We start from the raw sequence: 57,671 nt of genomic DNA on the forward strand, positions 1-57,671 counted from the left end.
TGTCCGTACACTTGTCCCCCTACTTTCTCTGGCGGCTAAAAAGGCGGACGCAAAAAAGGGCGGCCCTGTCGGACAGCCCCTTGCAGTATATCGGATGTTACCCTTTTGGACGGACCAGCAGCGCCGCCAGGAACGAAAAGACGATCGCCGAGGAAATCCCCGCGCTTGTAATGTCAAAAATACCGGTCACGACGCCGATCCAGCCATCCCGCTCCAACTCCGTCAGCGCGCCGTGGACCAGCGAGTTGCCGAAGCTGGTAATCGGCACCGATGCGCCGGCGCCAGCGAACTTGACCAGCGGATCGTAGATGCCGAATGCGTCCGCTAACGCTCCGAGCACCACCAGCGTGCTCATCGTATGCGCCGGTGTCAGCTTGAATACGTCCATCATAATCTGACCGAGCACACAGATGGCGCCGCCGATCAGAAACGCCCATAAATAGATCATGCTTGTTCACCCCCGCTCTCCAGCGCCACCGCATGGGCGACGCAGGGAATGCTTTCGCCCTGCTGATACGACAGCGGCGACAGCAGCGCGCCGGTAGCGACGACAAGGATCCGGTTCAGCTCGCCCCGCTTCAGCCGCTTCAGCAGATGGCCGTAAGTGACGACCGCCGAGCAGCCGCAGCCGCTGCCTCCGGCGATGACGTAGGCCTGCTTGTCCCGGTCATAGACCATCAGGCCGCAGTCCTTAAACTGGGTCTCTTCCATGGGGATGCCTTCCTTCTGCAGCAGCTCCTTGGCAATCGGGAGACCAACGGATGCGAGATCGCCCGTGACGATAAGGTCGTAATGCCCGGGGCTAAGTCCGGTATCGCGAAAATGTGCGGTGATCGTGTCGGCCGCAGCCGGCGCCATCGCCGCCCCCATGTTAAACGGATCCTTCAGTCCAAGATCCATGATCCGCCCAATGGTGGCGGATACGACTCGGGGACCGGAAGGTTGTCCTTCTTCGGGCAGGCCGACAATGGCGCAGCCCGAACCGGTCACCGTGTACTGGGCGGTCGGCGGCTTCTGCGAGCCGTATTCGGTCGGATACCGGAACTGTTTTTCGACCGTACAGTTGTGGCTGGAGGTACCGGCCAGCGCGTAACGTCCGGCGCCGGAATCGACAATCAGGGAAGCGACCGCAAGGCTTTCCATCGAGGTTGAGCAGGCGCCAAACACTCCGAGGTAAGGCGCGCCAAGCTTCCGTGCCGCAAAGGAGCTGCTGATGATCTGGTTCATCAGGTCCCCGCCGACAAAAAACTCCAGTTTATCCTGCGGCAGGCCGGCATGGGTTAGCGCAAGGCGGGATGCTTTTTCAAACAAAAGGCGCTCCGCCTTCTCCCATGTCTTCTCCCCCATCTCCAGGCTGTCAAAAATATAATCGAAATCGCTGTGCAGCGGTCCTTCGCCCTCTTCGGGACCCACTACGGCCGACGCGCCTAGAATGACGGGCTGACGGGTGAACTTCCAGGTCTGGCTGCCGAGCTGTTCCATCGTCAGTGTCCCCCTCCAAGTCCGAGAATGGCGTAAACAATTCCGACGAAAAATGCGGCTACCGTACCAAACACAATAACGGAACCTGCAAGTTTGAACATGCTGGCTCCAACACCGAGCACGAGCCCTTCCGCGCGGTGTTCCAGCGCCGCCGAGGCCATGCTGTTGGCGAATCCGGTCACCGGGACGGCTGTACCGGCTCCCGCCCACTGGGCGATTTTGTCGTAGACGCCAAGGCTGGTCAAAATGACGGATAACAGGATCAGCACGGCAACGGTGGGGCTGCTTGCTTCTCTGGAGGTCATCCCGAAAATCGCCATGAACGCCTCCTGGATCGCTTGTCCAAGCACACAGATCAGCCCGCCGACGAGAAACGCTCGCAGACAGTTTTTGAACGCGGGCCGGGACGGTTCATGCCGTTTGGCGATTTGTTTGTAATCTTGCGGGGTCAGGGAGTCGAGCCGCAGCTTGGCTCCCCGCTGTTTCGTTTTTGCCGGCAATGAAGGCACCTCCACTATTCTTGAAGTTTCCTTTATTGTTAGCCGGCGGGCGTCCCGTTATGACGAAGCGATTCTAGGAAAAATACAGCAGTGCGATCACCAGCAGCAAAAACAGCACCAAAATCAGCACCGCTTCGCGCCTTCTGTCCATCCGCCGCCAAACCCGGCGCCTGGATATTGTCCCTCCTGTCCCCGGTTCCCGGCCAACCAGCGCTCCCGCTCCGACCTCCGCTGTGGTAAGCGCCATTACCCGCGCCGTTCGCGACGGACGCGGCTTTGAGGGAGACACCCGTCTCCGTTTTGCCTTCCCGCCGTTCATCACTCCCATCCTTTCCCCCGGCCCCTGGTTTCCAAACGGAGCCGCTGCTGCATCTTATTCAGCCGGCAGTCTGGACGTACACAGCGCGCAGCGAATGGACAATGCCGGAAAAACAGATCATACTGACTAGATGAACCCATCTTGAAGGAGCGAGAGCAGATGAATCAGGAAACGATGGACTTATTCAAAACACTGACCGAATTTCCCGCTGCGCCGGGATTCGAACGCGAGCTGCGCGCGTATGTCCGCCAGGCGCTGGAGCCTTATACGCAGGAGTTTGTACACGACCGCCTGGGCAGCTTGTTTGGCGTGCTGCGCGGTGACGAGTCCGGCCCGCGGATTATGGTCGCCGGGCATTTTGACGAAGTCGGCTTCATGGTGACACAGATTACCGAAAACGGCATGCTGCGCTTCCAGCCGCTCGGCGGCTGGCTGGCTTCGGCCGTTTCCTCGCAGCGTGTGCAGGTTATTACGCCAAACGGCGTCCTGGAGGGTGTGGTCGGCAGCACGCCGGTGCACCTGGTACCGCCAGAGGAACGCGGTAAAGCCGGCGAAATCGCCAAAATGTACATCGACATTGGCGCCGACAGCCGGGAACAGGCGGAGAGCTTCGGCGTCCGTCCAGGCCAGCAGGTGCTGCCGGTCTGCCCGTTCACCCCGCTGGCCAATCCGAAAAAAATTATGGCCAAGGCTTGGGACAACCGGTACGGAGTAGGTCTGGCCATCGAACTGGCGCAGGCGCTGAGCGGGCGTAAGCACCCGAATATCGTCTTCACGGGAGCGACCGTGCAAGAGGAAGTGGGGCTGCGCGGCGCGAGAACGGCTGCAAACCTGCTGCAGCCTGATATTTTCTTTGGGCTGGACGCCAGCGCCGCAGCCGATATGACCGGCGACCGGAATGCTTTTGGCCGGTTGGGCGAAGGCGCGCTGCTGCGGATTTTTGACCCGACGATGATTACGCACCGGGGACTGATCGAATATGTGCAGGATACGGCGGATACCCATAAGGTGAAGTACCAGTATTTTGTGTCCGCGGGAGGAACGGACGCCGGACAGGTTCACTTGAGCGGCATCGGCGTGCCATCCGCCGTAATCGGCATTTGCGCCCGGTATATCCACACCGCTTCGTCCATCATCCACACCGACGATTACGCGGCGGCCAAAGAGCTGCTGATCAAGCTCGTCGAAGGCCTCGACAAAACAACGCTGCAGACAATATTGGAGCGCAGCTAGAGCAGCTGGCAATGCGCTGCTGAGAAAGTTAAGGGCCTTTCCCATCCACGGGAAAGACCCTCTTTTTATTACAAGATATAAGCTTATTGTTTCGCCATTTCGGACAGCGTAACATAATGGTTCATCACGGACCGGTGCAGCTCGTGTTCCACCGGCAGTCCGGTTACCCGGGTTAATGCTGCTTCCACGCCCGCTTCGCGGATGGAGGCCTGCAGCTCGGCAGCTTCCGGGTCGCCCTCAACGTCGAACAGCAGCGCCGCGGCCATAGACCGGGTCAGCGCATTATAGCCGAGTCCCCGTTCGTGAGCTTCACGCGCCGGCGCCACCAGCCGGTCGTTAGGGGACAGCTTGCGGACCGGAGAGCGGCCAACTCGGGTCACCTCATCAGTCAACGCCGGATTGCGGAAGCGCTCCAGGATGGTGTCGATGTATCTGCCGTGCTCCAGCTCATTGAAGCCGTGCTTGCGGATCAGCAGCGTGCCGGTCTCCACCAGCACCTCACGGACCTGAGCCGTCAGCCCTTCGTCGGCCATCGCCTGCTGAATCGTCTCATAGCCGCGGAGGTAGCCGAGATACGCGGCGGAGCAGTGCCCTGTATTAACAGTGAACAGTTTACGCTCGATATACGGCTCCAGCCGGTCCACGTAGTGCACGCCTTCAATCGGCGTATAGCCGGGAATCATCTCGGAGGCATCAACCGCCCACTCGTAAAAAGGCTCGACAACCACCTGCAGCGGATCGTCATGCTTCTGCAGCGGCACGATCCGGTCCACGGCGGCATTCGGGAACGCCACGTTTTGGTCGGCATACGCCCGCGCTTCACCGCTCAGCTTCGCGTACACCAGCTCTTTGAGCTGGGCGCTGCCGCCGATGGCGTTTTCGCAGGCGATCACATGTAGCGGACCGGACGCAGGCGTCTCCGCTCTCAGCGCAATGCCGACGGCAATCAGATCGGAGATGGCCTTCAGCACCGATACCCCTACCGCTGTCGTTACAATGTCGGCGGACGCAATGAGAGCCGACACCTCGGCAGGTTCGGACGCGCTGTTTAGTGCGATTACGCCGGTAACGGTTACCGTCTCCCGGCCTTCACTTGCCAGGGTCACCGGATATTCTCCCCGGTCTTTCAGCGCCTGGACCACCGTTTCGTTTACATCCACAAAACAGACTTCGTATCCCGCCTGCGAAAGCAGCAGTCCGATAAACCCTCTGCCAATGTTGCCCGCTCCAAAATGGACTGCCTTCATCCTTCCATCCCCCCTTCGAAGATGGCGATAATCTCCGCCGGTGTGGCCGCGTTCATCACCCGTTCAATCGCATCGTCCTCCGTGAAGATCATAGCCACATTCGTCAAAATTTCCATGTGGTTGTCTCCCGCTGCAGCGATGCCGATCACGATAAACGCCGGCTCGTCGCCGCCGAAATCAACGCCGTCGGGATAGCGGATCACGGACAGACCCGTCGAGCGGATATACTGCTTGCCGTCTTTTGTCCCATGAGGGATCGCCAGTCCTCCGCCCATATAGGTTGATACGACCTCTTCGCGTTCCAGCATTTTGGCGATGTATTCCTCATCCGCATGGCCCGCGTCCACCAGCAGGCGGCCCGCCAGCTTAATCGCTTCATATTTATCCGCAGCCGCCGCATGCATCACAATCTTATTTTCAGACAGTACACTCATCGTTTTCTCCCGCTTTCTTTTATTTATTTTCGAAGTAACGGAGCAGCTCGGCGGACCAAAACCCCCGAATCTCCTGCTCGGTTCCTTCCTCCAGCAGCCGGATCAGCTCCGTGTCCAGCAGCTGGGCGCTAATCTCGCTGAGCACCTCCAGGCTCTCTTTGGACAGCTTGCGCGGGGCCAGCATGAGCAGCAGCACTCCTACAGGCGTATTCCCCTCAAGCACCACCGGCTCGCGCAGCCGGTACAAAGCCAGTGTCGAGCGGTAAACCTGGCTGCTCCGGGTATGGAACAGCGCCAGGTTTGTATCCGGAATGACCTGACTGGCCATCCGTTCCCGCTCAAGCAGCAGCTCCCGGATCCGCTCCGTATTGCCGAGGCTGCCTTCCTCCACCCTGCCCAGCATTTCCGCCAGGGTCCCGGATAAGTCCATCCCTGTGTTGTCCAGCGAGTGGCAGCAGAACCCGTCAATTAACAAAACCATTTCATCAAGGACCGCTTTGTGGCTCCGCAGGCGTTCCAGCGCCCCCTCTTTACCGGCGGCAACGCCGGCTGGGGGAGCGTGGGCCTGTTCGTCGGATACCGCGCCGGGTTCATGCCCCTCCAGCGTCATACGCTGGATAAATCCCAGCAGCCTGCCGCTTTCCTCCGGGGTCAGGAGCGGGCTGATTTTAACGTAGCTCTCTGCCGGCAAAGGCAGATCAATCGTCGAGATAATCAGATCGTAGTCCGTATCCGCCATACGCGCTGCTTCGTACCATGACGCATTGCCGATCACCTCAATCTGCGGCATTTCCTTGGCCAGCCGGGTCGCCAGCAGCCGCGAGGAGCTGAGACCGCTTGCGCATACAAGCACGGCACGCACATGCCGGTTGAGCTGGCTGAGGCGTTCCGCGGAAGCGCCGAAATGCATGACGAGAAATCCGATTTCTTCGTCCGGGATTGCGGTCTCCGTCATAAGTTCATCCACCGCTTCCCGCACAATCCGGAACAGTTCTGCATAATCCCGGCGGATCGGCACGAGCAGCGGGTTGCGGATCCGTGTGCCTTCGCGGATCCGCCGCAGCGCCGGCTCCAGATGCTCAAGCAGCCCTTCCCGCAGGTGGCGGTCGCTCTGAAATGGAATTCCCGTCCGTTTCACCACATTTTCGGTCAGCCGGTATACGATCTCCATTAACCCGATGTCCCCGTACACCAAACTTTCCGATGAGAAGGAATCCTGTATCCGGTCAAAAAGCCCGGCGATGTACAAAATCTCCGCCCTGGGAAAATCAATGCCCAGCTCTCCGGCAAGCCGCTCCACGAACTGCTCGGCTCCCGCAATATTCCGGTGATCGGACGCAACGGGATAAGCACAATCGGACGGGCTGCCGATCCCGGCGCCCAGCTCGACCCTTCTGACCGTCACCGACAGCGCCAGCAGCAGCTCCATATAGGCGATTTCGGGCAGATCGGCCGTCCAGAGCAAATTCATATCCCAAAGCGTGTTCTCGATATCCAGCAAGTGATGTTTGCCGGCTGCGGCCAGCACCGCTGCTGCTGCCGGATTGTCCCCTTGCGGCCGAACCCGCCCGACCAGGTCGGACAAGTCCAGATGCTCCGCGGCCAAACGGGTGACCGCCCGCCTTTTGTCGGCTTCCGCACCGGCAATTTCGACGCCGTACCCGCGCCTGCGGATCAGAAGCAGGCCAAATTTACGCACCCAAGGCTCCAATTCATCAAGGTCGTTGCTGACTGTCGCCACGGTGACTTTCAGGGAATGGGCCAACGCAAACAGCTTTACCGGCTCTTCGCTCTCCAAAAGCATACAGAGCGCGTACATTTTCCGGTCCTCGGCGGAATACTCCACCGCTTGGCGGCTGTCCAGCAGCTGGCGCAGCGCTGTGAGCGCCTTTTCGTCCGCGACAAGCTGGATGCCTTTGCCCGACTTTTTGCTGAGAACTGCCCCTGCCGCTTCCACCACAGGGCCAAGTCCCTCGAGCTCACGGTGGACGGTCCGGACGCTCACCTCCGTGTCCGCTGCAATCTCTGCGGCGGTGACCTCCCCGGAACGCTCGATCAGCAGGGACAGGATCTGCCGCTGCCTGACGGTCAGTTTCGCGCTCATCCATAACCTCCTTCTGTTACCAATGGCGACAACGCTGGCCGGATACGGCCAGCGTTGCATGGGATTGCCTGCGGCCCAAGTCCGGACGAGCCTTATTTCAGGCGTTCAACCAGCTCGTCGTATTTCGGGCTCTTCAGGAAATTGTCGATGGAGATATGCTCCGCGTTGGGATTTTTGGCAACGGCGCGGTCGGTCAGCGTCTTCTGCGTCACGACGATATCCGCATCGTCCGGAATTTCGCTGACGGCGGAATTCACCACCGTGACATCTACGCCTGCCTGCTGCATTTTCTTGCGCAGCACCGAGGCGCCCATGGCGCTTGAGCCCATGCCTGCATCGCAGGCGAACACGATTTTGCGGACTTCGCCTTTGCTGCGTACGTTAGCCGCAACATTTGCTGTCGAAGGCGCCTGCTGAACGGCAGCACCTGCGGACTTCATGTCTCTGACTTTAGCGGAAGCCGCTTCGAGGTCCATTTCCTCCTCTTTTTGGCGGGTCGTCTTCAGCAGCAGTGCAGCAAGCAGGAACGAAACCAGCGTGGCAGCGATTACACCGGCAAGCACCGGAATATATCCGCCTTTTGGCGTCATGGCCATGTAAGCGATGATGCTGCCCGGAGACGGAGAAGCCGTCAGTCCCGCACCAAGCAGTTGGAAGACAAACGTGCCAGTTACGCCGCCGCCGATTACAGCAAGAATCAGACGCGGATTCATCAAAATGTACGGGAAGTAGATTTCATGAATCCCGCCCAGGAAGTGAATGATTACTGCGCCAGGCGCCGAAGATTTGGCGGAACCGCGGCCGAAGAACCAGTAAGCCAGCAGGACGCCGAGACCCGGGCCCGGATTGGACTCCAGCATGTACAGGATCGATTTGCCGAACTCCAGCGATTCTGCCGAAGCGATCGGGCTCAAAATACCGTGGTTAATTGCGTTGTTCAGGAACAGGACTTTTGCCGGCTCGATAATGATGTTCACCAGCGGAAGCAGCGAGTGGTCGACCAGGAACTGGACGCCGCTAGACAAAATGTTCGTCAAGCCTTGAACCAGCGGTCCGATGGCCTTGTAAGACAGAATGGTCAATGCACCGCCGATGATTCCAAGCGAGAAGTTATTGACCAGCATTTCAAAGCCGGCGCGGATTTTACCTTCCACCGCTTTGTCAAACTGCTTCAGGATCCAGCCGGCCAGCGGACCAACCAGCATCGCGCCGAGGAACATCGGGATGGTGGAACCAACAATAACGCCGATGGCAGCAACTGCGCCGATTACACCGCCCCGTTTCCCGTGAACCATGGTGCCGCCGGTGTAGGCGATCAGCAGCGGAAGCAGGAATTTGATCATCGGATCAACCAGTGTTTTGAGGTCTTCATTCGGCCACCAGCCCGTGTCGATAAATAATGCTGTTATGAGACCCCAAGCGATAAACGCGCCGATATTCGGCATCACCATACCGCTGAGAAGACGGCCGAACTGCTGTACTTTAACCCTTACCCCGCCGCCTTGGCCGGGCTTGGTTTCCATTGTGGCCATGTTGCATGCCTCCTTGATTTATAGGGATTTTTGTCCGTTACGGAAGGGGTGTCTTCCCCCTTGAGTTCATCCTAAATCAAAGCGCTTTCTTCATCAATCAATTGAAAATACGCTGACGGCAGCAACCTTGTTGCCAACATTTAAGAGCAGGCGGGTCAAGGAATTCACAGCTTAAGGACAAAGCGTATTCCAAACACTTTTACCAATTTTACCCTCGCCTGCATCGTTTCAAACATCCTCAAAGATTGCGTCGTCTCCAACAGGTTGAATATAAAAATAGAACGAAAGCCTCATACGAGACCCTCGCTCCTATTAAAAAAAGTCTTTGTATCGATTAGGCCGGCTCTTTAGACCGGCTCTCGTCCAAATCCGCCTAGAAACGGATTTTCGCCGGAGGCTCTTTGCCTTCCAGCACGGCCACCAGATTACGCGCCGCCAGCCAGGCCATATTCAGCCGTGTCTCATGGGTCGCCGAGCCGATATGCGGCAGCGCAACCACATTGTCCAGCGCAAGCAGCGGATGGTCCCCGGGAATCGGTTCCCGTTCAAACACATCCAGCCCCGCTGCCGCGATGATTCCCGACTTCAGCGCATGCAGCAGCGCTTCCTCATCCACGGTAGCGCCGCGGGAAGCGTTAATGAAGATGGCGCCCGGCTTCATCTTGGCGAACTCGGCCCGGCCCATCATCCCCCTGGTTTCGGCTGTCAGGGGCGTCATCAGGCATACAAAATCCGATTCGGCCAGCAGCTCGTCCATGGAACAGTAACGGGCGCCATACCGTTGCTCGGCTTCTTCTTTACGCGACCGGTTGTGATACAGCACCTCCATATCAAAACCGAACCGGGCCCGCTGAGCGATCCGTTCGCCGATCGCGCCCATGCCGATGATGCCTACGGTCTTATGATGGACATCCGTCCCGTAATACGGTTCCCCGACCGAACCCGTCCAATGTCCTCCGCGGACGTACCGGTCGAGCTCGGGGATACGCCGGGCCGCAGCCAGCATCAGACCGACCACCGCATCGGCAACCGAGTCGTTCAGCACCTCCGGCGTGTTGGTCGCGACGATTCCTCGCGCCTTGAGCTCGGCGGTGTCCAGATTGTCGTAACCAACGCCAAAGTTGCTGACGGCCCGAAGGCGCGGGGCCCGGTCCAGCAGAGCCGCGTCCACCTTGAGGCCCGAACCCAAAATGCCTTCCGCTTCCGGCAGCTCCGCCTCGAACCGCGGCCGGGTCTCCTCGTTTAGTCCTTCCAAATACACAAGCTCACAATGCTCCTGCAAATAGGCGACCACCTGCTCATCCAGCTTTTTGAACAGGATCGCTTTCGGTTTCGTTTCGTTCATGCGGTACTCCTTCCAGACTTCAGCAGATAAAAACCCGGCCGCTGGCATATTGCCGGCCGGGTCCCTTGCAGTTTTAGATTACATCCAGCGGTACTTTCCAGGCAGGCTTCGGAAAAGCGCGGTCCAGCGTCTGGATGTCTTCTTCGCTCATTTGGATTTCATACGCTCCGGCGTTCTCCGCCACATGTTCGGTGGAAGAAGCCTTTGGAATGGCGAGCATGCATTCGTCCTTGATGACCCAGGCAAGCAGGATCTGCAGCGGTGTAGCGCCATATTTGCGGGCAAGCGTACGCACCGTCAGGTTGTCCGTCATTCCCTTGCGGAGCGCTCCCGCTTGGGCGAGCGGCGAATAGGCCATCGCGGGCATCCCCTGTCCGCGCATCCATGGGAGCAGATCATGCTCGATTCCGCGCGAGCCGAGGTGATAGAGCACCTGGTTGGTTGCGCAGCGGGTGCCGCCTTCGCAATCAAACAGCTCTTTCATGTCTTCCGTGTCGAAGTTGGAGACGCCCCAGCGGAGGATTTTTCCCTGCCGGACCAGATTCTCCATGCCTTCCACCGTTTCGGCAAGCGGAACGTTGCCTCTCCAGTGCAGCAGATACAGATCCAGCCGGTCCGTTCCCAGCCGCTTCAGGCTTTCTTCGCAGCTCTGCTGCAGCCGGTCTTGTCCGGCATTATGCGGATAGACCTTGGAGACCAGAAAGACCTGGTCGCGCATCCCCTTGATGGCTTCCCCAACTACAGTTTCCGCCTGTCCTTCCGCGTACATCTCCGCTGTATCAATCAGCTTCATGCCGCGCTCCACCCCGTAACGGAGCGAAGCGATTTCCTGTTTCCGCCGGGAAGTCTCTTCGCCCATGCCCCAGGTGCCTTGACCGAGCGCCGGCAGAACCGTACCGTCCGCCAGCTTCACGCCCGGGTGAACCGCCTGCCGTGCCGATCTTGCAGTACTCTCGTCAATCGCTTTATTCATTGGACTAGTCTCCCCCTGTTATGAAATGTATATTTACATAAACAGGAATCGGGCTTCCGAAACAGCTAACACGCGAAAAAAACGGATTTTTCCAGAAATATGCCGTCAAATGTCCGAATTGCAACAAAACGTTCATTATTCTCTCCCGGTATGTGGGATTCGGTCCGCCAAAATCCGAACTTAAAGAATTTAATGATAGCTGCCTGACAGGTTGGCTCCGGTGCCGTCCAGCAGCTTGGCGAGCAGGACGATTTGTCCGGCATGGTATCCGTAATGCGTAGCGACTTTGATGATCGTAAGGCGGATGTTTTTGGTTTCCTGCGGCGCACCCGCATCCTCAGTCACACCCTTCATCCGCTTCCAATCCTCCTCGCCGTAGGGGACAACGATGTCGCGGTCCAAATCCGGTTCGGTCAGCGAGGATAGCACGGCGGTGGAATCGAGCCGTACGGCCCGGAGCTTCGCCACCAGCTCCTCGCCCGACAATCCGCCCTCCGCCTCAAACTCCTGCGAACGTTCGCGGACAAGCGGCTTCCCGCCCAGGCCTGTGACGAAATTCTGGTATTCGTTGCCGGCCAGATGCAAACACAGATTCCCGATGCTGTTCATGCCCGGCCCGGGCTTGGTCCACAGTCGTTCATCGTCCAGCAGACGAACGCTCCGGTCAATGCGGTCCAGCTGCAGGTTCATATCCTGCAGTACATCTTGAATGATTGGCAGCAAGCTTAAGCACCTCCTCTAAGATGGTTCCATTTTAACACGGGGAGATGCACTGTTCACGCCTGTGTCCGCTCGCCGGGTTTATTCCTGCTCTGTCTGCCGCCGGGGTGCCCGGGCCCGCTCGATAGGGATCTGACGGTTCACCGGGTTATTGCCTACTCCAGATCTTCCGGTTCGCAGGTTACTACCCGCTTACTGCTCTACTCTCTGCGTCCAGCGGCATCACGCCGTCAGCTTTAATCCGATCGCGGCCGTCAGCACCGCGGCAATGCACAAAATCCGGCGCAAATCCCGCGACTCGCCGAACAGCACCATTCCCAGCACCGCGCCTCCCGCCGCGCCGATCCCTGTCCAGACCGCATAAGCGGTCCCCATCGGCAGCGACTCCATCGCCAGCGACAGCAGGAGAAAGCTGCTGCCGAATGCCAAAAACAGCAGCAGCAGCGAGGTGATATCACGCTTGCGCTGCACCCGGCCCATCATCGCTACGCCAAGCATCTCGCCGACTCCGGCCAATACCAAATAGACCCATGCCATAATTTACGCACTCTCCTTCGCTTCCGCAGTCATGAGCTTCAGTCCGACGACGCCGCCGAGCAGCACGGCGATAAGGATCAGCTTCAGAGGCTTAAACGGTTCCCCGAATACCAGCATCTCCGCAACCGTTGTACCGGCCGTTCCAAGTCCCGTAAAGACGGCATATACCGTACCCACCGGCAGCTTCGCGCTTGCCGTAATGAGCCCGTAGAAACTAATCACGATAGCAATGACCGTAAGCGCCCACTCCCATCCATTGTCCGCATGCTTCAGCCCGGCGACCCACATCACTTCAAAAACCGCCGCCGCATACACTTTCATCCAGCTTTTATTCACCGCTATGCCTCCTCACATTTTTTACGCACACTTAGAATCCGCACAATAAGCCGTCAGCCTCCCCGCTCGGCAAAAGAAAAAAAGCCCGGGAAGCTCCGCCAAATTGGCGTAACCTCCCGGGCTTTTGTCCCTCCGTGTATCCGCGGCCGTCATAAGCCGCGCGTTCTCCCTCGGACCAGTCCGGCCGCTTATCGGCCGCGGAACCCTAGAGAACCGTTCGTGTGCAATTGCCGTTCATTGTATCACAGGCCGCCGGGTCAGGCAACCTTTTTCCACCCACTATTAAATCATGTCTTCCGCCCGGACATACCGGTCGAATTCTTCTTCCGTCAGCAGCTCCAGCCGCAGCGCGGCTTCCTTGAGCGTAAGTCCTTCCTTGTGGGCCAGCTTGGCGATCCGGGCGGCATTTTCGTACCCGATGTGAGGATTCAGCGCGGTCACCAGCATCAGCGAGTGATGCAGATTGCGTTCAATCGTCTTCGGATTCGCTTCAATGCCGCGGGCGCAGTTCTCCTCGAAGGAGAGCATGGCGTCGGCCAGCAGAGTGACCGATTGCAAAAAGTTATAAATAATCACAGGTTTAAACACGTTCAGCTGAAAATTACCTTGGCTTGCCGCCATGCCGATGGTCACATCGTTGCCGAGGATCTGGCAGACAACCATCGTCATCGCTTCGCTTTGCGTCGGATTGACTTTGCCCGGCATAATCGAGCTGCCCGGCTCGTTCTCCGGAATCGTCAGCTCTCCGATGCCGCTGCGCGGACCGCTGGCCAGCCAGCGGACATCGTTGGCGATCTTCATCAGATCCGCCGCAAGCGCCTTCATGGCGCCGTGCACATGCACGATTTCGTCATGGCTTGTGAGGGCGTGGAATTTGTTCTCCGCCGTAATAAACGGCCGGGAGACGGATGCCGCAATCTCCTCCGCGATGCGTACGCCGAACTCGGGATGGGCGTTGATGCCGGTGCCTACAGCGGTGCCGCCAAGCGCAAGCTCAAGCAGCGACTTCGAGCTCTCGCGGATGAACGCTTCGCTTTTCTCCAGCATCCGGTGCCAGGCGCTGATTTCCTGCCCCAGCGTAATCGGCGTCGCGTCCTGCAGATGGGTGCGTCCGATTTTGATCAGGGAGCGGTACTGCTCCGCCTTGTCACCGAGCGTCTTCTTCAGGACTTCCAGCGCCGGCAGCAGCTTATCCTCAACGGCCAAATAAGCGGAAATGTGCATCGCGGCCGGGAACGTATCATTAGAGCTCTGCGATTTGTTCACATCGTCGTTCGGATGCACCCGGGCGTCGATGCCGCGTTCCTGCAGCAGCTCTCCTGCGCGGCGGGCAATGACTTCGTTTACGTTCATGTTCGTCTGCGTACCGCTGCCGGTCTGCCAGACCGCAAGTGGGAAGTTGCCTTCGAACTTGCCCTCCAGCACCTCGTCCGCCGCGCGGACAATCGCATCCGCCTTGTCCGGATCGAGCTTGCCGAGAGCCGCGTTGACTTTGGCCGCGCTGCGTTTGATTAAGGTGAGCGCCCGGACCAGCTCAAGCGGCATTTTTTCCGCGCCAATCTTAAAATTCTGCAGGCTCCGCTGTGTCTGCGCGCCCCAGTATTTGTCCGCCGGCACCTTTAGCTCGCCGAACGTATCCTTCTCCAACCGAAATTCCATAATTCCACCCCGCTAGTAGTTAATGAAAATTCCCGTTTCTATCATACCATTTTAGTAAGCGCTTATAAAATGTCATTGACAGGCGGCGGCGAATATATTTCTCCGAACGCTTTTGCTTAGTCCTATAGCCATGCAACTATCAAGACAGCAGCCCATATCCTGGGTGACTATCCAGCAACCGGGAGCGGTATGGTATAATCAGGACAGCACCCATTTTCTCTTAAAGGAGTGTTCAGCATGGGGACGATCATTGTTCTTGTCATCGTCGTTTTCTTCGGTATCGTTATTATCCAGGCTCTATCAGGCAAAAATCATCGTTCCCGCAGCAGAAGAACGGGAAGCAGCAATTCGGACTACTCCTCCATGATGTTTACGAATCCGGATCTGTACGACGGCTCGGACAGCCGCCACAGCTCCGGGAACTACGGCGGACGCGGGCATCATGACCATGGCCATCACGGCGGCAGCTCGTTCTCTAATGACGGCTCGTCCCACGGCGGGCATCATGGAGGAAGCAGCTACGACGGCGGCGGCTTCGACGGCGGGAGTTCCAGCGGAGACAGCGGCGGCGGAGGAGGAGACGGCGGCGGTGGGGGCGGCGGGGATTAATTCCCTCTTCCTGCGATCCCGTGTCTCATAGCCTCAAGCCGAAAAAAATAACCGCAGAGCGCGTTTTATGCGCTTTGCGGTTATTTGCTATGCTTTTGAAGGTCATTTGCCGACGGGATGTTTACGCATAGTAACCGATCGGAAAGGTTCCGGTCATCTCATCTGCCGCGTGTACTCCTTTTGCCCGCGTCCTACTCCGTCTGCTGCGCTTTCACTACGCCTGCGGTTTTCATTCGTCTCCGCCTGCGTTTCATTCGTCTCCGCCTGCGGCTTTCATTCGCCTTTAGCCTCATTCGTCTCCGGCCTCATTCGCCCGCAGTCTATTCCGCCCAATAGGGTGCGCCGGGATTGCGCTCCGCCCCCACTTCTCCTTCCTGGATCAGGTCGCAGTCGAGATACCCTTCCTCATCCAGAAAATATACGCCCTGACGATAGAACTCACAGAGCGTTTCCAAAAACAGCTCAGGAGAGTTATACATGACGGTCAAGTCGCCATAATCACGCAGCATGTCGCAAATCCGCTCCGCGCCATCCGGGGTCCGGTGGTAACAGATAAAATCGCCGCCGTAGTGGGTCAGCAGAGGCAGGAGCAAGCCTTCCGTTTGCTGTTTTTTTTCGGCCAACAGAGCATTCAGCCCCTCCATCGCTTCCTTCATTTCAGCAAAATGAATCAGCCGGTAGCCGGGAATAAACTCGATCAGATGAGCTTCCTCCACGTCGCTCCCCGTGCCAGAAACGGAGGTATAGATGGCCCGGAACAGATCGGGTGTGTCGGAAAAAACCTGTTCCAGTTCAGCCTGCTCCCGGCCGTCTCCCAGACTCGCAATAAAGCCGGGACGGCGCTCTTCGGAGAGCGCCAGATATTGTTTGAACAGCTGCGTCAATTCAGTAAGCATAGGCTGTCTTCCCTTTCTGTTGTGCGTGCTATGTGCGCGCTGTGCCGTGCTTCGTGGGTGTGCTATGTGCGTGTACGAAGGATGGCCTCGGCCATCCAGACTAGGCAATCCAGACCGGGCCATCCAGACCAGACCATCCAGACCAGACAAATCCGCAGGATGACCCGGGCAATTCAGACAAGGCAAATCCAAATCAGGCCATCTAGACCACGCCATCCAGACCAGGCAAAGCAGTCCGGGCAGCGTTCCTCCCGCCCGCCTTCAGCTGCATTTGCTCCGGGTGAACGGAGCCGGGACAAAGTGGTGTTACTCCGAGTCGTTCCAGCGCATTTTGTTATGCAAAACCACATTGGCGATTCCGCTGAAAGCGAACAGCAGAGCAACGATGCCGTAGCCCCACTGGTGGCTGCTTTTTTCGGACAATGTTACCGTATAACCAAACGCGGCGGCCGCGAGAAAATTCATAACCGCAATCATCATAAAATTCAGCTTTTTCATTCTTCATCTCCGTTCTAAGGTGTCGGCAGAGGGTAGGTTACGCCGGTTAGCGATTCGGACACGTCCCACAGCCGTTTTGCGGTCTGTTCATCTTCCGCCCGGCTGTCAGTGCGGGCAAGCTGCGGATAACCTTTGCGGCCGCCGCGGCCGTCCGGCCCGATGTATTCGCCGCCTTTCAGGCCGGGAGCAGTGGCAGCGTACAGCGTAGGCAGCGCGCCCATCGCCGCCGACTGGCTGCTGAACAGCGTCCACAGCAGCCTGGACAGCACGCCGGCCTGTTTGCCCGAGCCGCGCGAAAATAGGTTCGTATTCGCCACGCCCGGATGGCAGCCAATACTGATTGTCTCCGCGCCCGAGGCGGCCAGGCGACGCTGCAGCTCCTTGGCGAACAGGAGATTCGCCAGCTTGCTTTGGCCATAAAATTTGATGCGGTTGTAGCCTTTACTCCCATCCAGGTTATCGAAATCAATCGACGCCCCAAGGTGCGCAATACTGCTCAACGTAACCACTCTTGATTTCGGCGTGTTCAGCAGCTGCGGCAGCAGCAGGCCGGTCAGCGCAAAATGCCCCAGATGGTTGCTGCCGAACTGCAGCTCAAAGCCGTCGGTTGTCTTCTGGTACGGCGGAATCATCACGCCCGCGTTGTTAATCAGCAGATCCAGCGTTCCATAATCGCGGCGGTAAGCCTCCGCGAAGCTCCGCACGCTGGACAGGTCGCTCAAATCCAGCCTGATCAGCCGGACCCGGGCACCGGGAACCTGTTCCTTTAATCGGTGGATAGCGTCCTTTCCCTTAGCTTCGCTGCGGACGGCGAAGATCACCTCGGCTCCTTTTTCCGCCAGCACCAGCGCTGTTTCGTATCCGAGTCCTCCGCTTGCGCCGGTAATGACAGCCGTCCGGCCCCGCTGATCCGGTACCTCCCGGGCGGTCCATGGTCCAGCCATGTCGCTTCCCCTCTTTCCTTGGTCAATAGATAGATCATAGTATGTTTTGGGCCAAGGTTCAACGGGGAGACGGACGGCCTGTAAGGTTAATGGGTTTGGGCCGAAATCCCGGCTTAAAATGTCCCCATGAGCGCGCGGAGCTATTTTAGAGGTTAAGGGTACATATAGAACGCAATTTGGGCCGGGCTGAGCTCGATAAACTTGGCAAACACGCCAACGGCGCCAAATATTATCATGGGCAAGACAAAATACAGCTTTGCTTTCATCGGTTTTCCTGCTATCTACTCTATGATGGTAAGACCTAAAACGCGATCGGCCCGGCATACAGTAGAATCTGTGGAAAAGGACCTTACACTGCCCATCTGCCTAATCAGCAGATCAGCTGTGCCGCAGCAGTAGGAGCGCAATAAAGTGGCGTATGGCGCTCCTTCCTTTGAGATGAGGTTGTTTGGATGGTTTGGTTGTTTTCATTTATAACATGATAATTACTTGGGGTATAGGGCAATTTCAATGTCATCATGAGAAGGGGACAACACTCTTATTTCATATTTCTTTGATACAAAATATTTCTCTTTCAGAATGTGAGACACCTTTGTTTTCTGCTTTACATAGTTCATCACCTTATCTACTACCTGGCTCTCAATCTTTTGGCTAAGAATTGCTTCAGCTTCCTGCATTCCCTTCATTGGATCCGAGTCAACCTCTTGGAAAATGATTTGAATTGCGAGCAAGTATTGATATTTCTTAGGGTCAACATTTTCCCATACTGTTAGTTTTGAGTTAGTCACGTATCCAGGCTCCTCATTCGGCGCCATCTCCACATATCTCACCTTAAACCCATGCACATTCGCTTCCTTCGGATTCTCTGCTTCATATGTACCTGGTTTGGGGGTCGGAGCGGGTTTAATCGTTACATTGTTCGCTGTGATGGACACCGTGCCGGTTACTTGATCCCAGTTCAGTCCAACACCCAATCCTTCGGCTACCACCTTCAGTGGCACAAAAGTGCTGGAGTCCCGATAGACTGCAGCAGTATCGGATGTCTTCAACTTGCCGTTTACTTTATAAGTTTTGCTTCCGGCTTGGACGACCAGCGTATTGTTTCCAAGCGTGATCGTTGCTTGTTTGTTGGCAGCGTTCCAGGCTACTTTTGCACCCAAGGTCTCGCTGACAAAACGCAACGGCAGCTGAACTCGCTGCTGAGCATCCAGATAGGGCTCTGCATCTGAAAATGAAATGTTTGTTCCATTCACCTGCACTTGAATCGGCCTAGCTGCCGATACGGGAAGGCCGGCGATGAGCAAGCTGAGTGCGATAGCTGTGGTGATAGCGTATTTTCTTTTCATGGGATTGCTCCTTTCGTGCAGCTAATATTTCCAAAATTTATTCGGGTGCATTTAATCACTTGGGGTATAGGGCAATTTCGATGTCAGCATGGTATCGAGACGATACTGTAATCAAATAATCTTTTGATTCAAACTTCTTTTTGGACAGTTCAATATCCATGTGACTTTTCCTTTTAACATACTTCATAACTTCATCTACTACTTTGCCTTCGACTTTTTGTCTCAAAACTGCATCGGCTTCCTGCATGCCTTTAATAGGATCTGACCCATTACGCAAAAAAACAACCATGATTGAAAATAGCTTGCGATCCTTGTCCTGAGACTCTGGATATTGCCACACTGTCATTTGGGAATTCGTTATATATCCAGGTTGTTCATTTGGCGCCATCTTCACATACCTCACTTTAAACCCATGCACATTCGCTTCCTTCGGATTCTCCGCTTCATAAGTACCTGGTTTGGGGCTCGGAGCAGGTTTAATCGTTACATTCTTCGCTGTGATGGACACCGTGCCGGTTGCTTGATCCCAGTTCAGTCCCACGCCTAGTCCTTCCGCTACCACCTTCAGTGGCACAAAAATACGGGAGTCCCGATAGACTGCAGCAGTATCGGATGTCTTCGACTTGCCGTTTACTTTATATGATTTGCTTCCGGCTTGGACGACCAGTGTATTGCTTCCAAGCGTGATTGTCGCTTGTTTGTTGGCTGCATTCCAGGCTACTTTTGCACCCAAGGTCTCACTGACAAAACGCAATGGCAACTGCACTCGCTGCTGAGCATCCAGATAGGGCTGTGCATCTGAAAATGAAATGTTTGTTCCGTTCACTTGCACTTGAATCGGCCGGGCGGCTAATGCGGGGAAACTAGCGGTGAGCAGGCTGAGCGCGATAGCTGTGGTGACCCAAATCTTTTTTTTCATGGTAGTACTCCTTTCAATTGTTGAGGATATTGAAGTCGATTTGTTCGATGTTATCCGCAGGATGTGAGTGATTCTTGTGCTACTATTTTGCTGTAATTATTATTCCAATATCATCATCAGGACGAGATAGGACGGTTATTAGGTAATGTTTTGACTCGAATTCCTTAAATGGCAGTTCAACTGCTAGTCTTTTTTTCTGTCTTACATAACTCATTACTTTTGTAACTACATTTCCTTCAATTTTTTGTCTCAAAATCACTTCAGCTTCCTGCATACCCTTTATAGGATCAGACCCCACTCTCTGAAAAATGATAGTAACTTGCAGTAAGCTCTCATCTTTTTTTGGATTAACATTCTCCCACACTGTCATTTGAGAACTTGTTATATATCCAGGTTGTTCATTTGGTGCCATCTCCACATACCTCACCTTAAACCCATGCACATTCGCTTCCTTCGGATTCTCTGCTTCATATGTACCTGGTTTGGGGGTCGGAGCGGGGGGAGTCGTTACATTCTTCGCTGTGATGGACACCGTGCCGGTTGCTTGATCCCAATTCAATCCCACTCCCAATCCTTCGGCTACCACCTTCAGCGGCACAAAAGTGTGGGAGTCTCGATAGACTGCAGCAGTATCGGATGTCTTCGACTTGCCGTTTATTTTATAAGTGTTGCTTCCGGCTTGGACGACCAGTGTATTGTTTCCAAGCGTGATTGTTGCTTGTTTGTTGGCCGCATTCCAGGCTACTTTTGCACCCAAGGTCTCGCTAACAAAACGCAATGGCAGCTGAACTCGCTGCTGAGCATCCAGATAGGGCTCTGCATCTGAAAATGCAATGTTTGTTCCGTTCACCTGCACCTGAATCGGCCGGGCGGCTAATGCGGGGAGGCTGGCAGTGAGCAGGCTGAGTGCGATAGCTGTGGTGATGGCGTATTTTCTTTTCATGGTAGTGCTCCTTTCAACTATCGAAAATATAAAATTCGACTTATTTCGATGTTATGCGCAGTTACCGATACAGACATTATGCCTTTCAAGCAAAAAGCCGTCTTTCCCTAAATGGGCTAACCCATCATCGGTAAGACGGCTTTGCTTGTTGTTGATTCTACTTAGGATGTTGGCCGGAGTTTAGTTATTCAAATCATCATACATGGAACCGCGAACGGTAATTTTGATTTCGTCCAAAGGCTTGATGCCCACCAGCTTCCCTGCTTTGCTGAAAGCATGTTTGCTCTCCGGCAGTTCCACGTCTTTTATCCAGGCTTTGACGTAATACGCACCGTCAGCCATACGTGCATCCGTGTATACCGGCTGGTTCTCCGGATTCACCTGGATGGTTACGGTCGTGGTCTCCGTAATCTGGTACATGTGCTGTTCAGGTTTTACGAATTCACGGTACTTGTATTTGTCGAAACTGCTCTTCGAATTGGACTCCGAATACCCCTCCATGCCCAGCTTCCAGAACTTATGAGTGGTGTCCAATTTCTCCTGGTCCGGACTGTGGTACAGTTCAACGACCTTCTTCGTATATCTGGAGTCGTCGGCTTCCCGGTCCAGAACGGTGAGGAGTTTTTTGCCGTCCACACCCGTTGGCTCTTTTCGGCTGAGCTCCGCCGGTTTTGGTATAATCATATTGCCTATACGCGGCAGCGGGTTATTTTGCAGGTCGACGGATTCCCGCTTGCTGTTGATATAAACCAGATTAGACTCGTACCGGAACGAATCGATGACTGCGTTGACCAGATCTTTGTGGTCCTGGGTATCGGCATCCGTCGGCTTATACATCACGGTCTTCAACGTAAACGTATACTCCCCAGTCGGGTTAAAATAATACCCCGATTTAATCGGATAGTCGTAGTTCTGAAGCTGCCGGTCTGTCGCGAACACGGCACGATTGTATTTCGACTTGTTGTTCGTCGTTTTTTTAGCGGCTTCCCGGCCTTGTCTGTAGGCTTGAGTCATATCCAGCGGTTTTTTCCAGAGAAGATTGCCGCTTGCCTGCTGAGTGAAGGTTCGTTCATACTGGCCGTTCACTTGGGTCCAATCATACAGTTTGTTGTTTGTATCCTGCCGCGCCATCCAGCGGATGACATCAAACGGGTACTCCTCGTTTTGCCAAAAGAGTTCTTTGACTGGAGAATCTACTTCGTTTTTGTTAATCTCGTTTTTGAACTCCGCGTCCGGAATCACTTTTTCCTTACCGTTGTAAATGAATACCTTGGACTGGATGGTGTCCTGACCGGAGCTAAACGGTGCGGTAGCGGTTCCTGGAATTTCTCTAGTTTTACAGTTTTGAGGTGTACTATTATCACATTCTCTTTGAAAAATGATATAGTCCCTCTTCACTTGGCCACTATAAGGTACACTTCCTGACTTGGTCCGTGGAGAAGCGGCTGATGCAATATCGAGCCATCTATTATTCAGCGGATCGTCGCCAAAGTCTTCCCGTTTAATGGTAGCAGTGATATAAGGTGTTCTTGTAAAACTAAGTCCTGGAGCATTGATTGGATCATTTCTTTCGACTTTAAATTTGTTTAAAAAATCGCTTGTGTTAGTAACATTTAACTTTCCTGTAGCATTTCCATCCCATTTAAAGTTGGAGGCAGGTTCCAGCAGTGTAGCAGTGTTAGCAGCCCCACCAGCTATGTCATGCTTGAAGTCGCGCGAAAGAATGTTGTAGTCCAAATCATACCTCCCAACAATCCCCGGCATAGGTTTAACCGGTTTGATTGTCAGATTTAGCGTATTATTATCGTAATTGGACTCTTGTGGATTATTCTTCGTATTGAGCTTGAATCTTAAGTGTACATCCCCATCCGGCATGACGAATCTTGCCTGCATTAATGTATTTTCATTAGGCTTCAACTTAAGGTTTCCGTATGTTGTTTTACCAGCCCCGGAAATGTTAGCCGCGATCGTTTTACCGTTAGAATCCCTTATCTCCCAGACAAAATCTGTCTCCTTCTCTTCCTTGAAAGTCGAGATCAGATTGACCGTAACCTCTACAGACTCTCCCTCAACTCCCCCGCTCGGCATTTGCCTGAAGTAAGCGGACAAATCATCGACTTGGGTAATGAAAGGGGCGATTGGTATGCCCAGATAAGTGACTCCGTCTTTGCCATGATCAATGTATATTCGGCCTGATCCCCAAGATAGGAAGGTTGGGGGTTGAATGACATGAACATAATCAATCCAGCGATTTCCTGACTTCGGGCTGGAACCAGGCTCATATACAACTCTATTTTTATACTCCTCATTGAAGTTATGGTAAATGAATTCACTATACTTTCTACCAGCATATCGTTCATTTAATCCCTGGATAATCAGTGCTTCAAAGGTGCCATTTGCATTTGCGAGATAAGGGTTACCTGTTGTGTCTGTGAATAAATCAAAGGTGCCTTTTTCTTTAATTCCAGTTTTACTGTTTTTCCATGGATAGCGAATCATGTTCATATTTTGAATTTGTATCCCGCTCCAACCAGCATACCAAGGGACACCTTCTGCAGAAACAGGATCACCATTTAGAGTAAATCCAGAGAATGGGAGCATCATAGGTGGCTTACTATATGGAAGCGGTTTTCCATGATCTGAACCATAAACCATCTCAAAGTTTCTGATTTTATCATTTGAGTTAAGAGCCTTTTGCAATAAGTCCTTTCTCAAAGGGCCATACTCAGTACTCGCAGGAAAATAATCTGATTTTCCATAGTACTTCTTCATATCACTGTTTATAAAATCATGTACTTGTTCTGGAGTCTTAGGCGATACAAAAGAAGTTGTGGATTTAGCCCCTGATCCAGCTGAACTTGATAAACCGCTACTTAGTTGGAAGAGCAGTATGACCAATAATGCTATTAATACACTTTTCTTTTGCACAGTCGCTTTATTCATACTATTTTTAGGCTCCTAATCTTCCCTAATATTATCCTTTATACAGATTTCCTTTTTTATATATAGCAATCTGAGTGTTAGCATAGGTTGAGGAAGCAACTACAATCTCATAATCCTTTGATTCAAAAACTTTTTCTGGTAATCCTTGAGACCGTTTCGTCTTCTTCTTTACATAATTCATAACATCATCTACAATTTCACCCTCTATTCGCTGCCGTAAAATTGCTTCTGCCTCCTGCATTCCCTTGATCGGATCCGCCCCTATACTCTCAAAATCCACTTGAATGGCGAGTAACCACTCATATTGTTGTGGATTAACATTCTCCCATACTGTCAATTGAGAGTTAGTTCTATATCCTGGCTCCTCATTCGGTGCCATCTCCACATAACTCACCTTAAACCCATGCACATTCGCCGTCTTCGGGTCGGTTGTGTTCTGCGGGGTTGGTTTTTGGGTTGGGGTTGGCGCACTGCCTCCGGTCGAGGTGTTTATGTATACCGTCTTTACCGCATCCTCCCAGCGGGTATCCACGCCGAGACCTTCATAGATGAAACGGAGCGGAACAAAGGTGCGGTACTGCTTGTATATGGCCGCCGTATCCATTTGCTTGGTCTTGCCGTTGACCTGGTAGCTTTTTTGGCCGATGCGGATAACCATGGTTTTACCGTCGAGCGTAATCGTAACTTTTTTTGCGGAAGCATCCCACAGCACCTTGGCTCCCAGCGCCTCGCTGACAAAACGGATCGGCAGCTGCACCCGCTGCTTGGAATCGATGAACGGCTGCGCGTCCGGGAACAGAATTTCTTTACCGTCGACTACGACCCGCAGAGAAAATGCGGCGGAGGCGCTTGAAGCGAATACGGTTACCATCAAAAGGGCCACCGCCAGGAAGGATTGCATGAAGCGTTTCATATGTAATCTCCTCTCTTTTCTATAAAAAACTTTATGAAGCCGGAAACAAGCGGTTTGCCTGTCTCCGGCGTTGGGGCCGAACAGTTGTTGAAAAATACGGCAGGTCCGCTCTAAAGCTAAGCGAACGCAGTTCCGCTGCGGGACATTGCCTTCAGCTTGGACTCCGTGCTGCGGTAGGTGTCCACGGAATGCTTGACGCCGTTAGACTGCTGCTCGAGCTTCTCCGACACCTTGCGTTCCTGCGCCTGCACTTCCTCGGCGAGCCGCTCCAGTTCCCGCAATCGAGCCTGTACGTACGGCTCGGGATAAGAACGCCCGACCATCGATGCGACACTGGAAGCCGCATTGACCGCCTTTCGGACCAGTGAGGCGATGTCCTCCTGCTTGCGCCTCAGGTTCTGCTGCAGCGCCTGCAGCCGGCTGAGGTCGGCGGCGATTTTGGCCTGATGCAGGGCTGTCGCCGTTGCTGCTGCGAATTTGGCGACTTGTTTCACCTTGGCCTTCAGATTGCCGACAATGGAATCCTTGAACGAACGGACGCTTTCGATGACCTCGGTCTTTTTCCGGGAGAAGGTGTCCTTTACGGCGTTGAAAATATCGCCCAGCTTCTGCACCGCTTGGTCCTTCAGCTTCTTGAGCTTTTCGGTTTGCGCCTTGACGTATTGGATGGTATCGTCGACGAAGCGGTTGAATCCGTCTTTCAGGTCTTTGAAAAATTGGGTAACGGCGCCTTTGACCTTCTGGGTGAACTCGACGATCTGATCACCGATCAGGTTCGCCAGATTGCAGGCCTGTACGACCAGGTTGGTAATCACCTCGACTGCTTCTTTGAAGAAATTCTCAACCAGCTCCGCCAGGTTCTGCAGCCCTTGCTCAATCCAGGGGATCAGCTTGTTGATAATAAAACCAATGACGTACAGCCCGATGACCGCCGCAATTGTACCCACGAGGATTTTGACCGCAAGTATGCCCAGCCCAATCGGACCCAGGAAAAACAATCCGGCTGCCACAATCACACCCGCAAGCAAAATGTTCTCCACCAAGCTGTTGCTTTCTACCGTATCCCACAGCGCAAAAACACCCTGCACAATCATCATTTTGATTCCGGCGGGCACGACATCCAGTCCCACTGTGATGTTGTGGACAATGTCGGGTACGGGTCCCGACACCTGTACATCCGAACGTTGGAACGTAGTGGCATCTTTTTCATCCACTTTTAATGAAAACAAAGAGTGATGGTCGAAGCTGACCGCCCCCGTCGAAAGCGAATCCACATATATCCCTGCCGAAGGATTATTAAATAAGGCCGGTACGATATCGTAAATGTTTCGGAACTCTCTTAACTGTCCCTTCCGGTTCATTTCCTGAATGGCGTCCTCGTGCAGGTTCAGCACATTCGCGTTAAAGCCCGGAGCGTTGAACGTCGTTGCCGAAACAAGCTGATCGCGCATGGATTCTGGAAGAATGAAGGAAGAGTATAATGCCAAGTTTCCGCCCAAAGAGTGTCCCGTAAGGTACAGCTGCTCGCCCTCTTTTAGCTTCAAGCTGTTGATATAACGTCTTGCCTCCTCCTGCTGAACGGCCTCCAGCGAATAGGAAGTGGTCGCATTATTTTTCCAGTCATTCCGGTAAAGGGAATTCTCCATCGGCTCACTGCCCCGGAAAGCAGCAATTTTGTTGCCATCCTTGGTATCCACCGTAAAAGCTACGAACCCTGACTCCTCTTTGCCGTTATGCGAGACTACATTGGAAATCTCCCAATTCCGGTACTCCGGCTTATTCATTGTCTCCAGCAAACTCATCCACTGGTCATATTCAGGCTTACCGTTAAGCTCTTTGGTATAGCGGTTCCGGAGAATTTCGTCGCCTTCGGGTGACTGATAATATTCAACCAGCTCACCGACTGTAATTTTTCCTTTGTTTGCTTTATACAGATTGTTGATTTCAAGCATTTTCCCTTGATGTTCAGCGATATCCAAATACACCAACTGAGATAACTGCTTTAACTCCACATCAGTGAGATCGTTGTTGCCGTTGTTGCTCATCGTGCCCCTCCTCTCTGACTGGCGTATTCCTCCCTCTCCTCTTTCCAGAGCTCAAAATAAGACTTGATTTTCTCCTCGGTTTCTACAATCTTTCCGTCTTTATCTACTTTAAAGGTCGTCCTGGTTAGATCGAAGGACTCCCCGGTTTTTTCCTGTTCTTTTTCAAAAAAACGATCAACGGTTTCGCTGGACTGAAGAGCCTCCTCAAACCGGTTATACATCTCAGGCTTGGCATAGACAAAAGATACGCGGGTGCTGACGTAACCTTGTTCTGCAATTTGATTGGCAAAAGCCAGCTGATTTTTCAGTTCTTTTTCTTCATCAATTGTTCCTTTATCACCCACATATTGGTCGCCATTGAGGTATAGCATAATCAGCATCGTATTGTTCGGATTCTTCTCAAGAAACTCCTTATAAGACATGCTGGTGTTGTTATCTTCGGGGTACATCAGTTTCGTGTCGTTGGAGATTACGATTTTGCTGTCAGGCCAAAACTGCTTTGCTATCGCCTCAATCTTCGGCTGCTCGTTCCGGGCCACCGCCTGGTTCAGGTACATGTCGTACACGTCTTTAAGATCCTTTGTGATTTCCACCGGCACCTTGAGGGTGTTGTCATCCGCAGGGCGAACGACCGCCTTCAGCGTATTGTTGTTCATCGTCCCCCAGCTGCCGCCAATGCTGTCGAGTACAAATTCTTTTCCGTATTTCTCCTGCATCGCTTCCAGAATCCGCTTCTCCGCATTCTCTTCGCGGGATCCCCCTCCACAGCCAAACAGCCCCATCAAAAGTAGTAACGTCATTGGAATGCCCACCGCCCTTTTCAAAGTCATGTTCACTCTCGATTTCACGCTCCTTGTAACCTGGTGTCAAGCCCGCCGCGCCACCTGAAGGTCATTCCTCCGCAAACTGGAACTGCAGCTGCGGCATCTGGAATCTCGACTTGCGCTGCAGCTCGATCAGCGGCTCCAGATAATCGGTCATCTGCCCGGCCAGCCGTTCCAGTCTTCCGGTCAACGCGTCGGTCAGCCGGTTCAGCTCCTCCTCCAGCCGGTCCGCCAGCTTGTCGCTTTCGGGACTGCACAGAATCAGAATAGACAAATACGACTCGGAGTAATAAAAAATCTGCTCCAGTATGCCCGCTCCCTCCAGCATCGTCGCTTCGATCCGGGCGGAAAACACGTCGCCCAACTCGTCGATGCCGAGCTTCCGGGCGCTGGCATTCATTTCGGTCCGCCAGCGGTCCCACAGCTCGTCGATCAGCCTGTCGTATCTTCCGGCGATGTCGGTCAGCGCCTCGCTGATCTGGTCTGTCTCCAGCTGTTCGATCAGCGCAAACATTGTATAGATCCAGTCGCCGAGGTCTGCTTCCTCTCCGGCCGCAGCCGCAAACGCACCGGATACCTCCTGCATCATCCGGCTGTTTTCGTCCTCCATCAGGACGTTCAGCTTGGAAAATAAATCGTAAGCCTCGCCTTTTTCACCGATCACGATCCGCCCTTCGGCATCAAACCGGTAATGCTGCGGGCCCGCCGTATCAAAAATCAGCTCGCTGCCCATCCCGTCAGGCAGTTTGGCGAAAAACACCTTTTCGGTATGCCAGCCAATCGCTGACACCAGGCTGTTGTAAGCCAAATAGTTTTTGATCAGCAGATGACCGGTCTGCTCCGGTTCAAGCAGATTGGCAACCCCCGGCGCATCGAACACCACACCCATTATGCCGTCAGTATGGGCCGCCGCAAATAAAGCGAGCGATCCACCCAATCCAATTCCCGTCACGGAGCAAGCACCTTCACCCCGGCTGCGGCCAAGAAACGCGGCGGCTTCCCGCACAAGGTTCCCTTCTCCTCCAAGTATGGACTGCAATCCTCCAAGCCAAGATTCCCCTGTATATGTAAAGATAATGACGTTATCCTCTTTTTCATCCCTAAAGGCATAGCCCCTTACTTCAGGAAGCATAAGCCGCTCCGTCAAAACAAGGCCGCCCAGTCTGCCGCTGTTCAGCAGCTCTTCCATATCATCATGCATTGAAGCCTGTGTGCCGGTCCCGGTTCCGTGCTCCGAACTAACCGCGCTCTGGCTGATTAAATCCTGCAATGTGCCTTTGCCCGCGTCTTCCGCGATGTTTCCACCGACAACCGAGGCCAGCATCAGATATTCTTTATCGGTCAGCTCCACGTACAGGTCCCTCCGCATTCAAGATTTGAATCAACAATCAGTAAATACCTCCCGCGCCAAAGGACGCCGGAATTGTCTTGCTATGTAGTAAACAGTCAAACGTTCTCGGGTAGAACCATCCCGGTTTCTCCATTATCAAAAAAAGATACGGCACAGCGGGCGGATCCGGCCTTCCGGCCGCTCCGCCTTGCTGCACCATTCCCGCGCTTATCTTCCGCGCAGCTTGCTGGCCATTTCCTGCTCCGCTTGCTGCTTGATGTTCGCGATTTGCGTCAGGTTCTTGCTGATGTTCTCTACGCAAGTTACCAGTTCTTTAAAGCTAGGCATGAGGCCGTCGAATTGCTGAACAAATGCCGTTTGCGATTCGCCTTGCCACCATCCGCTAACCGAGTGAATTTCTTTTTGCAGCTGGTTGATCAGCGTTTGCGCGTTGTTGGCCTTGGTGCTGATGGACTTGGCAACGCTAAGCGCCTGATCCGGATTAAATGTCAAATTGTTTCCCGCCATTATGTATCACCTCCTTTCAAGGCATTGTAAGGAATGCCAGCGGCCGTGGGAGCGGCGGTCGCGCTAGCGTCGGCTGTGGGAGCGGCAGCCGTTCTAGCGGCGGCTGTTCTGCCGCTGCTGCTCTCTTTCCCGATCGCGCTGTTCGCGTTGCTCCTGCTCGCGTTCGCGGCGTGCTTTTTCCTCCGCCAGCCGTTTCTTTTCGGCCCGCTCCTGCTCTGCACGCTGCACGTCGGTTGCCACCCGTTCGATGCCGGTCTGGAGCTGGGCGATTTTGTTCTGAAGCGTCCGGATATCGTTATTCAGCGGCGGATAAGCGCTCTGGAACGACTTGGCTGCCGTTCCGGTCCAATACTGCGAGGACTGGTTGTATTCCGCATTCAGCTGAATGGAGACTCTGGCCACTTCCTGTCCGAGGCCGTGGACCTGGGAAGCATACCGCCGGATTTCACCAGGACTTACAGACATCGACTTCACCTCCGGTTCGAATTTCAAACTCCTGCTTAACGTGCATTCGCTAATTCAAGCTGCTTCAGCACCCCGCAGCGCATAGGCGTGTATTTGTTTTTGACGATAAAATAGCCGTCGCCCTGCTCCATATTCCGCTCCTGCGTCCCGTACGGGAAGGAAACCGAATACAGATTCTGCTCCTTGATCCGTCCGAGCAGCACGCCGGTCTGCTCCTCGCGGATCGTCTTGCCGAGCATATCCCAGTTGGAAGCGAGATCCGCCGTATTGTCGGCGGCAATCACCGCAATCTTCATGCCCCGCTCCTGCTTGATGATCCGCTCCAGCAGCTCATGCAGCGAATACATGTCGTTGCCGGTCAGCTCGCCAAGCTTGTCGATGACGAACACAATCTGGTTCCAGCTCTTGACCAGCGCGGCCGGATCGCCGCCCGCCATCCGGCAGGCCAGCAGCTCGCTGCGCCGGGCGTCCAGCTTCGCCTTGAACTCCTCCACAAATTCGAACATGTCCTCGATAGCAGCCAAATCCTTGACGTTCGGGCGGCGCATCAGTTCGTACAGCCCCATTCCGGCGGAGTCGAGCGCATATACTTCAGCGTCCGGCTGCCGCTCGCTGAGCAGCGAGATCCAGGAGACGAGCAGCGTGCTCTTGCCGGACATGGCATCTCCGGCCACCATCAGCACCGGCGTCGCCTGGAGATCAATCGCCACCGGCTGCAAATCGTTGCTGCCGAGGCCGATTGCGAGGCGTTCCTCGCCTGCGTTCAAAGCACGCAGGTCGATCGACGCCGGCATCAGCGGGATCGGCACCGCTTTCGGCAGCGTTGGATCGTCGAACCGCGCCAGCATCGCTTCCGCCCCGGCTCCCTCGAATTCGGGCAGCGCCGCCTGGAACTCAAGCGGCGGTTTGCCCCGGACCAGTCCCCGGCCGGCCGTCTTTGCCGGCTCCAGTCCTTCCGTCCGGCCGACGATGCCGTCGTATTCGCTTTTTTCGGTAAGCTGGAAGCTGACGGCCATTTTGAAGTTAACCGAAAATTTGTAGCGCACCAGCGCGCTGTTGGTCGCGGTTGCTACCAGGTAAATGCCGTATTTGAAGCCCTCGCGGGCCAGGACCACCATCTGGGTATCGATATCTTCGTATGTCTCCGACAGCGCAAAATAGTTGTCGATCACCAGCACCACCCCGGGCAGCTTGCGCCCGCTCCGGCGGTAGTCGGCAAATCCTTCGCTGCCCGTCTCTTCAAACAGCGTGCGGCGCTCCTCCATAATGCGGAAGATAAAGCGCATGAACTGATCGATTTTTTCTTCCTGTTCCAGTGTCATGACACCGCCGACATGCGGCAGCTTTTCCAGCGTTTTGAGTGAACTTCCGCCAAAATCCATGAGATACAGGTTCACATCTTCCGGCGAATAGTTCAGCGCGGCCGACATGCACAGGGTCCGGAGGAACACGGTTTTGCCCGTTCCGGGCGCTCCATACACGAACAGGTTCCCTTCCGACGCAAAATCGATCTCCAGCGCTTCCTGCCGCTGCCCCCTCGGATCGTCCATCAGGCCGACCGGCACGCTGAGCAGCTGGCTCCGCTGCGGCCAAACTCCTCCGCCGGCATAAACCTCCGGCGTAAGCGAATCCAGCCAAACCGTCTCGGGCAGCGGCGGCAGCCACGGGCCCTTCACCGGCTGAATGCCAAACTGCTCCGCGGTCCGGGTGATGTGTTCCACCATCGCAAGCAGTTGGGACGGCACCTCGTGGCGGGCGATTTTTTCCTCCTCAAGCGGGTAAATCTGTTCGCTTCTTCCGCTCACCGACACCCGGTAAATCCGCTTTGCCTTGTTCTCCAGCTTCTGCAGCTCGCCTTTTGGGTCATAATCCGCCCCGGAGAACGCCGACTGGAACAGCTCAAAAATTTCGTCGTTGCCGACCTGAATATAAGCCCGTCCCGGCTCCTTGATCATTGCTGCGTCGGGACGTTTGATCACATCCCGGCTGTCCGCCTCATCCTGCACCTTCAGACAGATTTTGAACTTCGAGTTACTCCAGATCTGGTCGTCAACGACGCCGGCCGGTTTCTGGGTCGCCAGTATCAAGTGCACGCCCAGGCTTCGGCCGACCCGGGCCGTACTGACCAGCTCTTTCATGAAGTCCGGCTGGTCCTGCTTCAGCTCGGCGAACTCATCCGCAATCATGATGAGATGCGGGATCGCCGGCATCCCCTGCCGGTCCGTCCGGCTGTAATACAGCTTCTGGTATTTATCGATGTTGTTGACCCCGTATTCCGAGAACACACGCTGCCTGCGCATCAGCTCGCTTTTGATTGAAAGCAGCGCCCGGGTCGTCTGGTTCCCGTCCAGGTTCGTAATGGTCCCGACGAGATGCGGCATCCCCTTGAACACATCCGCCATGCCGCCGCCCTTATAGTCGATCAGCACAAACGCGATGTCATGCGGATGATAGTGGATCGCCTGCGAGACGATGATGCTCTGCAGCAGCTCCGATTTCCCCGAGCCGGTTGTTCCTGCCACAAGCCCGTGCGGACCAAAACCCGTCTCGTGCATATCCAGGTGCAGCGCTTCGCCGCCGGCCCGCGAGCCGATCGGCACGCTCATACCCATATACGTTTTGTTGCGGGTCCAGTGCTCGATTACATGAATATCCGACACCTTCTCCGCCTCCAGCATTTCCAGCAGCGAAATGCTGGACGGAAGCGAAAAGCTCGCGCTGGAATTTTTGATCCGGAGCGGCGCCAGCTTGCGGGCGGCCAGCTCCAGCTCACGCAGCTCCGCGTGGTCCGGCGTAAATGCCAGCTTCAGGCCGGTTACGCGGTTCGCCATCTCGCCGCTTTTGCCCTGCAGAGTGATCACAGTTTTACAGTTCATTGGCAGATAAGCCGCGTTCGGGGCGATAAAAACGCTGGATACCCCCAGCTTTGAGCTGCCGTTATACAGATATTTGCTGATCAGCTCGTTCTCAAGCAGTGTCGGGTCCTCCACAATAAACAGGTAGTGCGGCAGGACGCCGCCCCCGTTCGAACGCAGCTCGCGGTCCTTGAGCACGGTATACATTTCCGACAGCACCTGATGGGCCAGCGCTTTGCCGCAGAGCAGGAAGCGCACATTCAGCCCGTCGTCCCACACATGGGGCAGGAACTTCAGCCAGTTCCAGCGGTCCAGCCCTTTATCCCCGGCCAGCAGCACGATCCGTACATCGTCGTATCCCTGATGCGTGACGATCTGGAGCAGCATCAGCTTCAGGAGCTCGGCCGTCTTGTCGTCCTCCCCGGCAATCCCGCAAATCTCGGTTTCCACCAGATTGACAGTAAGCGGTACGCCCGGGACTTTGGCAAAATCCATCGCAAGCCGCTGGGGCTCCATCAGCAGCGGGTCTGTCTCCAGGATCACCGCTTGCTTCGTATAGCGGATCTCCATCTCCAGCGGAGCGCTGCCCACGCCAACACGGACCGCTAGAAAATCGTTATGTACCGGCGTCTTTTCCCACAGCCGGCTGTCCCGTTCCATAATCCGCCGGACACATTCGGCCGGTTCCGGGCTCATTTCGTTCATCGCGCTGATCTGCTGCTCCCGGGCCAGCGCCAGCTCGCTTCGGGTGTCCGTGATGAACTGCAGATATTTCTCCTCGCGTTCGCGCTTTTTCCGGCGGTACTTGCGGATTTGGGTGACCGCTCCGGTCAGCGAACCAAACAGCGTCATAATCGTGGTAGCCACCGAAATGAGCAGGAACAGCGACTGCGACGTCATCGCGATCAGCACGGTGATGACCAGCATCACGAGCGGCGGCAGCAGCAGGCCGAACCAGGAGATTTCCGGCTTCTCCTGCAGCATCGGCGGATTCGGCACCTCCACCTCGCCTTTCGGGATCTCCGGCAGGAAGCGCGGCTGTCTGCTAAATTCCATATTCATGGCCTGTTCCTCCCCGTTTGATCAGCGGCTCCGCTTCGCCGCCCGACAGCGGCAGCCGGTACCATTCCCGGTTGCTGATGAAATAAATGTCGTCTTCGAGCACATGCAGATAATCCGCGCTGTCGCCGCTGATCCGGATGCTTGCGCCGCTTAACGGGTCCACCCGGTACAGGCTGGAGCCGTGGCGGCGGTTGGCGCAGTACAGGTACCGGCCGTCCGTGTTGATCGACGATGCCGCGATAGCGTCCAGCGTCTCCGGCTGCCCGCCGGACAGGTCCAGCAGCGTCAGCGCCAGCTCGCGCTCCCGGTCCGCGTAGGCGATCCGCCCGCCGGCCCGGATCAGCGCCCCTGCGCTCGCTTCGGCCAGCGTCTCCGGCCTGCCGAAGCCGGCGTCCGCCCGGCGGATGCCCTGCGCCGACGAGTACAGCACCGTTCCATCCTCCATCGGCAGGAACGAGTACACGCGCTCGTCGGACAGCCGGCGGTCCGCCCCGCCGCCCAGGTCGCAGGCGTATAGACAGCGGTCCGTTTCGTCTATGTAGTAGATCCGGCCGCCGGCAAGCGTCGGCAGCATCACGGGTTTATCCAGCAGCACTTCTTCCCTCCGGCTGTCCGGCCGGTAACGGCAGAGCCGGTTGCCGCCGCGCTGGTCGCTGTAAAGCGTGCCCTGACCGTCTTCGCTCATAAACCACATCAGGCTGTCCGTGAACGTGTCGAAACTCGTATCATTATGAATGAGCAGCGTTCCCGAATAATGCCTGAGGTCGGTTACGAGCAGCGACGTTCCGGCCCTGTGGATTAACCCGCCATTTTGCATATTGCCGTTCATGGTATCGCTCCTTCTCAAATGACGGTCAGCAGGGCCCCATGGCACACGCCTTGTTCCTCCAGCGTGCGGCCGTTGTTCAGAATCCGGCCCAGCGGCTCGGCCTGGAGCCTGGCTTCAGGCCCCGGGCTCATGCCAAGCGCTTCGCCCAGCATCCCCAGCAAATCGCCGACGGGTACAAACGCCGGCACTTTCAAATCGGTCTGCCGGCCGCTTTCCGTCTGCAGGGTGACCATGATATAGTCCACAGCCGCCCCTCCTTTCGGTCAGTTCTTCACGGACAAAATGTACGTCCGCTCGCTGACAAGCTTGTAATCGTCCCCGGCTATGGCATCTTCGGCCATTTTCAGGTATTTCGTCTTGTATTTGTAGTTCGCTTCCGCTTCGACTTGCACCGTCGAAATTTCTTGTTCCGTACCCGAATCCGTCTCGTCACTAAAATCAAAGGTCACTGTAAAATCGTTGAACTGTCCGTCATCTGAAGTGAAGGTCACCTCATCGCCCGTGTCGCTTTTCTGCGTTAAATTCAGCGCATCCCCAAAGGCTTCGGCAAAATACCGCTTGAAGCGCTCCCGATTCACTTTTGCATCCAGTCCGCGCAGCTGTTCGTATTCCAGCGCCCGGTCTTTGGCGGCGCGGCAGGCATTGGTCACCGCAGCGTTAAGCTGCAGCTTCTCCCGGAAGACGTTGGCCATTTCTACGAGCGGCTCAATCAGAATGGATGCCAACAGCACTGCAAGTATAGCTGCCGCGATGCTTCTCATGACCCGTCATCCCAATCGTTGGAGTAGTAGTCCAGATCTTTGTAATGCTTGAGTCCGGTCGTGGACATCGAAAACGAAACAGGGAGCTCCTGTTCAAACTTTTTGCCCCATAACGTGACGGTAAAAGGATAAACGGCCGAAATTTTTACGGTAAGCGGCTCCCCCCGCTGAAGATACGGCTTTTGGCTTTCATCGACATTGTAATAGTCGGTTTCATCGTTGCTGCCCACCGCCTCGCGGTTATCCGCGTTCATAATTTCAATTTTGATCTTGTCCTGCTTATCCCGGAAGATCGGACGTTCTTTCAGCCGCTCCATTGCATCGTCATAATGCATCTGCTTCATGTAGTTATCGCCCGCCACAATCTGGGACACGTTGTAGGTCTCGTTGATCAGCGTCATATACCAAGGGAAGAAAAACGCGAGATTAAGCAGCACCAGAATCGCGGCTGAGGATAAAATGACGGCAACGACCGCTTTGGCTACACCCCGCATGGCTCATCGCTCCCCGCTTAACCTGAAGTCGTCATTTTTTCGATTTGCTCCATAAACAGCTTCCAAACGTCGCTAATCCAAGTGCTTAAATTGTCGTTTACAATGACCACAACCGCACCGATGATAACGATCACCGCAACGGTAGCAGCAATTTGTTTGACCCCCATCGCACCGCTCTCATCCTTCCAGAACGCCATGAGCCGGGCTTTCCATCCCGAACGTTTTTCCGCCTTCTCCCCAGTATCCGGTACGGCTTGCATACCTCTTTTAGACTGATTGTTCATTGTTGCTTCCTCCCCTAACCGACCCGGTACGGATCGCATTTATTGAAACATTTTTAAGGAACCCAAAATGGTGAATAGATAATAAATGAAAATATACAAAGCCAAAACGATAATCAAGGTGAGCTGAATCCGTGCTCCGCTGCGTTCTCTGCGCTCCAGTTCATCTTCCAGCGCCCGGACACGGAAGCCGTCCATCTCGTTTTTCAGGTACGCCATCTGGGAGATGTTGTCGTATCCCTTCAGCCGCGTCTCCATCACATCGCAAAACTTAATGACATAATGCAGCGGGACCCGCTTCTTCAGCTGTTTCAGCGCAAATTCTTCCCCGTATTCCGTGTTGTCCAGCATTACGCCCAGCTCTTCCCCGATATCGGGGTTGGCGTTCGGAATATAATCCCGGAGCACATCCGCCAGATGAATGTTAACGGACTTGATGTACTGGTAATACACCATGCTGTAAAAAGCCGGAAAATCCAGGGCGATGTTGCGGTTTTTGCGCTCGATCTCTTTTTCAATCTCCGAAACGGGATACAGCCAGCCCAGCAGGATAAATATAGCTGTAATAAATCCCAGGACGGGGTTGACCTTCATCATCAACGCCGTCAGCAAAACGGCTCCCAGTACGAACAGCACCTGCTCAATCCGGATCTCCTCCGGCGTCTTGTCAAGGTCAAGCCGGTCGATCATTTTTTTGAACCGGGCCCGTTCCGTTGTGCTGAGCAGACCTTTGCCATAATTTCTGGCCAGCTTCTGCTTGAATCTCCGCAGCTTCTGTCTGTTGATTTCGCTGTTGCGCTGCTTGATGTACTGCCGCGCCCGTTTCTTCTGGTTCCGGCTGGCTGAACGCATCATCGGATAGAACAGCACCTTAACCAGATACAGGATCGACAGCATGGCGGCCAGTTTGGCAATAAAAATCATCATCATTTCCGGTCGCCTCCGACGCCCACATTCCCCTGCAGCATCTGGCTTCTGGCGAAGCTCAGGCAGATGACGCTGATCATCACTGTGTTAATCATTTTGCCGGCGGTAGTGTAGAGCATGAATTCCCGGAAATCCTTAACCGTCAGGGCGAACAGGAAAAACAGGATGATAATGGCCGTTTTCAGCATGAAATCCCGGTTCATTTTGCGGAAAATCCGTTCCTTCTTCATGTTGATCTCGCGCAGCACCGCGTTTTCATCGACAATGTCGAGAAAAATATCCGCCATGCCCTTCCGTTCGTTATATTCGAACACGATCGCTTTCTTCGTGAAATTGTCGAACTTCGGACCGAGCTGCCGGTTCAGCAGCGTGATCGCCTGCTTGAAGGAATAACCGTTGTTTTCGCAGTTATCGATGAACTGCTGAAAATACGGGCGCAGGTTCGGGCTGATATACTCGTCGTTCTCCATCACCCGTTTGATCGCCACCAGCACCCCGTCGCGGGCGAGCGGGCAAATGACGTCTTCGGCGTCCATAATGTTCTCCAGCCGCTCCGCCTGGATTGCCCTGGACTGCATCACGAAAAACGTAATCAGGCCGATAAAAATCGAAATCGTGATCAGTACCGACAGCGTGATGCTCTTCAAGAACAAAATGACGATTAGCGCGACGATGGCGAAGCAGATGCACAGCATGGACGTGAAGCTCTCCAGCGTAAACGGCATGTTAAAATCCAGAATAAGTCCTTCCACAAGCCGGTTGTATTTGGCGTAAATATTTTCTTTGCTGCGGACAAGCCGCTCTCGCTTCATCCGGTCGACATACCGCTTCGTGTTGTACCGGCCGAGATGCTCGGCGATCGTATCAATCTGGCTGAGCAGGTATCCGCCGAGTCCCTGGAAGAAGCGGACGCTGAATACGGCGTTAAACAGGATAAATGCAGCAAGCCCAAGCAGCAGGCTAGTGATGAAAGGCGTATTCGTCAAAAGCATACACCTCCGTCTCGTCCTCGGAAGGATCGGTGGCAAAAAACTCGAACCGGCTGCGTTTGATGCCGGCTTTCAGCATCAGCTGCTGCACCTTCTCCGAGATCTTGCCGACCCGCCTGTGCCGTCCGACGATCCGGATCATCTTCCGGCCGTTCACCTGCTCTTCGATGACATCGTCGCAGTCGAACCGGTAAATCTGGTTGATCAGCGGATTCAGCCCGTCGGAGCCGAGAATCTCCGAGATCGACGTCACCTTCCGCGTGCCGTCTGCCAGCTTCTCCTGGAAGATGACGAACTTCACCGCGCTGCAGATGTTGCGCAGCGCCAGCTCGGCCGGCTCGTTTGAAGCCATCAGATAGGCGGTCAGGAACCGGTAGATCGCTTCCTTGTCCCCTTCCGCATGCAGCGTCGAAAAAAAGTAATGGCCGGTCTGCGCGGCCCTGAGCGCGGTGGCGAATTCGCCGGGCGTCCGCAGCTCGCCGGGACCAATCCAGTGCGGCGACTGCCGCATCGCGTTGATGAGCAGGTTCTCCATCGTCGCGGGGCTGGCATCGTCATCGTCCGGCACCGATTCGTACTGCAGCACGTCGTTCAGCACCCGTCCGTGCTCGCTGCCGTGCTCCCGCTGGATCAGCCGCATCTCCGACGGGTTCTCGATCGTGATGATCCGCTGCAGCGGGTTGATCTCCTTGACGAGAATTTCGTTCAGGGTCGTTTTTCCGCTCCCCGTCGGCCCAACTGTAATCCAGGACAGGTCCGACTTCGGAATCAGGGAAAGCAGCTTATACATATTGGCGGAAAACGACTCATTTTCGACCAGCATACGCGGGTTGATGCTTTTTTTGCTGAATTTCCGGATAACAAACGCCGGCTGCCCGTAAGGCGAAATTTCGGCGTGTGTCGCATTTACCCGGAACCCCTCGATCGTCCGCGCGTTGACCATCGGGATTTTGGGGATAAGCCGCATTTTGGATACCCCGATCAGCTTGGCGATAATCCGCTCCATATGCTCCCGGTCGACAAAATGCTGGTCCCATGGCAGCGACCGCCCTCCGCTTTCCACAAAAATCTGATCAGGCCCGTTCGCCCGGATTTCGTCGATCGCCGGGTCTTCCATCGCTTCCGTGATCGGCCCGTAGTGGGTAATCTCATTCGTAAGCGCCAGCTTAAGCTGAACCAGCTCGGGATATCCTTCGACCGACGGCATCTGGGAATCCACAAATTCGTTGATAAACGCCTTCGTCATTTCCCGTTTGCGCGCCGGATCGGTTTCACGCCTGTAGGCATGGGTTGTAATTTTGGTTATATATTTTTGGCACAGTTCCAAGGCTTCTTCGAAGCTGATGGTCGTATATTTGCTGGCCAGATCCTCCAGGTCCTCTTTTGGCTGGGCCTGGTGCAGCACCTTTTGCTGCAGATCGCTAATTTTGCCGCGTGTCAGCAAGGCTCCTTCACCCCTTATTGGTCCGCCAGGCGGTCGGCCAGTCTTTGAATGTCTTTTTTGAAGTGTTTGTTGACGATTGGATTGTCTTTAATGTACAGCTGTCCTTCATGCGCGCGGACGGTAGCTTCTTTGACCAGCGGGAGCGCCGCCGCAATCTGGAAGCCCATCTCCCGCATCACCTTGTAATCGAACTCCAGGTTCTGGAGGTTCATCATCACGACACTCATAAACTTTGCGGTGCTGATTCCGACCGACTGGGCAAAATCCAGCAGCTTCATCATGTTGACCGTTGCTTCCATCCGCTCTGCCGCCGTAAAAAATCCGATGTGGCAGTATTTCATCGCTCCCAGGCAGAACTCCAGCGGCGGGTTGTTCGGAATGTCGATCAGCACGATATCAAACATCGTCTTCAGCGTGTCGATGACGCGCTCCAGATGCTCAAATTCGAAATCGAAGTACTCCTCCATCAAATCCTGGGGGCTGGGAGACAGCAGGTACAGCCGCTCGTATTTCGTCTCGATCAGTTCATCCCGGAAATCGACCTTGTCGCTTTTGAGCACCTTGATCAGCCCGCTGCCTTTCTTCGGCGGCGCCGCGTCCAGATGCTGGTACAGGTTCGGGTAAAACACCTTCAGATCAAGCACGCAGGTGTTCAGGCCTTTCTGGGCGATCAGGTACGCCAGGTTGCTGATCAGCATCGCATTGTCGACGAAATCGCAGGCCGGGACGAATCCCACCACACTGTAGATCAAGGCGTTCTCCTGCATTTCCGCGCCGACCAGATCCTTGGATGATATTTTTTGAAAAATACTGTCAAACCCTATTCTTCGTTTCCGATCCACGACTCTACCTCTTTCTGCAAGGTGGGAAGCTGATCGACGATCACATCGCTGCTCTTCCGGCTTAAGATGGTGATCAGGAACGAGTTCCCGTCCAGACCCTTGTACTTGGCGAAGTTGTTGATCTGTTCGCTGGTTCCTTCCAGGAGCAGCGCCTTCGGCTGAATGCTCTTCAGGAACTCCTTGCTTTTCATGACTTCCTGCTTTTTGTTCTCGTCCAGCTTCTGAACTTCTTTGTAGACTTCATAAATCGAATGGCTGTTGGCGTTCAGCATATCCTTGACGATGATGCTGTCGAACAGCACCTCTGTCTTCTTGACCGAGTTAACCGACTGGGAGTAAATCGCGTTGGGATTGCCCCCGGCCGCAGCAGCCGGCGCTTCCTCCACTTCGTACGACACCCGGATCCGGACGCGGTCGCCCGGCATCAGAATGTCCCCGCCCACTTCCAGGAAATTGTAAGGGAGCGTCAGCACCTCGTTTTTGTCGTCCACCTGATACAGCCACTCGTTGCGCTGCGGTTTCTCGTCAATCAGCTGGTCTTTATAGAGCACGGTATCCTTACGCAAAAAATTGGCCGTCAGTTTGCCCTTCACGTATTCCAAATCATCCGCGCGCACCATATCTTCCGTAAATTCCTTGCGGATGAGATTGTATTTCTCGATCATGTCTTCGTTTAATTCGACGTAGGCGGGGATGCCTTCGCTGGGCTTCACCCGCAGCACCGTCACCACATCGCTTGCATCCTCGCTTGCTTTGGTGATCATGAAGTAGGACACCACGATGATCGTCAAGCTAAAGAGCAAAGCCGCGCCCCGTTTGAACAATTGTCTGTTCGGAGACGCATTTTTCAGGCTGCTCAAGTCCATTTAACCCGTTCCCTCCAGTAGTCTAAGCAGTATGTTCCCATAGGCCCGTTCGTAGTTCGCGCTGGTGTATACAAGAGGCACATCGGACTCGATCTGCGAGTCAAAATCGCTGCTGTACGCGACCGGACCCGCGACTTTCATCTCATAGGTAAAGCTGTCGAGCAGTCCCGATGTCAGCACCCGGCTGACAGCATCCGGCGTAAACACCTCGCCTTGGAAGCGGGACCGGTCGTTGTATTTCGTGACAATCAGCTTCGACTTGGCGTTCAAGTAAGCCGCCCGTTCCCGGTCCAGACTGTTTTCGACATTCCGCAGCGTGCTGATGACCGAATACAGATCGTTGGGGACACACAGTCCAAAGCAGTCGATGTGAATCATCATCTCCGGATAATCCCGCAAGAGATCCAGCGGAATATCAAGAATGATCAAGTTAAACCGGTTTCGCAGCAGCGACAAGAGTCCGATCAGCTTACCTTCGTTGACGAACTGGCCGATCAGCCTGCGGTCCTCAAAGCCGTAGCCAAGCGCCGTCAGCCATACGTTTTCTTTCAGCGAAAAAGCGGTGGACGCGTAGTCCTGAGGCCGGGCGAGCGTGCGGATCAGCGAGGCGTTAATTTCCTCATCCCGCTTGGTGCGCTCATGGAAGCTGCTGAAATACATATTCGTGCTGCGGTAATCAATGTCGAGATCGACAATCAGGGCACTGAGCCCCCGCCTTCCGGCTTCGCTTGCCACGTTGACCGCGGTGCTCGTCATCCCGCTGCCCCGGTGCCCGGTGACAGCAACGACGCGGCTGATGCCCCGGCTGATCCGGTTCATTTCCCGGGTTAGCGGATCGGTTGGCTCGGGCGCCTGGCGCTCCTTCGGCTTCGAACGAAAGCGGTCGAGGAACGAGCTTTTCTTTGGCTCCCGGGTCTCCCGCCCGGAACCGCCGGTATGAGGCGGCGTCTGGCTTGCCGGCCGTGCGGGATTCTCCGGCAGGGATACCCCCCGGTTCGCGGGTCTTGCCGCCGGATGGGCATCCGCTCCGCGAACCGCGGCGTTCAGCTGGGCCGGGGAAATTCGTATGTATTCGCATAACACGATGCGCAGTTGCGGGAACCTGGCGGTTAACCCTTCCCATTCTTTTCTCTTCCAGGAATCCCGGGTCAGGACCAGAACGGAAACCGGTGCAGCCAACCCGGTTGTCAGCTGCAGAAGCGCCTCCATGTCCCGCCTGTCCTGGACGGACGACACGGACAGCGCGTCATCCGTGACCAGTACGGCGTTCACATCCGGAGAGGCCTGCTGTATGTATGCTGCTGCTTCGCCAAGATTCAGCTCGGCGTCATTCACAAAGACGGACGGTTTCTCCAGCAGCCGTCTTGCGACAGCGCCGTAACCGCCGGCAACCAATAACAATCTCACGGGGTCCTCCTTATGTATGCACCCTGCAGCCCGGACCAAGGGGTTCGGGCAGCAAAGCCTTTCGGTAAGTCCATCCGCAGCCGCGGAGCATGCTGCCTGTCACCGGGACACTGACGGGCAAAACATAAGCCTGTCATCCCAAAAACGGGCCGCGATAACTTTACGGCAGCAATAAGTTAAGAAGCAATAAGCTAAGAAGCAATAAGTAAGAGCAATAAGTAAGAGCAATAAGTAAGAGCAATAAGTAAGAGCAATAAGTAAGATAGGTAAGTTAAGTAATATGTATTAGAACGGCAGGTCTTCTATGTAGATGAATTGTTTCCCGGTTCACCGGCCGGCCGCCCATCCGGCCTCGCTATAAATTTACAATAAACAATGAGAAATACTGGAAAATTGAAAATCACAAAAATATATTAAACTAAATTCTCTGTTCAGAAACTAAGAAATCCTGTCGAAGGACCACTGCTTTTGTCGAATAGCAAAAATTAGTTCCTTGGTCTTCAACGCGCATATTCTACATAAAAAGAGTTTTTATTTAGGACACGCCGCCCAAAAAAACCGGAAAGAAATGAAAAGAACTGCTATCCGTCTCTACCCGTCCCTTTCTCTTCCATATTTCAAATTTGAAATTCGATGATCCGATTCGGGACCTTTTGCCCTACCATTTCCTTAACTGATCTAACGATCCTGGGGTGTTTCGTGCCTATTCGCCTACTTTTTTGAGTTTTTTTACCTAAAATATCCATAAACACCGCTCCATGCCCCGTCTTCTCACCCGGGTCCCTGGGCGTAATGGGTCGCAAGGAAGGCACAACGGTTTGCGGACTGCCAAATTTGCGTCTTCCCGGGGGATACAGCGGCTAAATCCGATCAGCAGTAAAAAACGCATCGCAGTTTTTGTTCCTTATTATTTAAAATTGCGGAGATTTTAGAGAGTGATTTCATGCTCAGGGGCCGAACCATTCCCAACATAAGTTATAATAGTAAAAAAACGCGGCAGGAAACTCTGCAGTGTTATGTCCGCTTTAAAGGAGTGCTGAAATTTGACCGCCACCCATTTACTGCGCACCAAAATAGGCGTCCCCTTACGCTCCGGGCAGGATCAGCCCCGGGAACGGCTGCTGCGCAGGCTTGACCTTGGGCGGAAATGCCGCCTGACCGTGATTACAGGGCCCGCCGGCTTCGGCAAGACGACCGCGGTTGCCCAGTGGACCCGTTCCCGCGTTCCGGATGCCGCCTGGGTCCAGCTCGACGAGCCGGATAACGATCCGGTCCGGTTCTGGAGTTACCTCCTCTACGCGCTGGAAGCAGCGCGCCTTCCGGGGCTGATGCGGCGAATGTCACCCCTGCTGCACAATATTCCGCACGGCTCGGTTTATACCCTGATCGACGTGCTTCTGACTGAGCTGGCACAGATTCCGGGAGAGACGGTGCTGGTGCTTGACGATATGCACCTTATCCAGGAGCCCGCCGTCTACGAGCCGTTTATTTATTTTGTGGAAAATGCGGATCCCCGGCTGCATCTCTTTTTGCTGAGCCGGTCGGAGCTTCCGCTGCCGTCCGTCAAATGGGAGCTTCGCGGTCTGCTGCAGCTGGTAGAGCCGGAGACGCTGCTCTTCACGCGTGAAGAAGCGGCCGATTACTATAAGCAGGCCGAAGCGGACCTGACCGGCACGCAGATTGGCAAGCTGTTCCGCCTTACCGAAGGCTGGCCGGCCGGACTGCAGCTTGCTGCGCTTACACTCGCGCGAGGCGTCGATCCGGAGCGGCTCATCAGCGGATTTGGCGGTGCCCGCCACCGGATCGCCGACTATCTTTTGAACGAGGTATTTGCCGGGCTGTCTGAAGAGATGCGCCGCTTTATGCTGGACACCTGCGTATTGAACCGGATGGATGCGGACCTGTGCGACCAACTGACCGGCCGCGGCGGCGGAGGCCGCATGCTGGACGTCCTGCGGCGGATGAACTTGTTTCTGATTCCCATAGGCGATGAAGGCGGATGGTTTCGATACCATCATTTATTCCTGGATTTTTTACGTGTCCAAGCGGCGCTTGACCGGCCGGACGAAATCCGGCGGCTGCGGCGGATTGCGGGGAAAGCGCTTGCCGGGCGGGGGATTGCGGACGAGGCGGCGGAACACTACCTGGCAGCAGGAGAGTATGATTTGGCGGTGCGGCTGCTGATAGAGCATCTGCCGGCGTTCCTTGCGCGGGGCGAGACGGGTACGCTGCTTCGGCTCGCCGGCGCGCTGGACGGGAAACATCCGCTGCCGCACCTGCTCGCTTTGCTGTACGCTTTCACATTGTCGGCTGCCGGACAGCAGGATGCGGCCGCCCGTGTTTTGGAGCGGTTCGAGGCAGAGCTGGATAACATGGCGCCCGGCGAGGAACGGAAGCGCTGGAGCAGCGCACTGTTTTTTGTAAAAGGCAATATGCTGGTCAATACAGGACGGTACAAGGACTGGCTGAAGGAAACGGAACAGCTTGCCGCCGATTTGCCGGAAATTCCGCTGTTTTTTGGCTTCAATTATAATACCACCGAACCTTACGTCCGCCGGACGGCCTTTGGCCTCAAAGGCGTACTGAACGAAGATACGGACAAAGTGGGGCAAGGCATTGTGCAGGTGCTGGAAGCGCACGGCTGGCGCGAATCGCTGATGAACAGCTACGTCATCCAGTCGCTTGGCGAAGGCTACTATGAATGGAACCGGCTGGAGGAAGCGGAAGCCCTGCTGAAGCGTGCGGAGGCAAGCGGGCGGCGGAGCGCCACAGCCGGGCTGCTGGTGCCAAGCCTACTCATGCAGGCAAAAATCCGGCTGGCCGCGCGGCGGTACGCTGCTGCGCATGCGCATGTGGACGAAGCGCTGCATGCGGTGGAGAGCTGGCAGGAAACCCACTGGCGGGGTAACCTTTTTGCCTTCAGAGCTTACATCGAGCTTAGGGAAGGACGCACCCGTCAGGCAGAGCTGACGCTCGCCCGAATCGGCCTGCCGGACGAAGGCCGGCCTACACTGGACAAGTTCCTCCCGTTTCTGGCCGCCTCCCGGCTGCTTGCGCTGGGCGGCCGGGACCGGCGGGCGCTGGAGCTGCTGGAGGAACTGGAACGGCTCAGCATCCGGGAGCGGGAGCTGTCGGGCCGGGTGGAAGCCGTCCTGCTGCAAGCCTGGGTGCATTACCGGGCGGACCGCCCGGAGGAAGCCTGCCGGAGGCTGGACGAAGCGCTGGCGCTTGGCGCGCCGAACGGCTATGTCCGCACCTTTTTGGACGAGGGCGGGGAGATTTCAGGACTTCTCCGGCTGTACCTGGGCCGGTTTGGGACGCCGGACGGAGAGCAGGATACAGCCATTGCTGCTTATGCGCGGCGGCTGCTTGGTCTGCTTGAAGAGCAGGAACGTTTGGATGCGGAAGCGGCAGGTCAGGGAGCTTTTCACGGGGGAAGTTCTGGTTTTGGAGGGCTTTCTGGAGGTTCCGGTAATGGGGTGCGTGGTACCGGTAGCGGGGTACTCCCTAATGGTACTGGTAGAGAGGTGCTTGGTACCGGTAGCGGGGTACTCCCTAATGGTACCGGCAGCGGGGTGCTGTCTGGGGGAACGCCGGGTATAGCGGCTGCTTCTCGGGGACTGGCTGTCGGGCTTACACCCAAAGAAACAGAAATTATGCACTGTGTCATGCAGGGGCTGACCAACCAGGAAATAGCGGACACCCTGTCCATCACAGTCGGCACGGTCAAAATCCATCTGAACCGCATCTACGGCAAGCTGCAGGTAAAATCCCGGACCCAGGCTGTGCGCCGGTGCCGGGAGCTGGGCTGGGGGTAGACTGAACGCCGCTGCTGGGAGCAGGGTTGCGGATAGGCTGTGCGCCGGTGCTGAGAGCTGGACTGGGGATAGACTGTGCGCACTGCTGGAAATTGGCTGGGGATAGGGATTGGCAACATGGGCATGCGATTGCCAGCTCCCTTCCCTGCTGCACCGGGAGTTGGAGCACGTCTCAAAAAAGCTAAACCGTGAGTCACCGCAGCGGCATTTTCTTTTCCGATGGCAATTTCCAAAATTTATACTTAAAATTGAAGTAAAACGCCGCCGCATCTGCTAGAATTGAAAATGACTTGTCCCGAGTACGGCTCTTCCCTTGGTGCAGCGCTGCTGTAGGCGAAACATTTCACTACTGCCAACCCCTGCTTTGGGGTTTTCGAACCCTGCCCGGTAAAAGTTATAGTTTATACAGCCTAGAAGGAGTCCTGATGCATGTTTAAAAGAATTACTTGTATGGTGATCGGCGCCGCTCTGCTGGCCTCTCCGATCCTCCCCGCCCCGCTTCACGCGGCTGGCACCGTGTCGGCTGTCAAAAGCGCAGCGGTTGCCGCCGGAAAAACCCTGGAAGCCAAAGTCGTGTCCGTAACGGACGGAGATACGTTTACCGCTCAGCTTCCAGACGGTTCAAAAGAGAAGGTGCGCCTGCTGCTGGTCGACACGCCGGAGACTAAACACCCGAGCAAACCCGTGCAGCCCTTCGGTCCCGAAGCGAGCGAGTACACCGCCAAGGTGCTGAAAGGCCAAACGGTGAAGCTGGAATTCGACGTGGCGGAGCGCGACAAATACGGCCGTCTGCTCGCTTATGTCTACATCGGTGATCAGATGCTGAACAAGCAGCTTCTGCAAAAAGGGTACGCCCGCGTCGTGGTGTATCAGCCCAACGTGAAGTATGTCGATGAATTCCGCGAAATCCAGAAGAAGGCCCAGAAGCAGAAGCTGGGCATTTGGAGCCTGGAAGACTACGCTGCCGCCGAAGCCAAAACCGCGGCAAAGCCGAAGGCAACGGCAAAACCTGCTGCGACAGCGAAACCGAAGGCGACAGCGAAACCGAAAGCAACCGCCAAACCAAAAGCAACTGCCAAGCCAAAAGCAACAGCGAAGCCAAAAGCTACCGCCAAGCCAAAGGCCACGTCCAAGCCGAAGTCCAGCGTAACGTACAAAAATTGTACTGCCGCCCGGGATGCCGGCGCCGCCCCGCTGTATAGAGGCGAACCTGGATACGCCCCCAAGCTGGACCGCGACGGTGACGGCGTAGCTTGTGAATAACGCAGTACGGCCCCGGCATGAACGGGGCCTTTTCTTTAGCCCTTGCACGGTTAATGCGGAGTTTGCCCTGTGCACTGCTCCCACTGTGTCTGCATCAATTTTATACTGACGGCGAGGCTCCAGGTCAGCTCTTTGGCTGTTTCGTCTCCGCGCTGCAGCGGAGGCCTGCCGTATGCGAAGGATGCAGCATGCAGCACAGTATCTGAAGGATGCGGCACAGTACCCGAAGGATGAGCACATCCACCACTCAAAGGAGGACTAAGCTATGATTACGGAACAAATGCCCGAAACCGTCTCAAAGGAAATGGATCAATCCCGCCGGCCGGACCCTGCGCTGCTGCAGTACATCTATGAGCAGGGCTGGTTTAAGCTGTTCGTGCCGGAGGAGCTTGGCGGCCGGATGACCCCGCTGCCGGAAGCGCTGGAAATCTTTGAACAGGCAGCGGCCTTGGACGGTAATTTGGGTTGGCTCGTCACCATCGGCTCGGGCGGCGGCATGTTTACAGCGTATATGCAGACGGAGACGGCGCGCGAGCAGTTCTCGCCTGCGAATGCCGTTGTGGCGGGAAGCGGCGCTCCGACCGGGATCGCCAGACCGGCCGATGGCGGCTACTACGTTAGCGGCGAGTGGAAATACTGCAGCGGCTCGACCTACGCGACCCTGTTTACCGCCAACTGCCGGATAACCGGAGCGTCAGGCGAAGCGGATGAACAATCCCCGATCCGCTCCTTTATTTTCCGGCCGGACCAAGTGGATATTGTGCCGGACTGGAACGCTTTTGGCCTTAAAGCTACGGAATCCCATACGATCCGGGTACGGGACGCCTTTGTGCCGGCAAGCCACACCTTTTCGCTTGAGGAGCAGCCGGGCTATCAGGAAGAGCTCATCTACCGGTATCCGTTTCTTCCGTTTGCGGAAGTTTCGTTTGCGGCGATGACGCTGGGGCTTGGCCGCCATTTTCTGGAGGAAGCGGCGGCTTTGGCCGAACGGAACCAAGCGGGCTGGGAAGCTGCCGCTCCGGGGCGGTATACTCGGGTCCGAGAGCGGATCACCCGGATGGAGGAGCGTCTGGCAGTGGCGCGCAGCCGATTCTACGATGCCGCACGGGCATCCTGGGAGGAGCTGGCACAGGACGGCAGCCTGCCGGACAGCACGCAGCAGCTGGTCGGCAGGCTCAGCAAACAAGCCGCCAGCATCGCGGCAGGCTGCGCCGCAGACCTGTTCGGCTATCTTGGAATGAGCGCCATCCGGGAGGATGCGGCCGTGAACCGGATCTGGCGAGATTTGCAGACCGCGAGTCAGCATGGACTGCTGGTCTCCTATGAAGAGGATTCCTTAAACTGAATCCTTGTAAGCTGTATTCTCACCGCTTGATAACAGCTGACAGAAAAATTAAAGTTGTAGACTGAGAAAATAAAGCATTAGACTAATGGTGCTTCATTAAGCTAACGGGCAGATTTGCTTAATAAAGCTGTGTTGTGGATAGTTACCGTTAGTGTAAAGTAATATGTATACTCCAATTGGTGGTGTTATGGTGGAATATGGACTTCTTCTTAGTTGGGAGCAAGAAAATAACGCAATTCAAAGAACAATTGAAGGTTTCTGGAACGCTTTTCGAAAGTGGAAAAATGAGGATAAGAGAGAATATCATGATCTGTTCTTAGGCAAGTTGGATGAGGATTTCATTATTATCGATGTGGTATCGATTAGCCTTAAGCAATATTACGACCGTGAAGGTGCCGCCATTTTCTGCTCGCTTCGATTACATTATGTTAATACATTGATTGGTACCTATGACATGGAATTTTTATTGGATGGCACAATAGCAGATGATTACTTATCATTCGAGGACAAATATAGTCTTCGTCAAACATTGACTGCAGACAAATATAGTTTGCGGTTTGCACGGAAAGCGTTGGTTGAAGGGATAGAAGAGAAAGTCATCAATAAAATAACGGGTTTAGAAATGGAGTATATCGAAATTTTGAAGAAAAAGTCGTTGAGCTAACGGGAATCGTTAGTCGAATGACCACACCGCCAGTCTATGACTTTATTTTTCAAGTCTTGGTCTGCCGCTGCTTCTTTAAATGGAATTGTCTAAAACTTATTTCTTAAAAGCTGACGATTCCTCTCTTTAAAAGCCCTCGGTAACTCAACGATTCCAGTCTAATACAATTTGCTCACCAAACAACAGCGTTAAGCCCGGTCATTGTTTTTCCGCAATGACCGGGCTTTTATGTTGGCATAAGATTGAATGGATCGGCTGTGAACGTTTAACGGGACAGCGTATCGTTTTCGATCCCGGCCGGATGGATAAGCACCCAAATATAATACAGCGCTTTGGCGGCTTTGGCGCGGGTCACCTGAAACTTCGGCTCCAGCTCCGCCGCAAAGGACAATTCACCGCGCCGGGTTCCTTTTTCCGCACGAAAGAGTCCAAGCTGGTAAGCCAGCTTAACCTTCTAAAAGCATACGGACGCGGCTCACCGGTGTTCGGGCCGTCCGTCATTGTCCCAACTGCTCCATTTCAAGCGAAGCCAGCAGGAACGGCGCCACACCCATCGGCGCGTCTGCCACAACTTCTTCGGAAATGTAATAATCATAAGAACCGTTGCGGTCCTTGCTGAGTCCGGCGCCGTGGCAAATACCGTGCAGATGCACCCCTTCCTCATCCTCTTTGACCAGATGATTCAGGATGCCCTCATAGCCTTGGAACACGGCGTCCCGGAAGGAAGGCTCCAGGTAACGCCGTCTCAGCCCTTTGGCCATGGCGTAAACGAACATGCAGGAGCCCGAAGCCTCCAGATAGTTGCCTTTGCGTCCCGCCTGGTCCAGCACCTGATACCACAAGCCGGTTTCCTTGTCCTGAACCTCCAGCAGCGCGCCGCACATCCGCTGAAAAATACCGATAATCGTTCCCCGCTGCGGATGGGTGACCGGGAAATGGTCCAGACAATCCACCACGGCCATCGCATACCAGCCCATCGCCCGGCTCCAAAAATGGGAGGACAGCCCGGTGAGCGAATCGGCCCATTCCTGTTCCTTGGATTCGTCCCATCCATGGTACAGCAGGCCCGTCCGCGGATCACGCGTTTTGCGTTCAACCAGCAGCAGCTGGTGCGCCGCCTCGTCAATCAGCTCAGGTCGCGAGAAGACCGCACCGTATTCCGCCAAAAACGGCGACGCCATATACAAGCCGTCCAGCCACATTTGAAACGGATACACTTTTTTATGCCAAAAACCGCCCTCCGAGGTGCGGGGATGACCGATCAGCTGCGCCGCAAGCAGATGTGCCGCTTCCGCATAACGCGTCTCTCCGGTTTCCCGGATCAGCGGGAACAAGTTTTTGCCCTGGTTAATCTGGTCCAGGTTGTATTCTTCAAGCGCATAAGTCCGGATCGAGCCGTCCGGCTGAATAAAGCTATCCATATGCCGCCGCATATAATCCGTGTATTTCGCTTCTTCCAGCTGAACCCCCGCCCGGTGCATCGCCATTAGCAGCATGCCGGGAACGTAGGCCCACCGTTTCAGGATAAAATCATGTTCTCCACGTTCGTTGCATCCTCGCAGGATCGTCTCCGCCGTTTTGCGGGACCAGGCTGCCGTTTCGGTTTTTGTTGCAGGCATCGTCTGTCTCCTCCTATCGTGTTGTCCGATCTTGTTCAGGAAGCTTCTCCTAAATAGACTGAATTGAAAAAGGGCAGGAGGAACTGAGCTGCCACTGCGGCGAATTTGGGACTTCCGGTTGCTGTTATTTTCGGAGTTCTTGAATGATAGACCCGGTTAGCGGGAGAACTCCGAAAATAAAGGCAAACGCATTCGCTCCTCCATCTCCAAATTGCCTTCGTAACATCTCCTTTTCCTGTCATTCAATAATTCAGTCTATTTATCAACTTCTTCGGAACAGCTTACGGGCTTCCTCTTCCGCTTCCGTCTCCGGCAGTCCGGCCTAATAGCCCTCCGGATGCCAGCCGCCCAGCACGGTAATCACTCTGTAGCCAGCCGCTTCTTCCGGCGTGAGCTGCCGCGACCACTCTACTCTGGCCTCCGCATTTGCTCCAGGACCGCTGCTTCCGTACTCTTCGTAACGGCTGGTCTTCTCCCGGTCCGGCTGCCCCCAGTTGTGCCAGCCCTCGCCGATAACCGAAGCGTCCATCTCGGTACGGATAAATGCGACATGGGCGTGCAGCCGCCAAGGCCGGCCGAGATACACTTCGCTTACGCCTTCCCCGCCGGTGATCCGGCAGTCCAAAAACACATAGCCAAACGGTTCGCCGTCCGGCGTCGAAGCCGCCGTGATGTATCCTCTGGAGCGTTTGTTGTGGAGATGGCACCGGTCGAACAGCGCCGTGGCAGCGCCAAAAATATAGTCCACATCGCCTTCAATGTAACATTCGTTATAATATTGTCTGCCCTTGCCGGTATAAAGCGTATCCTGATCGCCGAGCAGCCGGACACGGCGGAAGACCGCTTGGCCCGCATCCACAAAAGCCGCCACCGCCTGCCCGGTGCCCGGACCCGAAGCGTTCCGGATCGTCACATTTTCGGCGGTAAAACCTTCGGCCAGCACATTCAGCGTGCCGGACCGGAATGTGCCAAGCGGCTCGCCGTCCGGCCCCAGCGTATGGGCATTATCCGACCACGTCAGGATGGTCGTGTCCGCATCTTCGCCCAATAGCAAAATGGGGGGCGCATCCGGAGCAACGGTTACTTTTTCCTCATAAATTCCGGGTTTGATCCGGATGGTGACCGCTGACTTGCAGTCCGGCGGAATGGAGTTTAGCGCTTCCTGCAGACTGCCGAAACCTTCGCCGTCTTTCTTGGAGACTGTAATTAACATTAAGGCGGCTCCTTTCATAAGGGACTTTGTTTATTCTATAATGACTGTAATTGTGCGTTAGAGAAGAGGAGAACCATGAACAGCGTAACCAGCCCTAATCCCAAATATCATATCGAAGACGGACGGTTCAGCATTCAGCACATGAAACGCAAGGGAATGACCGCCATGCCGCGTCCGCACAGCCATGAGTGGATTGAACTCTATTACCTACTGGACGGGGAACGCGTCTACTTCGTGGATGACCGGGTAGTTACCGTACATAAAGGAGAGCTGATCCTGATTCCCCGCGGGGAAATCCACTCCACGGCAAGCTCCGAAATGGGCGAATTTGAGCGGATGCTGATTCATTACGATCCGGAGCTGCTGCCGCCCCGGCTCCGGCATGCGTCCAACTGGTTCCACCAGGGCCGCAGGTACCGCTTGTTCAGTCTCACCCTGCGCGAGCAGGATGAGGCAGAACAGCTGCTGTCGCGGATTGTGGAAGAATGCCGGCTGTGCAGACCTTTTTATGAAGCAAGCGTAGTCGCCTTGTTCACCGAGCTGATGATCCTGCTGCAGCGGTCGGAGAGCATCTCGCAGGCGGGAAATTCCAATCCGCCGCTCCATCGTCTGGTGACCGAAGTGGCGACCTATCTCCGGACTCACTATCGTGACACGTTGACGGTGGAGAAGACGGCCCAGCAGTTTTTTATCAGCCCCTCTTATTTAAGCCGGGTATTTCACCGGTTGACGGGCTTTCACTTCCGGGAATACATCCTTCATATCCGGGTGCGGGAGGCGCAGCGCCTGCTGGCCGAGTCCTCCGCCAAAATCCAGGAGATCGCTTCCGCGGTCGGGTTCGAGCATCTGTCCCACTTTAATAAAACCTTTAAAAAAATGACCGGGCTCACCCCGCTCCAATACCGCAAAGCGGCCCGGTCGGCTTCTCCGTCCGGCGCGGGTGAACCGGGCGGTTTCGAACCGGGCGGCTTTGAGCCAGCCGGCTTCCCCGTACGCCCGGACTCCCGTGATGTTGCGGAAGCCTCCGCCCCGGAGGCAGAGGCAGCCTTCTCACGTCTGGATGACAGTCAAATCCCCTGAGCGGCTCAGCGTCACATTGCTGCACTGCCGGGCCGTCACCTCCGGTTGGACCGCGGTCTGAAGGCGGATTCCGTCCAGCGTAAGATCTTGGCCGCAGCGGAGAATAATGCCTTGTTCGCTCACCGCTTCGAAGTCCTGGATCGTGAGCTCCGACACCGGCAGCTCCGGCAGCCCGTTCACGAGCAGCGCGGTATTCGCTCCCTGACAGACCACATTCCGGATGGTGATTTTGCGGAATTCCGGCGTCTCTTCGCTGACCGGAACCGGCTGCTCTTCATGTCCTTCCGATCCTTCCACTCCCGCATAAAACAAATGGAACGACACCGCTTCGTGCACGATGCCCTGCATGCGAATATTATCGATTTCGATATCCTCGACCACGCCGCCTCTGCCGCGGGCGCTTTTGAAGCGGAGGCCGATGTCCGTGCCGATGAACGTACAGTCCGTGACTCTCACAGCGTGTACGCCCCCGGACATTTCGCTGCCGATGACTACCCCGCCATGTCCATGATAAACTGTACAGCCGCGGATCGTCACATACCGGCACGGCATGCCGCGTCTGCGGCCTTCTTCGTCTTTGCCCGATTTTAGGCAGATGGCGTCATCGCCCACGTCGAACCCGCAGCGCTCAACCAGCGCATGCGTACACGATTCCAGGTCAAGCCCGTCGCCGTTTTGCGAATACCACGGGTTGCGGACCTGAACGTTCCGCACGGTAACGTGTTCGCAGCCGTTCGGATGAAGACACCATGCGGGCGAATTCTGGAAGGTGGGGCCCTCCAGCAGTACCCGCCGGCAGCCGCGCAGGCTGAGCAGCGCCGGGCGCAGGTAATGGCGGGCCGGCAGATAAGCTTCTATCCGGGTTTCCCCTGCTTCTCCCAGCTTCCGGCACAGCGCTTCGCCTTCCATTGCTTCACGGGAAGGCCACCAGATCTCTCCGTCCGGTTCAACCGCTCCGCCGGAGGAGAGCAGCCGGTTCCACTGGTTCTCCGTCGTTTTGAACCGCTTCACCGGCCGCCAGCCTTGACCGCTGCCGTCAAAAATCCCCTTGCCGGTAATGGCGATGTCGGTAAGTCCCTCCCCGTCAAGCGGCGCCTGGCAGCGCCAGCCGGCGGTCCCTTCATAATGGGACTCAATCAAGGGATACAGCGCAGGCTCGGGATCAAACAGCACCAGCGCTCCCTGCTCCGCATGCAGGTTGATCCGGCTGTGCAGCTTCAGGGGGCCGGTTCGCCAGATTCCCGGAGGAATGACCACGGTACCGCCTCCGGCCGCGGCGCATGCATCCAGCGCGTTCTGGATCGCAGCGGTCCGCAGGCTGAGCGCGCCTTCCTCCGCTCCGGGTTCCTCAACCGAAAACGTCCGGTCCGGAATGTCCGGCAGCTCGGGCAGCGGATAACCGCTGCCGGATGCATTGCTGGTCATAGGATGGCTAACAGGATCATGATCGTTCACAAACAAATCCTCCTTTTAGTGAAGTTCTTCGTAACTGAACCAGTCAAAATCCGCTGCGCTAAAGCTGGATGCCCCCTGCGAGCTGGCATACATACCGATGTAAGCGCCGGTGAAACCTCCGGCTTTGTCGGTGCTGAGCAGTGTGCCGTCCGCCTCTTCATGCAGCGCCGTCCAGCCGCCCGCTTCCGAAGCTCTGTAGTAAAAGCTGTAGGCCTGCCCTCTCGCCTCCACTTTGAATTGGATTTTGTCTTCAGCATAAGGGATCGAAGCCAATTGCTGTTCAACGCCGCCGCGGCGCTCGATCAGCCGGAGCACCTGCTGTCCTTCCGCTATCCCCCGTTCGAGCCGGAAGTGGTAGTCCGCGTTCTGCATCAAAACAAGCCCTGCGGTTTCATTCTCCGCGCCCGGGAGGAAGGCCATGTCCGCCGCCGCGCGGAAGCTGAGGTGCTGCTGGCGTCTGGCGACAAAAGACGGGTTCGCGATTTCCGCCATCTGCTCCGGCTTCAGCCGCAGGCGCAGGAAGCCGGGGCGTTCCGTGAGCGACCAGAATTCGCCGCGCGGCGTCCGCAGGAAGTTCCAAACCGGCGCGAGCTCGCCGTCATTAAAGTCATCGCGGACGGGCCGCTCCGGCCATTTCGTCTCCGGCAGGTCCGGTGCAGCCGCTTCCAGCTCCACCACGCCTTTGCCCGGATTGACGAGCGGCCATTCGTTCTCCCAGGCCACCGGCACCAGGAAGGTCTCGCGCCCCAGGTTGCGGTAATAGCCGCCGCAGGTCCGGGAGGCCAGGCAGACCATCCACCAGTCGCCGTGCTGGGTCTCCACCAGTTCCCCGTGTCCGACGTTGACGATCGGATAATTCCGGCCCAGGTGCCGGTGCGTCAAAATCGGGTTGGATTTATGGCCCTCATAAGGTCCCGTTACGCTGCGGCTGCGGGCGATAGTGATGGCATGCGTATGCCCTGTTCCGCCTTCGGCGATCAGCACATAATACCAGCCGCCGATTTTGTAGACATGGGGCCCTTCCTGCGCATGAGCCACCTTAAGCGCACCCTGCCAGATGCTGTGCTTCGGCCCGACCAGTTTACCCTGCTTCAAGTCGATCTCCTGGAGCCAGATGTCCATGTGCTTCGGATAATCTTGTCCTTCGGGGGGCACGCGGTTGCCGGTATAATACACCTTGCCGTCGTCGTCAAAAAACAGCGATGGGTCAATGCCCGGGGCATCCTCCAGCCAGACGGGGTCGGACCAGTCTCCGGCCGGATCGGTAGCTGTTACATAGAAGTTGTGCTGCTGCTTCTCGTTGTCGACAAAAGTCGTGATCATATAGAAAACGCCGTCATGATAACGCAAAGTCGGCGCCCAGATGCCCATGGACGGGTTGGTGTGATCCAGATTCAGCTGGGAAGGCCGGTCCAGCACATGGCCCAGCTGCCGCCAATTGACCAGGTCTTTGCTGTGAAAAATCGGGACGCCCGGGAAAAATTCAAAGCTGGACGTAACGAGGTAGTAGTCTTCTCCAACACGGATGCACGACGGGTCGGGATAAAAACCAGGCAGGATCGGATTGCGGAATGTTCTCAAATCAAGAGTCCTCCTTAAACAGCGTATGAATGTAAGCACCACCAATTATAGTTCATGCATATTCAAATTTCTTGCACTTTTTATGTTCTTTTTCTTCATTTTTATACTTTTATGCTCAGACCGCCAAGCTGCATGGTTGTCAAGAACAGCTTCTCCCTCTAAAATGTGTGTAATAGGTTGAACATAAAGGAGCGAACACAGTGGGAAAGAAAAAGAACCTATACACCCGCTTTTTCCTCAGTCTGACGATGATTTCCGTCTGCTGCATCCTCGTGCTGGCCGTGGCGATTTTTTCCTTATACCGGAATATCTCGATAGATAACGTGAACAAGGCGAACCAAAATGTACTGCTGAATGCTGAAAGCGTTTTTACCAACTACAAGGAAATCGTCCAGAACTATACCATGGACTTCTACGCCAACCCGAACATCAACGCGCTGATGATGAGCGGCGATACCTCCTGGAGCGATCAGCTGTACAGTGCGCTGAGCCAAATCCGCGGGGCACTGGTCGTCAACACTTATATGGAAAATGCTTATATTTTCGGCGTGGACGAGCCTGTGGCCATTTTTGAGAATCTGCCGCTTAGTCCCGCTTCCAAGCAAGAGCTATTCTCGCGCATGCGGAGCAGCCGGATTATCGAATCCCCGTTTCTGTGGCAGGCGACCTTGAACAATGGCGCTCCCAAGACGCTGCTGACGGTGTTTTACAACGACCGGGCGTTTACCAGCAGTGAATACCGCGGGGCTGTAGCATTAACCGTAAATTTGAGCAAACTCCAGAACAACCTTTTTTCGCAAAAAGAAGGCGAATCCGCGCGTTACGCCGTTGTTAACGAAGCCGCCAAGGTGCTCATGCACAGCGCCCAAGCCAGCGTTCCTTACGACCCCGGCATGCTGCAGAAAGTAGCCGCCTCCGCGGAGAAAAAAGGCTCCTTTGTCTGGAAAGGCGAAGGCGATCCGAAACTGATTACCTATATCTACTCCGAACCGGATAAACTGTGGTTTCTGTCGGAGACGCCTTATAAAGACAGCATCCGCGATATTTCCTACGCCCGTAACGTCATAGTGGGGCTGTGCCTGACTCTCATTGCGGCCGCAGCGGTAAGCGCCAAGCTGATTTCGCAGCGGATTTACCAGCCGATCGGCCGCCTGTTCGGCAGTATCGCGCATTTGTCGGGCAATGAAGCGGCGCTGAAGAGCAGCGGTGATTTTGAGGCGGTGAATGTGGAGCTGGAGACGATTGGCGTCAG

52 protein-coding genes and 1 riboswitch (1 of these 53 running past the window's edge) are annotated in these 57,671 nt (G+C 55.3%); of the genes, 8 read left to right on the forward strand and 44 right to left on the reverse strand.

From position 1 onward, the window contains the following. Positions 1-97 precede the first annotated feature (97 nt). The 4 genes from spoVAE to ACE6ED_RS23405 all read right to left on the reverse strand — a co-directional run bounded on the left by spoVAE (position 98) and on the right by ACE6ED_RS23405 (position 2,310). Complete coding sequence (gene spoVAE, locus ACE6ED_RS23390; protein WP_410829844.1) at positions 98-448, reverse strand: stage V sporulation protein AE; 351 nt, start codon at positions 446-448, stop codon at positions 98-100. Then, the gene (gene spoVAD / locus ACE6ED_RS23395) at positions 445-1,482 is read right to left on the reverse strand and encodes a stage V sporulation protein AD (RefSeq protein ID WP_410829845.1); all 1,038 of its coding nucleotides are present in this window, start codon (positions 1,480-1,482) and stop codon (positions 445-447) included. The genes spoVAE and spoVAD overlap by 4 nt, the downstream gene beginning before the upstream one ends. Before the next feature lie 2 nt (positions 1,483-1,484). After that, complete coding sequence (spoVAC, locus tag ACE6ED_RS23400) at positions 1,485-1,982, reverse strand: stage V sporulation protein AC (protein WP_410829846.1); 498 nt, start codon at positions 1,980-1,982, stop codon at positions 1,485-1,487. 73 nt (positions 1,983-2,055) lie between these two features. After that, positions 2,056-2,310 carry a hypothetical protein gene (locus ACE6ED_RS23405; protein WP_410829847.1) on the reverse strand — a complete coding sequence of 85 codons (255 nt, stop codon included), beginning with the start codon at positions 2,308-2,310 and terminating at the stop codon, positions 2,056-2,058. Positions 2,311-2,460: 150 nt separating this feature from the next. Between ACE6ED_RS23405 and ACE6ED_RS23410 the strand changes: the two genes are divergently transcribed. After that, positions 2,461-3,534 carry a M42 family metallopeptidase gene (locus ACE6ED_RS23410; protein ID WP_410829848.1) on the forward strand — a complete coding sequence of 358 codons (1,074 nt, stop codon included), beginning with the start codon at positions 2,461-2,463 and terminating at the stop codon, positions 3,532-3,534. Positions 3,535-3,617: 83 nt separating this feature from the next. On the opposite strand, the gene ACE6ED_RS23415 is transcribed toward ACE6ED_RS23410, so the two are convergent. The 10 genes from ACE6ED_RS23415 to fumC form a co-directional block, all read right to left on the reverse strand. Then, positions 3,618-4,781 (reverse strand): mannitol-1-phosphate 5-dehydrogenase, encoded by a 1,164-nt coding sequence (locus ACE6ED_RS23415; RefSeq protein ID WP_410829849.1) that lies wholly within the window; start codon positions 4,779-4,781, stop codon positions 3,618-3,620. Further along, the gene (locus tag ACE6ED_RS23420) at positions 4,778-5,215 is read right to left on the reverse strand and encodes a PTS sugar transporter subunit IIA (protein ID WP_410829850.1); all 438 of its coding nucleotides are present in this window, start codon (positions 5,213-5,215) and stop codon (positions 4,778-4,780) included. Before ACE6ED_RS23420 ends, ACE6ED_RS23415 begins: the two co-directional genes overlap by 4 nt. A 19-nt stretch (positions 5,216-5,234) precedes the next feature. Beyond that, entirely contained in the window at positions 5,235-7,319 is a 2,085-nt protein-coding gene (locus ACE6ED_RS23425; protein WP_410829851.1) for a BglG family transcription antiterminator, read from the reverse strand. A 92-nt stretch (positions 7,320-7,411) separates the two neighbouring features. Further along, positions 7,412-8,851, reverse strand: coding sequence for a PTS mannitol transporter subunit IICB (locus ACE6ED_RS23430; RefSeq protein ID WP_410829852.1), 1,440 nt, complete (start codon positions 8,849-8,851; stop codon positions 7,412-7,414). A 373-nt stretch (positions 8,852-9,224) separates the two neighbouring features. Further along, on the reverse strand, positions 9,225-10,196 hold the full coding sequence (locus tag ACE6ED_RS23435) for a 2-hydroxyacid dehydrogenase (protein WP_410829853.1): 972 nt from the start codon (positions 10,194-10,196) through the stop codon (positions 9,225-9,227). A 73-nt stretch (positions 10,197-10,269) separates the two neighbouring features. Then, positions 10,270-11,169 (reverse strand): aldo/keto reductase, encoded by a 900-nt coding sequence (locus ACE6ED_RS23440; protein ID WP_410829854.1) that lies wholly within the window; start codon positions 11,167-11,169, stop codon positions 10,270-10,272. Positions 11,170-11,358: 189 nt separating this feature from the next. Beyond that, complete coding sequence (locus ACE6ED_RS23445) at positions 11,359-11,892, reverse strand: DinB family protein (RefSeq protein ID WP_410829855.1); 534 nt, start codon at positions 11,890-11,892, stop codon at positions 11,359-11,361. Between the two features lie 219 nt (positions 11,893-12,111). Further along, positions 12,112-12,426 (reverse strand): DMT family transporter, encoded by a 315-nt coding sequence (locus ACE6ED_RS23450; RefSeq protein WP_410829856.1) that lies wholly within the window; start codon positions 12,424-12,426, stop codon positions 12,112-12,114. Positions 12,427-12,429: 3 nt separating this feature from the next. Beyond that, positions 12,430-12,762, reverse strand: coding sequence for a DMT family transporter (locus ACE6ED_RS23455; protein WP_410829857.1), 333 nt, complete (start codon positions 12,760-12,762; stop codon positions 12,430-12,432). Positions 12,763-12,873: 111 nt separating this feature from the next. Beyond that, a riboswitch (guanidine-I (ykkC/yxkD leader) is annotated at positions 12,874-12,982 on the reverse strand. A gap of 62 nt (positions 12,983-13,044) precedes the next feature. Next, positions 13,045-14,421 (reverse strand): class II fumarate hydratase, encoded by a 1,377-nt coding sequence (fumC, locus tag ACE6ED_RS23460; protein ID WP_410829858.1) that lies wholly within the window; start codon positions 14,419-14,421, stop codon positions 13,045-13,047. 237 nt (positions 14,422-14,658) lie between these two features. Between fumC and ACE6ED_RS23465 the strand changes: the two genes are divergently transcribed. Beyond that, complete coding sequence (locus tag ACE6ED_RS23465) at positions 14,659-15,030, forward strand: hypothetical protein (RefSeq protein WP_410829859.1); 372 nt, start codon at positions 14,659-14,661, stop codon at positions 15,028-15,030. A 320-nt stretch (positions 15,031-15,350) separates the two neighbouring features. Here the strand turns inward: ACE6ED_RS23465 and ACE6ED_RS23470 are convergent, their stop codons facing one another. From ACE6ED_RS23470 to ACE6ED_RS23590, 25 genes are all read right to left on the reverse strand, one after another. Beyond that, on the reverse strand, positions 15,351-15,926 hold the full coding sequence (locus ACE6ED_RS23470) for an SMI1/KNR4 family protein (protein WP_410829860.1): 576 nt from the start codon (positions 15,924-15,926) through the stop codon (positions 15,351-15,353). Positions 15,927-16,232: 306 nt separating this feature from the next. Further along, the gene (locus ACE6ED_RS23475; protein WP_410829861.1) at positions 16,233-16,424 is read right to left on the reverse strand and encodes a hypothetical protein; all 192 of its coding nucleotides are present in this window, start codon (positions 16,422-16,424) and stop codon (positions 16,233-16,235) included. A 14-nt stretch (positions 16,425-16,438) separates the two neighbouring features. After that, on the reverse strand, positions 16,439-17,368 hold the full coding sequence (locus tag ACE6ED_RS23480) for an oxidoreductase (RefSeq protein ID WP_410829862.1): 930 nt from the start codon (positions 17,366-17,368) through the stop codon (positions 16,439-16,441). 485 nt (positions 17,369-17,853) lie between these two features. Further along, entirely contained in the window at positions 17,854-18,714 is an 861-nt protein-coding gene (locus ACE6ED_RS23485; protein ID WP_410829863.1) for a copper amine oxidase N-terminal domain-containing protein, read from the reverse strand. Positions 18,715-18,769: 55 nt separating this feature from the next. Continuing rightward, positions 18,770-19,633 (reverse strand): copper amine oxidase N-terminal domain-containing protein, encoded by an 864-nt coding sequence (locus tag ACE6ED_RS23490; protein WP_410829864.1) that lies wholly within the window; start codon positions 19,631-19,633, stop codon positions 18,770-18,772. 82 nt (positions 19,634-19,715) lie between these two features. Then, positions 19,716-20,576 (reverse strand): copper amine oxidase N-terminal domain-containing protein, encoded by an 861-nt coding sequence (locus ACE6ED_RS23495; RefSeq protein ID WP_410829865.1) that lies wholly within the window; start codon positions 20,574-20,576, stop codon positions 19,716-19,718. A gap of 180 nt (positions 20,577-20,756) precedes the next feature. Beyond that, positions 20,757-23,519 carry a hypothetical protein gene (locus tag ACE6ED_RS23500; protein WP_410829866.1) on the reverse strand — a complete coding sequence of 921 codons (2,763 nt, stop codon included), beginning with the start codon at positions 23,517-23,519 and terminating at the stop codon, positions 20,757-20,759. A 31-nt stretch (positions 23,520-23,550) separates the two neighbouring features. After that, the gene (locus ACE6ED_RS23505) at positions 23,551-24,432 is read right to left on the reverse strand and encodes a copper amine oxidase N-terminal domain-containing protein (RefSeq protein ID WP_410829867.1); all 882 of its coding nucleotides are present in this window, start codon (positions 24,430-24,432) and stop codon (positions 23,551-23,553) included. Between the two features lie 116 nt (positions 24,433-24,548). Further along, complete coding sequence (locus ACE6ED_RS23510; RefSeq protein ID WP_410829868.1) at positions 24,549-26,477, reverse strand: Mbeg1-like protein; 1,929 nt, start codon at positions 26,475-26,477, stop codon at positions 24,549-24,551. Continuing rightward, positions 26,474-27,277 (reverse strand): hypothetical protein, encoded by an 804-nt coding sequence (locus ACE6ED_RS23515; protein ID WP_410829869.1) that lies wholly within the window; start codon positions 27,275-27,277, stop codon positions 26,474-26,476. Before ACE6ED_RS23515 ends, ACE6ED_RS23510 begins: the two co-directional genes overlap by 4 nt. Before the next feature lie 91 nt (positions 27,278-27,368). Next, positions 27,369-28,652 carry a hypothetical protein gene (locus tag ACE6ED_RS23520; RefSeq protein WP_410829870.1) on the reverse strand — a complete coding sequence of 428 codons (1,284 nt, stop codon included), beginning with the start codon at positions 28,650-28,652 and terminating at the stop codon, positions 27,369-27,371. A gap of 207 nt (positions 28,653-28,859) precedes the next feature. After that, on the reverse strand, positions 28,860-29,159 hold the full coding sequence (locus tag ACE6ED_RS23525; protein ID WP_410829871.1) for a WXG100 family type VII secretion target: 300 nt from the start codon (positions 29,157-29,159) through the stop codon (positions 28,860-28,862). 93 nt (positions 29,160-29,252) lie between these two features. Beyond that, entirely contained in the window at positions 29,253-29,624 is a 372-nt protein-coding gene (locus ACE6ED_RS23530) for a WXG100 family type VII secretion target (protein ID WP_410829872.1), read from the reverse strand. Between the two features lie 35 nt (positions 29,625-29,659). Further along, entirely contained in the window at positions 29,660-33,541 is a 3,882-nt protein-coding gene (essC, locus tag ACE6ED_RS23535; protein ID WP_410829873.1) for a type VII secretion protein EssC, read from the reverse strand. After that, the gene (locus tag ACE6ED_RS23540; RefSeq protein WP_410829874.1) at positions 33,525-34,370 is read right to left on the reverse strand and encodes a DUF5050 domain-containing protein; all 846 of its coding nucleotides are present in this window, start codon (positions 34,368-34,370) and stop codon (positions 33,525-33,527) included. The genes essC and ACE6ED_RS23540 overlap by 17 nt, the downstream gene beginning before the upstream one ends. 14 nt (positions 34,371-34,384) lie before the next feature. Next, positions 34,385-34,615 carry an EsaB/YukD family protein gene (locus ACE6ED_RS23545; protein WP_410829875.1) on the reverse strand — a complete coding sequence of 77 codons (231 nt, stop codon included), beginning with the start codon at positions 34,613-34,615 and terminating at the stop codon, positions 34,385-34,387. A gap of 18 nt (positions 34,616-34,633) precedes the next feature. Beyond that, positions 34,634-35,131 carry a hypothetical protein gene (locus ACE6ED_RS23550; RefSeq protein WP_410829876.1) on the reverse strand — a complete coding sequence of 166 codons (498 nt, stop codon included), beginning with the start codon at positions 35,129-35,131 and terminating at the stop codon, positions 34,634-34,636. Next, the gene (locus tag ACE6ED_RS23555; protein WP_410829877.1) at positions 35,128-35,625 is read right to left on the reverse strand and encodes a hypothetical protein; all 498 of its coding nucleotides are present in this window, start codon (positions 35,623-35,625) and stop codon (positions 35,128-35,130) included. The genes ACE6ED_RS23550 and ACE6ED_RS23555 overlap by 4 nt, the downstream gene beginning before the upstream one ends. Before the next feature lie 17 nt (positions 35,626-35,642). Beyond that, positions 35,643-35,909, reverse strand: coding sequence for a hypothetical protein (locus ACE6ED_RS23560; protein WP_410829878.1), 267 nt, complete (start codon positions 35,907-35,909; stop codon positions 35,643-35,645). A gap of 39 nt (positions 35,910-35,948) precedes the next feature. Beyond that, positions 35,949-36,836 (reverse strand): hypothetical protein, encoded by an 888-nt coding sequence (locus ACE6ED_RS23565; protein ID WP_410829879.1) that lies wholly within the window; start codon positions 36,834-36,836, stop codon positions 35,949-35,951. Further along, positions 36,833-37,819 carry a 6TM ABC transporter family protein gene (locus ACE6ED_RS23570; RefSeq protein ID WP_410829880.1) on the reverse strand — a complete coding sequence of 329 codons (987 nt, stop codon included), beginning with the start codon at positions 37,817-37,819 and terminating at the stop codon, positions 36,833-36,835. The genes ACE6ED_RS23565 and ACE6ED_RS23570 overlap by 4 nt, the downstream gene beginning before the upstream one ends. After that, a complete protein-coding gene (locus ACE6ED_RS23575; RefSeq protein ID WP_410829881.1) occupies positions 37,794-39,266 on the reverse strand; it encodes an ATPase, T2SS/T4P/T4SS family in 1,473 nt (490 codons plus the stop codon). The genes ACE6ED_RS23570 and ACE6ED_RS23575 overlap by 26 nt, the downstream gene beginning before the upstream one ends. Positions 39,267-39,280: 14 nt before the next feature. Then, positions 39,281-40,108, reverse strand: a complete 828-nt coding sequence (locus ACE6ED_RS23580) for a hypothetical protein (RefSeq protein WP_410829882.1) — start codon at positions 40,106-40,108, stop codon at positions 39,281-39,283. Then, entirely contained in the window at positions 40,087-40,974 is an 888-nt protein-coding gene (locus ACE6ED_RS23585; protein ID WP_410829883.1) for a CpaB family protein, read from the reverse strand. The genes ACE6ED_RS23580 and ACE6ED_RS23585 overlap by 22 nt, the downstream gene beginning before the upstream one ends. Next, positions 40,975-42,381 carry a hypothetical protein gene (locus tag ACE6ED_RS23590; protein ID WP_410829884.1) on the reverse strand — a complete coding sequence of 469 codons (1,407 nt, stop codon included), beginning with the start codon at positions 42,379-42,381 and terminating at the stop codon, positions 40,975-40,977. A gap of 1,043 nt (positions 42,382-43,424) precedes the next feature. Here ACE6ED_RS23590 and ACE6ED_RS23595 point away from each other — a divergent pair. The 4 genes from ACE6ED_RS23595 (at position 43,425) to ACE6ED_RS23610 (ending at position 49,471) form a co-directional block, all read left to right on the forward strand. Further along, the gene (locus tag ACE6ED_RS23595) at positions 43,425-46,199 is read left to right on the forward strand and encodes a helix-turn-helix transcriptional regulator (protein WP_410829885.1); all 2,775 of its coding nucleotides are present in this window, start codon (positions 43,425-43,427) and stop codon (positions 46,197-46,199) included. A 429-nt stretch (positions 46,200-46,628) separates the two neighbouring features. After that, positions 46,629-47,462, forward strand: coding sequence for a thermonuclease family protein (locus ACE6ED_RS23600; RefSeq protein WP_410829886.1), 834 nt, complete (start codon positions 46,629-46,631; stop codon positions 47,460-47,462). Between the two features lie 265 nt (positions 47,463-47,727). Continuing rightward, positions 47,728-48,807, forward strand: a complete 1,080-nt coding sequence (locus ACE6ED_RS23605) for an acyl-CoA dehydrogenase family protein (protein ID WP_410829887.1) — start codon at positions 47,728-47,730, stop codon at positions 48,805-48,807. A 163-nt stretch (positions 48,808-48,970) separates the two neighbouring features. Next, positions 48,971-49,471: a hypothetical protein gene (locus tag ACE6ED_RS23610; protein WP_410829888.1), complete on the forward strand. Its 501-nt coding sequence runs from the start codon at positions 48,971-48,973 to the stop codon at positions 49,469-49,471. A gap of 265 nt (positions 49,472-49,736) precedes the next feature. On the opposite strand, the gene ACE6ED_RS23615 is transcribed toward ACE6ED_RS23610, so the two are convergent. From ACE6ED_RS23615 to ACE6ED_RS23625, 3 genes are all read right to left on the reverse strand, one after another. Then, a complete protein-coding gene (locus tag ACE6ED_RS23615; protein WP_410829889.1) occupies positions 49,737-49,862 on the reverse strand; it encodes a hypothetical protein in 126 nt (41 codons plus the stop codon). Between the two features lie 106 nt (positions 49,863-49,968). Then, on the reverse strand, positions 49,969-51,090 hold the full coding sequence (locus ACE6ED_RS23620; protein WP_410829890.1) for a glycoside hydrolase family 88/105 protein: 1,122 nt from the start codon (positions 51,088-51,090) through the stop codon (positions 49,969-49,971). Between the two features lie 322 nt (positions 51,091-51,412). Further along, positions 51,413-52,303, reverse strand: coding sequence for a pectinesterase family protein (locus tag ACE6ED_RS23625; RefSeq protein ID WP_410829891.1), 891 nt, complete (start codon positions 52,301-52,303; stop codon positions 51,413-51,415). 75 nt (positions 52,304-52,378) lie between these two features. Between ACE6ED_RS23625 and ACE6ED_RS23630 the strand changes: the two genes are divergently transcribed. Then, positions 52,379-53,383: a helix-turn-helix domain-containing protein gene (locus ACE6ED_RS23630; protein WP_410829892.1), complete on the forward strand. Its 1,005-nt coding sequence runs from the start codon at positions 52,379-52,381 to the stop codon at positions 53,381-53,383. Here the strand turns inward: ACE6ED_RS23630 and ACE6ED_RS23635 are convergent. Together ACE6ED_RS23635 and ACE6ED_RS23640 are read right to left on the reverse strand one after the other, a co-directional pair. Then, entirely contained in the window at positions 53,354-54,838 is a 1,485-nt protein-coding gene (locus tag ACE6ED_RS23635) for a glycoside hydrolase family 28 protein (protein ID WP_410829893.1), read from the reverse strand. The two genes, ACE6ED_RS23630 and ACE6ED_RS23635, sit on opposite strands and share 30 nt — an antisense overlap. Before the next feature lie 15 nt (positions 54,839-54,853). Continuing rightward, positions 54,854-56,419: a glycoside hydrolase family 43 protein gene (locus tag ACE6ED_RS23640; RefSeq protein WP_410829894.1), complete on the reverse strand. Its 1,566-nt coding sequence runs from the start codon at positions 56,417-56,419 to the stop codon at positions 54,854-54,856. Between the two features lie 200 nt (positions 56,420-56,619). Here ACE6ED_RS23640 and ACE6ED_RS23645 point away from each other — a divergent pair, with 200 nt between their 5' ends. Then, positions 56,620-57,671 carry the 5' portion of an AraC family transcriptional regulator gene (locus ACE6ED_RS23645; protein ID WP_410829895.1) on the forward strand. 1,192 nt of this gene lie beyond the right edge of the window, so 1,052 of the gene's 2,244 nt are visible here — the first part of the coding sequence; its start codon is at positions 56,620-56,622; the stop codon falls past the right edge of the window.

Source organism: Paenibacillus nanchangensis (assembly GCF_046543445.1).
GTDB classification, from domain to species: domain Bacteria; phylum Bacillota; class Bacilli; order Paenibacillales; family Paenibacillaceae; genus Paenibacillus_AQ; species Paenibacillus_AQ nanchangensis.

Excerpts from the sequence above, each read along its gene's own strand:
- ACE6ED_RS23490 (WP_410829864.1), bottom strand. The coding sequence starts at position 19,633 with ATGAAAAAAAAGATTTGGGTCACCACAGCTATCGCGCTCAGCCTGCTC.
- ACE6ED_RS23420 (WP_410829850.1), bottom strand. The coding sequence starts at position 5,215 with ATGAGTGTACTGTCTGAAAATAAGATTGTGATGCATGCGGCGGCTGCG.
- ACE6ED_RS23405 (WP_410829847.1), bottom strand. The coding sequence starts at position 2,310 with ATGGGAGTGATGAACGGCGGGAAGGCAAAACGGAGACGGGTGTCTCCC.
- ACE6ED_RS23625 (WP_410829891.1), bottom strand. The coding sequence starts at position 52,303 with ATGTTAATTACAGTCTCCAAGAAAGACGGCGAAGGTTTCGGCAGTCTG.
- ACE6ED_RS23500 (WP_410829866.1), bottom strand. The coding sequence starts at position 23,519 with ATGAATAAAGCGACTGTGCAAAAGAAAAGTGTATTAATAGCATTATTG.
- ACE6ED_RS23450 (WP_410829856.1), bottom strand. The coding sequence starts at position 12,426 with ATGGCATGGGTCTATTTGGTATTGGCCGGAGTCGGCGAGATGCTTGGC.
- ACE6ED_RS23530 (WP_410829872.1), bottom strand. The coding sequence starts at position 29,624 with ATGTCTGTAAGTCCTGGTGAAATCCGGCGGTATGCTTCCCAGGTCCAC.
- ACE6ED_RS23430 (WP_410829852.1), bottom strand. The coding sequence starts at position 8,851 with ATGGCCACAATGGAAACCAAGCCCGGCCAAGGCGGCGGGGTAAGGGTT.
- ACE6ED_RS23550 (WP_410829876.1), bottom strand. The coding sequence starts at position 35,131 with ATGAGAAGCATCGCGGCAGCTATACTTGCAGTGCTGTTGGCATCCATT.
- ACE6ED_RS23485 (WP_410829863.1), bottom strand. The coding sequence starts at position 18,714 with ATGAAAAGAAAATACGCTATCACCACAGCTATCGCACTCAGCTTGCTC.
- ACE6ED_RS23410 (WP_410829848.1), top strand. The coding sequence starts at position 2,461 with ATGAATCAGGAAACGATGGACTTATTCAAAACACTGACCGAATTTCCC.
- ACE6ED_RS23605 (WP_410829887.1), top strand. The coding sequence starts at position 47,728 with ATGATTACGGAACAAATGCCCGAAACCGTCTCAAAGGAAATGGATCAA.
- ACE6ED_RS23515 (WP_410829869.1), bottom strand. The coding sequence starts at position 27,277 with ATGACGTTACTACTTTTGATGGGGCTGTTTGGCTGTGGAGGGGGATCC.
- ACE6ED_RS23540 (WP_410829874.1), bottom strand. The coding sequence starts at position 34,370 with ATGAACGGCAATATGCAAAATGGCGGGTTAATCCACAGGGCCGGAACG.
- essC (WP_410829873.1), bottom strand. The coding sequence starts at position 33,541 with ATGAATATGGAATTTAGCAGACAGCCGCGCTTCCTGCCGGAGATCCCG.
- ACE6ED_RS23495 (WP_410829865.1), bottom strand. The coding sequence starts at position 20,576 with ATGAAAAGAAAATACGCCATCACCACAGCTATCGCACTCAGCCTGCTC.
- ACE6ED_RS23480 (WP_410829862.1), bottom strand. The coding sequence starts at position 17,368 with ATGGCTGGACCATGGACCGCCCGGGAGGTACCGGATCAGCGGGGCCGG.
- ACE6ED_RS23470 (WP_410829860.1), bottom strand. The coding sequence starts at position 15,926 with ATGCTTACTGAATTGACGCAGCTGTTCAAACAATATCTGGCGCTCTCC.
- ACE6ED_RS23505 (WP_410829867.1), bottom strand. The coding sequence starts at position 24,432 with ATGAAACGCTTCATGCAATCCTTCCTGGCGGTGGCCCTTTTGATGGTA.
- ACE6ED_RS23585 (WP_410829883.1), bottom strand. The coding sequence starts at position 40,974 with ATGGACTTGAGCAGCCTGAAAAATGCGTCTCCGAACAGACAATTGTTC.
- ACE6ED_RS23440 (WP_410829854.1), bottom strand. The coding sequence starts at position 11,169 with ATGAATAAAGCGATTGACGAGAGTACTGCAAGATCGGCACGGCAGGCG.
- ACE6ED_RS23565 (WP_410829879.1), bottom strand. The coding sequence starts at position 36,836 with ATGATGATGATTTTTATTGCCAAACTGGCCGCCATGCTGTCGATCCTG.
- ACE6ED_RS23600 (WP_410829886.1), top strand. The coding sequence starts at position 46,629 with ATGTTTAAAAGAATTACTTGTATGGTGATCGGCGCCGCTCTGCTGGCC.
- ACE6ED_RS23435 (WP_410829853.1), bottom strand. The coding sequence starts at position 10,196 with ATGAACGAAACGAAACCGAAAGCGATCCTGTTCAAAAAGCTGGATGAG.
- ACE6ED_RS23510 (WP_410829868.1), bottom strand. The coding sequence starts at position 26,477 with ATGAGCAACAACGGCAACAACGATCTCACTGATGTGGAGTTAAAGCAG.
- ACE6ED_RS23560 (WP_410829878.1), bottom strand. The coding sequence starts at position 35,909 with ATGAACAATCAGTCTAAAAGAGGTATGCAAGCCGTACCGGATACTGGG.
- ACE6ED_RS23525 (WP_410829871.1), bottom strand. The coding sequence starts at position 29,159 with ATGGCGGGAAACAATTTGACATTTAATCCGGATCAGGCGCTTAGCGTT.
- ACE6ED_RS23415 (WP_410829849.1), bottom strand. The coding sequence starts at position 4,781 with ATGAAGGCAGTCCATTTTGGAGCGGGCAACATTGGCAGAGGGTTTATC.
- ACE6ED_RS23620 (WP_410829890.1), bottom strand. The coding sequence starts at position 51,090 with ATGCCTGCAACAAAAACCGAAACGGCAGCCTGGTCCCGCAAAACGGCG.
- ACE6ED_RS23610 (WP_410829888.1), top strand. The coding sequence starts at position 48,971 with ATGTATACTCCAATTGGTGGTGTTATGGTGGAATATGGACTTCTTCTT.
- spoVAD (WP_410829845.1), bottom strand. The coding sequence starts at position 1,482 with ATGGAACAGCTCGGCAGCCAGACCTGGAAGTTCACCCGTCAGCCCGTC.
- fumC (WP_410829858.1), bottom strand. The coding sequence starts at position 14,421 with ATGGAATTTCGGTTGGAGAAGGATACGTTCGGCGAGCTAAAGGTGCCG.
- ACE6ED_RS23630 (WP_410829892.1), top strand. The coding sequence starts at position 52,379 with ATGAACAGCGTAACCAGCCCTAATCCCAAATATCATATCGAAGACGGA.
- ACE6ED_RS23465 (WP_410829859.1), top strand. The coding sequence starts at position 14,659 with ATGGGGACGATCATTGTTCTTGTCATCGTCGTTTTCTTCGGTATCGTT.
- spoVAE (WP_410829844.1), bottom strand. The coding sequence starts at position 448 with ATGATCTATTTATGGGCGTTTCTGATCGGCGGCGCCATCTGTGTGCTC.
- ACE6ED_RS23425 (WP_410829851.1), bottom strand. The coding sequence starts at position 7,319 with ATGAGCGCGAAACTGACCGTCAGGCAGCGGCAGATCCTGTCCCTGCTG.
- ACE6ED_RS23475 (WP_410829861.1), bottom strand. The coding sequence starts at position 16,424 with ATGAAAAAGCTGAATTTTATGATGATTGCGGTTATGAATTTTCTCGCG.
- ACE6ED_RS23555 (WP_410829877.1), bottom strand. The coding sequence starts at position 35,625 with ATGCGGGGTGTAGCCAAAGCGGTCGTTGCCGTCATTTTATCCTCAGCC.